Below are 57671 nucleotides of genomic sequence, written 5' to 3'. Positions count from 1 at the left end.
AGGTTCACGGCGTCCAGCCGCGTGGTCCCGCCGTACCGCCCGCGCCGCGGCCACTCCAGGCGCGCGTCGATGCCGTGCCGGCAGGCGGCGTCGAAGTTGGCGGCGGCTGCCTCGAAGGACAGCCGGGTCCACACGGGCCGCGCCTCCTCGGCGAGCGCGCGCACGAGCCCGTAGTAGAAGGCCGCGTTGGCGATGACGTCGGTGACGGTGGGGCCCGCGGGCAGCACTCGGTTCTCGACGCGCAGATGCGGGACGCCGTCGGCGATGCCGTACACGGGCCGGTTCCACCGGTACACCGTGCCGTTGTGCAGCACGAGTTCGGCGAGCTTGGGGATGCCCCCCTCGTCGAGGACCGCGAGCGGGTCCTCCTCGTCGCAGATCGGCAGCAGGGGCGGGAAGAAGCGCAGGTTCTCCTCGAAGAGGTCGTACGCCGACGAGATCCACCGCTCGCCGAACCAGGTCCGCGGCCTGACGCCCTGCGCCTGCAACTCGGGCGGCCGGGTGTCGGTGGACTGCTGGAACAGCGGGGGCCGCGACTCGCGCCACAGCTCGTGGCCGAACAGGAACGGCGAGTTGGCACCCACCGCGACCTGCACGGCGGCCACCGCCTGTGCCGCGTTCCACACGTCCGCGAACCGGCCCGGGGTGACCTGGAGATGCAACTGCACGGAGGTACAGGCGGCTTCGGGCGCGATGGACTTCGACGTACAGACGAGGCGTTCCACGCCGTCGATGTCGAGGGCGAATTCCTCGCCGCGGGCGGCCACGATCTGGTCGTTGAGCAGGGTGTAGCGGTCGACGTCCGACAGGTTCGAGGAGACCAGGTCGTCCTGGCCGAGCGTCGGCAGAATGCCGATCATGACGATTCCGGCGTCGACTTCGCTCGCTTTCCGATGGGCATACCCGAGCGAGGTGCGCAGCTCCTCGGCGAGCCGGTCGAATACCCGGCCGCCCAATCGATGGGGGGCTATGTTGACTTCCAGGTTGAACATGGCGAGTTCTGTTTGGAAATCGCGGCTCGCAATCCTTTCGAGAACTTGCGCATTCATCATTCTGGGCATGCCGTCGGGTCCCGCGAGATTCAACTCGATCTCCAGACCCATGAGATTCTTCGGCCGATCGAACCGCTTCTCCTCCAGCAGCCGCTCCAGCCCCGTCAGACACTGCCGGAGCTTTCCGCGGTAGTGCTGGCGATCGGACAGGTCGAACGGCCCTGCCACGACCTTCTCCCCCATCGAAGTGTCCCTCCTCGGATGGGCAGGCCGATGCTCCGGCCCCTGGCGTCCCGGGTCACCGGGGATGATGCCCAGGCAACGCGATCGATAACGCCCTGCGCAAGGGCGCCGCCCGCTACCCTGGATCCGGGTCTGCGGCACATTCACCGGGCAAGGTACATTGCGCAAGTTACCGTCCGAAATGATCTCGTGAAAAACGCCGACGAGAATCGGCCGACCGCTCCGGCGAAGTATTCCGAGGTCATCGCGGCGCCTCCTCCCAGAACCGGGATGAACCTCGCGTTTCACCGACCGAATAGTGCCTTGCTCTTCATATTCGGCGCGGCTAGACGAAACACCGTCTGAACACGTGTCGTATAAACTCCGCAAACGAGGCAGAGAGTTGGCGCTCGCGGTCCTAGGTCCTGTCGTCCAGGCGATGTACGGCAGGCGACACCCTGTCGGCAGATCCAGACCCCCTCGCCCCTCCGACCCCGAGAGCTGACAGCGCCGTCCGCCCCCGCCCTCGCGCCACCATGCCTGTCGAATGAGAGGCGACCCACCATGCCGCTGCACGTACCCCCGGCTCCCGCGCCCGCCCTGCGCTCCGTCCTCACGGCACTCGGTTCCCCCACCGCTGTCCGCGAGGCCCGTACTCCGTCCCTCCGCATGGCCCAGGGACCCGCCACACCCGAACTCCCGTTGCCCGTACACGTCCTGGACCGGATCACCCCCGCGGGCGCCTCCGCCACCCGGCTCGCCGGGTGGCGCTTTCTGATCCGCTGCGGCGACCGCGCGGTGGCCGCGGCCGAAACCATGCTGACCCCCGACGGCTGGGCCTTCTCGCACTTCTTCGAGGGCCCGTACATCACCGCCACCGAACGCGCCCTGCGCCAGGCGGAGAGCATGCAGCAGTCGTACCAGGCACGCCTGCTGTCCGTGCCCGAGCTGTACATGCTCACGCTCTGGCTGCACGGCGACACCGCCGCGGACGGCAGCACCGGCCACCCGGCCGCCACCGACCTCCTGGTACCGCTGGCGCCCGCCCCGCCCGGCATCGCCGCGCACCGCCCACACCGCGTCGCCGAACTGCTGCCCGTCCTCACCCACCGGGTCACGCCGGCCCCGCTGCTGAGCTCCCCCGCGTAAGCGAAAGCAACCGTGCCCCGCCGCCGTTCATTCGGCCGCGGGGCACTTTGCTCGTTAGGGCCGCACCCCGCTCGTACGAGGGGAAACGCGCCCGTCGGCCCGACCGGACTAGCCCCATTCGGCCACGTCAAACCACCCGAAGTGACAGTGCAGTTGGAATGAACCGTCCGCACGGGTGATGCGTCATCAACCTGTGAGAAGCGGTGCCGCTAAATCCCTGCGGATTGACGCCCGTAGGGCAACACTGGGTTCCAGACCACACACCAACGGGGGGCGGCCATGACCACATGGAGCCGCGGGACAGACACCACAGCCATCACTCACCTCTCAACCCAGCGAAAGATCCCATCAATGTGCCAGCACCAGCCACCGTGTCCGTCAGCCGAATCAGCCGACCGGGAGTCCGCCCGCCTTGTGGCGCACCACCCGGAGCAGGGATGGAGCCTGCTGTGCAACGGCGTTCTGCTCTTCGAGGACACCGGTGAGCTCCTGCCCGACGGCCAGATCATCGCCCCGCACCGCCCACGAGGCAGCGAATACGCGATGACGGCCGCCTGAGCCGCACAACCGGGTGGCCACCCAGCCATCCAGACACATGAGGGGCCGGCCCGGAGACGTACTCTCCGAACCGGCCCCGACGCATGTCCGAGGGTGACTACTCCCCGTAGGCGTCCAAGTCCCGAGCGCTGATCAGTCCTCGTAGGCGTCCAGCGGCGGGCAGGAGCAGACCAGGTTGCGGTCGCCGTACGCCTGGTCGATACGGCGCACCGGCGGCCAGTACTTGTCCGCCGAGACTCCGGCCGGGAAGACGGCCTCCTCACGCGTGTACGCGTGCTCCCACTCCCCGCCGAGCGCGGCGGCGGTGTGCGGCGCGCCCCGCAGCGGGTTGTCGTCGGCCGCCCACTCGCCCGAGCCGACCTTCTCGATCTCCGTGCGGATGGCGATCATCGCCTCGCAGAATCGGTCGATCTCGCCGAGGTCCTCGGACTCGGTCGGCTCGATCATCAGCGTGCCGGCCACCGGGAAGGACATCGTCGGCGCGTGGAAGCCGTAGTCGATCAGCCGCTTGGCGATGTCGTCGACGGTGACGCCGGTCGCCTTGGTCAGCGGACGCAGATCGATGATGCACTCGTGCGCGACGAGCCCGCCCGGGCCGGTGTAGAGCACCGGGTAGTGCGGCTCCAGACGCTTGGCGATGTAGTTCGCCGACAGCACCGCCACCTGCGTGGCGCGCTTGAGGCCCTCGCCGCCCATCAGGCGGACGTACGCCCACGAGATCGGCAGGATGCCCGCGGAGCCCCACGGAGCGGCCGAGATCGGGCCGACGCCGGTCTCGGGACCGGCCGCGGGCTGCAGCGGGTGGTTCGGCAGGTACGGCGCCAGGTGCGCGCGCACACCGACCGGGCCGACGCCCGGGCCGCCGCCGCCGTGCGGGATGCAGAACGTCTTGTGCAGGTTGAGGTGCGAGACGTCACCGCCGAAGTGACCCGGCTTGGCGAGGCCCACCAGCGCGTTGAGGTTGGCGCCGTCGACGTAGACCTGGCCGCCCGCCTCGTGCACCTGCGCGCAGATGTCGGCGACATGCTCCTCGAACACACCGTGCGTCGAGGGATACGTGATCATCAGCACCGCCAGCTCGTCGCGGTACTGCTCGATCTTGGCACGCAGGTCCTCGACGTCGATCTCGCCGTCGTCCGCGGTCTTCACGACCACGACCTTCATGCCGGCCATCACGGCGCTCGCGGCGTTCGTGCCATGCGCGGAGGACGGGATCAGGCAGACGGTGCGCTGCTCGTCGCCGTTGGCCCGGTGGTAGCCGCGCACGGCGAGCAGACCGGCCAGTTCGCCCTGCGAACCGGCGTTGGGCTGCAGCGACACGTTGTCGTACCCGGTGACCTCGGCGAGCCGCTCCTCCAGCTCACGGATGAGCGTGAGGTAGCCCTGCGCCTGCTCGGCGGGCACGAAGGGGTGCAGCTGGCCGAACTCGGGCCAGGTGACCGGCTCCATCTCCGTGGTCGCGTTGAGCTTCATCGTGCAGGAGCCCAGCGGAATCATGCCGCGGTCGAGCGCGTAGTCGCGGTCGGAGAGCTTGCGCAGGTAGCGCAGCATCGCGGTCTCGGAGCGGTGCTGGTGGAAGACCGGGTGCGTGAGGTAGTCGTCGCTGCGCAGCAGGGCGGCCGGCAGTGTGTCCTGTGCCGTCGCGTCCAGCGCCTCTACATCACCCTCGACACCGAACGCGGCCCACACGGCGCTCAGTTGCCTGCGCGTGGTGGTCTCGTCGCAGGACATCGCCACATGGTCGGCATCGACGAGGTGCAGGTTGACCCCGCCCTCGCGCGCGGCGGCCACGGCGTCGGCGGCCTTGCCCGGCACCCGTACGGTCAGCGTGTCGAAGTACGCGCCGTGCACGACCTCGACCCCGCCCGCCCGCAGGCCCGCGGCGAGGATCGTGGCGTAGCGGTGCGTACGCCGCGCGATGGTCTTCAGGCCCTCGGGACCGTGGTAGACGGCGTACATACCGGCCATCACGGCGAGCAGCACCTGAGCCGTACAGATGTTGCTGGTCGCCTTCTCGCGGCGGATGTGCTGCTCACGCGTCTGCAGGGCGAGCCGGTACGCCTTGTGCCCGTCCGCGTCGACGGACACACCCACGAGCCGGCCCGGCAGGCTGCGTGCGAACTTCTCGCGCACCGCCATGTATCCGGCGTGCGGCCCGCCGAAGCCCATCGGCACACCGAAGCGCTGCGTCGTACCGACGGCGATGTCGGCGTCGAGCTCGCCCGGCGAGGTGAGCAGGGTCAGAGCGAGCAGATCGGCGGCGACGGTGACGACCGCCCCCAGCGCGTGCGCCTGCTCGACGATCGCCTTGAGGTCGCGTACCGCACCGGAGGCGCCGGGGTACTGGACGAGTACGCCGTTGATCTCGCGCTCGGCGATCCCGGCCGGGATGCCCTCACTGAGGTCCGCGACGACGACCTCGACGCCGGTCGGCTCGGCGCGGGTCTCGATGACGGCGATGGTCTGCGGCAGCGCGTCCGCGTCGACCAGGAAGAGACCCTTCTTGTTCTTGCCCATGCGCCGGGACAGCGCCATCGCCTCGGCGGCGGCGGTGCCCTCGTCGAGCAGCGAGGCACCGGAGGTCGGCAGCCCGGTCAGCTCGGCGACCACGGTCTGGAAGTTGAGCAGCGCCTCGAGACGGCCCTGCGAGATCTCCGGCTGGTACGGCGTGTACGCGGTGTACCAGGCCGGGTTCTCCATGACGTTGCGCAGGATCACCGGCGGCGTGAAGGTGCCGTAGTAACCGAGGCCGATCATCGGGTCGAGCACCTGGTTGCGGTCCGCGAGGGAGCGCAGCTCGGCCAGCACCTCGGCCTCGGTGCGCGCGCCCGGGAGCTTCAGCGCCTCGGCGTTCTTGATGACGTCCGGCACCGCGGTGGCCGTCAGCTCGTCGAGCGAGCCGTATCCGACCTGCGCGAGCATCTTGGCCCGCGCCTCGGAATCGGGCCCGATATGGCGCTGCTCGAAGGGGATTCCCTGTTCGAGCTCGGAGAGCGGAATGCGATGGGCGGTCATTGCGGAGGCCTCCTGGTCTGACGCGACCTTCGAGGGGCACCCCGGCACGGGTACCCCGACGGCCTCCCCCTCTGTCATCTCAACCTGAGAGCTTCACCGGCCCGTCCGCTGACGACCCGGTTTTCACCGTCGGTGAGGGCAGGTGCCATCGACACCCGCCCTGCTTTCCAGAGTGACCTCGTCCGTGCGGTACGTGAGCCTGAGAGATTCCGGGGAGGATTTGCTCCTTCGGCGCCTCCGATGAAGTCTGGAGGACTCTCCCGCACGGGGTCAGCAGCCGCCTGCCAGCCTACCAGCGAGGACAAGACCCAAGCCTTCGAGTGGCCGCCATCCTGAATGTGCTCTTTTGTAGTGCTTACGGATGAGTTGCGACCAAGTGGAGGGACCGTGCAGACCGACATCGATCCGCGCAACCTGATCGGCCGCAAGGCGTTCGACCGCAATGGCACCAAGATCGGCACGATCGACGAGGTCTACCTCGACGACGCGACCGGGGTCCCGGAGTGGGCGGCCATACGCACAGGCCTGTTCAGCAGGGACGCCTTCGTGCCCCTGGAGCCCAGTGAACTCGTCGAGGGTGCCCTGCGCATCCCCTTCGACCGAGCCCTGATCAAGGACGCCCCCGACTTCGGCGTCGGCCGCCACCTCTCCCCCGAACAGGAACTCCAGCTCTACCACCACTACGGCCTGGACGTGGCAGCCCCGCCTCCGCCCCCGGACCGGGATTTCGGCCACTTGGCAGGAACGGACGAGGGGTGATGACACTGCTTGACCCCCGCTTTGGCGCCCCGTAAGGGGCGCGGGGCTCTGACATCATGCGGCTCCGCCGCGTGGGCGCGACCAGCCACAGACAACCCGCACCACCCAACCGACCTCACCCCCCACGGCTATCGCACACGGCCCCCACCACCAACGGCAACGGATCCGCCAACTCCAACGCCGAGTCATCCGTACGGAACGTCCGCACACGCCCCGGCTCGGAGTAAGGCGTCTCGAACCGCACAGTCACCCTGCCCAGCCCACTCCCCTGCACCCACCCATGCCCGAACTCGGCGTGCCGCACGTCATGGCCCGCGGGCCACCGTCGCTCGGCAGGCGGCACATGCTCGGCGCCGGCCACCTCCGACGCCTCCTCCACCTCCTCCTGATCCGCCGATACCCCCGCGGCGGCCTCGGCCTGCGCCCGTGCCTGCGCGAACAGATCCTCCTGCGTGTAATCGGCCAGCCCCGACACACCTACCCCCAGCAACCGCACACCCCCGGTCGTGTCCACCCCCTCCAACAGCCGCGCGGCAGCCTCCCGCACCACCGCCGGATCGTCCGTGGGCCCCCGCAGTGTCTCGGACCGGGTCAGCGTCGAGAAGTCGTACCGCCGAACCTTCAAGACGATGGTCCGCCCGGACAGCCCGGCCCCCCGCAGCCGCCGCACACACCGGTCCGCGAGCCGCTGCACCTCCAGGCCGACCCGCACCCGGTCATGGATGTCCACGTCGTACGTGTCCTCGACCGACACCGACTTGGTCTCCCGCTCGGCCACCACGGGCCGCTCGTCATGCGCCAGCGCCATGGCGTGAAGCCCATGCCCGTGCGCTTTCCCCAGCAGCCGTACGAGCTCGTCCTCGCCCGCCTCGGCGAGCTCCTCCACGGTGGTTATCCCGGCCCGCCGCAGATGGTCCCCGGTCGCGGGCCCCACGCCCGGCAGCGTCCGCACCGACATCGGTCCCAGCAGCGCGCGCTCGGTCCCCGGCTCTATCAGCACCAGCCCGTCGGGCTTGGCCTGCTCCGAGGCGATCTTCGCGAGCATCTTGGAGGCGGCGAGCCCCACCGACCCGGTGAGCCCCGTGACGGCCCGGATGTCCGCGCGCAGCTTCTCCCCGGCCAGCCGTGCCGAGCCCTCGTCCCAGGCCGTCTCACCCGCCTCCAGGTCCACGAAGGCCTCGTCCAGGCTCAACGGCTCCACCAGGGGCGACAGGGCCCGCAGCAGCCCCATCACCTGCTCGCTGACCCCCCGGTACAGCCCGAAGCGCGGCACGAGATACGCGGCGTTCGGCGCGAGCCGGCGGGCCTGGGCCATGGGCATCGCCGAGTGCACTCCGAAGACGCGTGCCTCGTACGAGGCGGTGGCGACGACTCCGCGTGGTCCGAGCCCGCCCACCACGACGGCTTTCCCGCGCAGGCTCGGCTTGGATGCCTGCTCCGCCGAGGCGAAGAAGGCATCCATGTCGAGATGCAGGATCGTGGGCGCGGTTCTCACATGTCCGATGCTGCCCTACGCCACTGACAATGCCCCGGTACGGCCCGCTCCCCTTGGGCCTCGCCCGTACGACAGACTCCCGCGCGGCCCCGCCAGCCCCTCAGACGGCCCGGTTGCGCCGCCGGGCCAGCTCGTCCGTGGGGTTGTGTCCGACGAGCGTCTCGCCCGTGTCCACGCGCTCCCCGTGCAGCTGTGAGAGGGCACTCTCCACGTCCCGCCAGACCACGCCGACGGCGATCCCGAAGATCCCCTGGCCGCCCTGGAGCAGGGCGTGGACGTCGTCGGGGGACGTGCATTCGTAGACCGTCGCACCGTCGCTCATCAGCGTCATCCGCTCCAGGTCCCGGAAGCCGCGCTCCCTGAGGTGCTGGACGGTGGTGCGGATGTTCTGCAGCGAGACCCCGGTGTCGAGGAACCGCTTGACGATCTTCAGGACGACGACGTCCCGGAAGCTGTAGAGACGCTGCGTCCCCGAGCCGTAGGCGGGCCGCACGCTCGGCTCGACCAGACCGGTCCTCGCCCAGTAGTCCAGCTGCCGGTAGGTGATGCCCGCGGCCGCGCACGCCGTGGGACCGCGGTAACCGATCTCCTCGGAAACCGCCCCTCCCTCGCCCGGCACTGCCGTCGGCCGCCGCGGAACGTGATCGGCCGCGCTGCCGTGAAGCGGGTACGGGCCGCTCTCCCCCAGACCGCGTCCGGGGGCACCCCCAGCCGTACCGTCGCCGCTGCTTCTCACGCCGACCTCCGTCCTTGACCTGCCTTCTCGACGGTAGGCAGTCACCAGGGGCGCGTCAACGATCGCCACACTCGGCACGCCGAGTGATAATCACCCTAGGAGTGGTTTCCCGTGCCCCACCGCGGGGAAAGGCTAGCCGAATGCTCTCGGGGCGGACCGCGGCGCACCACACGCGCCGCAGGCAATTGCCGCCCGGAGCTGCCTGACGCTCCAGGGCGTCACTGGCTGTTGGTACCGAAGTCCTCGGGCGAGATCTGGTCGAGGAACTCGCGGAACTTCTCCACCTCGTCCTCCTGCTCGTCCGGGATCGCGATGCCGGCGTCGTCGAGGACTCCGTCGCTGCCGTAGATCGGCGTGCCGGTGCGCAGGGCCAGCGCTATGGCGTCGGAGGGCCGCGCACTCACCTCGATCCCGCTGGCGAACACCAGTTCCGCGTAGAAGACACCCTCACGCAGGTCCGTGATGCGCACTTCGGTGAGCTCCTGACCGACGGCCTCCAGCACGTCCTTGAACAGGTCGTGGGTCAGCGGTCGTGCGGGGGCCATGCCCTGCTGGGCGAAGGCGATCGCCGTCGCCTCCCCCGGTCCGATCCAGATGGGGAGGTAGCGGTCGCCTCCCACTTCACGCAGAAGCACGATCGGTTGGTTGGAGGGCATTTCGACCCGGACACCTACGACATCGAGCTCGTTCACACAGCAACCCTAGGCCGTGCCCGGGACGTTTGGGTAGTCGGGCACAGAACGGGTGGACGATCCACAGCCTGGGCGGGCGCCCCGGGTCAGCGCAGTCGCACGCCCAGCGCGGTCTGCACCAGTGCCGCGTGCAGCTTCACCGTGAGCCCCGCCAGCTCCTTCGTACGGGCCTCCGCGTGCGCCCTGGTCTGCGGGTTGCGGTGACGCCGCAGCGGGGCCACCACCTGGTCCACAAGGCCCGCGTCACGCTCGGCCGCGGCCTTCATCGCACGCAGATGCCGCGGCTCGATCCCGAACCGCCCCAGCTCGACCACGAGCGCGGCGACGGTCACGGCCTCGGCGTCGTACACACCGTCGGGCAGGGCCGCGATCAGCCCGTACGACTCCCACTCCTCGAGCTCCTGCTCACCGATCTCGGCGGCCGCCAGCAGCTCGGCACGGCCCACCCGGGCCGCTGTGGGCGCCTCCGGCTCCCCGAAGAGGTCCCCGAGCGGTTCCCCCTCGCCGGAGTCGCGCTGACGCCCCACGGACGGCAGCCGCACCGGCTCACCGCGCTCCAGGGCCTCCAGATGCTCGCGGATCACCTTCAGCGGCAGATAGTGGTCCCGCTGCATCCTCAGAACGTGGCCGAGGCGCTCGACGTCGTGCGCGCTGAACTTGCGATACCCCGAAGGGGTCCGCTGCGGCTCGATGAGCCCCTCCGACTCCAGGAACCTGATCTTGGAGATGGTGACTTCGGGGAACTCGTCACGCAGCGCGTTCAGCACCACGCCGATGCTCATCAGCCCACTGTCCGCGGCGGCGGTACCGCTGCCGGCACCGCCGCTCGGTGTTTGAAGCATGGACATTCCCTGGGAGTCCCCCCGGACGACGTCTGGGGGAGGGTCAGATGCCCCGCTGGCTCGCGTAGAAGACCAGCCGGTACTTGCCGATCTGCACCTCGTCACCGTTCGACAGAGCGACCTGGTCGATCCGCTCACGGTTGACGTACGTGCCGTTCAGGCTGCCGACGTCGGCGACCGTGAACGAGCCGTCCGCGACACGACGGAACTCCACATGGCGGCGCGACACGGTCACGTCGTCCAGGAAGATGTCGCTCTGCGGATGACGCCCCGCCGTGGTCAGCTCGCCGTCCAGCAGGAAGCGGCTGCCCGAGTTCGGGCCACGGCGCACCACCAGGAGCGCCGAGCCGAGCGGCAGCGCGTCGACGGCCGCCTGCGCCTCCGGGGAGAGCATCGGCGACAGCGTCTGGCCCGTCACCTCGGCGTCATAGGCCTCAAGGCCCGAAATGGAGATCGTGGACGTCGTCTCGGACGGACGCTCCGCCCCGCCTCGCAGCGGCGCACCGCAGTTGGAACAGAAGCGGCTGTTCTCCGCGTTGCGGTTACCGCACCTCGTACACACCAGGGCCGACATGGACGGATCCTCCTGCCGCGGCTGCCCCCCAGGGGCATGGGACGCGTACGGATCGGAGGCGAACCCTCCACCCGTACTTGAGGTTGACGGTTCCCCGAAACCTATGCGGCCGGACTGGGCAGGGTCAACAGACGGCGCGCCCTGACCACCGGGAATGTCACCGACCTGGTCCCGGAACAGCGGGCGGTCGCCGCCCTGGCCCTCCGCGTCTCCATGGCGTGGTGCACGGTGACGGGCAGTCGCATTGTCGGCGCTGCCCTCTCGCGCGCTCTTGCCGAACAACTTCGCAAACAACTTCACGGGCGATTCCCCTTGACCGAAACAGACCCGCCCGTGGGGCAGGACGAACCCTGATTGAACACACCGGTCGACCCGGACATCCTCACAACGTCCGTAACCACCAGACAGTTTCCACCACGCACCACCCATTCGGTGCGCCGACCCCCCGCAACCTCATGCCCTGGCCGGGCGCCCCCCATGCGGCGCCGGCTCACTGGGAGGACGACCGAGCGTAGTCAGGCCGCTTCGCCGGTCGCAAGGCGTCCACAACGATCTTCGTCGAGCGGTCCACCGTGACGGTGGCCTGCTCCTTCTCCAGTGTCTGCACCACGCCTCCGGGGATGTTGAGCGCCGGTTCCAGGTCCTGCGGCTTGCCGATGACCTTGAAACGATAGGGCTGGGTGATCTTGTTCCCGTCCACCTTCACTCCGCTGCCGGAGTCCGTCAGATAGGTACTGGCGACCACGCGTACGCCGTTCACCTGGATCGCCTCCGCGCCGGCCGCGCGCAGCTCCTGGATCGCGTCGAGCAGCATGTCCGCCTTTACCGTCCCCTTCGTGTCGTTGATCGTCAGGGTGATGCCGGGTCCCTGCGCCGCCACGGTGCCCGCCAGAATGCCGAGTTGCTTCTCCTTCTCGACCGTCTGCTTGCGAGCCTCCTCGGCCTGGTTCGAGCTGTTCTCCAGCTCGGTGCGCTGATCTTCGAGACCCTGCTTCTCGTCTTCAAGACGCTGCGTACGGTTGTCGAGTTCATCGAGGATGCGTACGAGATCTTCTTGACGTGCGCCGCGCAGGGCGCTGCCGCTGTCGCTGTTGGACGCGACCTGGACGGCCAGACCGAAACCGAGGCCGAACAGCAGCACGGCGACGATGAGTTGCGCGCGCGTGACACGCGGCGGCCACACGCCCTTGACCAGCCGCTGACGGCCGGTCAGCGTCGGTCCGGTGTCCGCATCGTGCTTCCTTTCCTCGGAATCCGCGCGAGCTGCGGCGGGCACCTCTTCGGGCAGTTCCTTGCGCAGCCGGTTCTCCGGGGTCCCGGAGGGCTGAGGGGTCTCGGAGGGCTGAGGTGTCTCGTCCTCGTTGCTCATCGGCCTCACGCCCGGAACACGTGACGGCGGATCGCCGCGGCGTTGGAGAAGATGCGGATGCCGAGCACGACCACTACGCCCGTGGAGAGCTGGGCGCCCACGCCCAACTTGTCGCCCAGGAAGACGATCAGCGCGGCCACGACCACGTTCGACAGGAACGACACCACGAAGACCTTGTCGTCGAAGATGCCGTCGAGCATCGCGCGCAGCCCTCCGAACACGGCGTCGAGCGCCGCCACGACGGCGATCGGGAGATAAGGCTCGACGACCGCTGGAACCTCGGGCCGGACCAACAATCCAGCCACGACTCCCACGACGAGGCCCAGTACGGCGATCACGATGTGCCCTTCTCTGTGCTCGGCTGTGCTGTACGTACGATCACACTCGGTGCGGCCGACAACCGGACGTCGTCCTCGGCGGAAATGCTGGTCCGGATGCCGTAGTTCTCTTGCAGGGCGTGCAGATAGAGCCCGTCGGCACTGTTCTGGAACCTGGTGCTGAGCCGCTGGCCGTCCCCCACCGCGAGCACCGTGTACGGCGGCACCAGCGGCTTGTTGTCGACCAGTATCGCGTCACCCGCGGCCCGGATCGCCGACAGGGCTGTCAGCCGCTGTCCGTTGACCGCGATGGCCTCGGCGCCCGACTCCCAGAGCCCGTTGACGACGCGCTGCATGTCACGGTCGCGGACTCGTCCGGTGTCGGAGAACCCGGAGGTCTCCCGCGGATTGCTGCCGTCACCGCCCGTGCTGGCTTCCTTGGAGTCGTTCACAACGAGCTTCACCCCGGGGCCGTGCACAGCGGTGGCGCCCGACAGGATGCTCACCAGGTCGGCCTGCTCGCCGCCCCCGTCCTTCTTGAGCGCCGCACGCTGCCGCGCGCTCACATCGGCACGCAGGGTGTCCACATTGCTTTCGAGCTTGTCGGCGGCCGTGGTCTCGCGCTCGATGCGGTCGATGAGCTCCTGGCGCTCCTTCGCGACTACAGGCGCCGCTATCCGCGCGTTCGCCGCTCCCACGGTCACCACGAGGGCCGCGAGTACGAGACCTGCAGCGAGACCGAGCTTCGCCCGCACCGTCTTCGGCATGCCACCGGCGCCCTCGGCCTTCTTACGGGCGGCCGCCTCGGCGTATCCGTCGTCGAGGCTGTGGTCCATGACGTTGGTGAGCAGCGACATGGAGGCATCCGGGCGCGAGGGGCGCGGCGGACTGCTCCGAACGGGGGGCTGCTGCGGCATGCCGCACATCGTCGCACGTCGCGGGCACTACCTCCGAATGGCCCCACCGGCGTGCCGGACAGGCCCCTTTGGGGGCACTTGTCCGGCACGCACGCGTGCGGGGTGTTTCAGCGACCGGCGCTGTCCACGACGGCCGCCCACTCATCGAGCAAGGCCTCCGCGGACGCGTCGTCCGGGCCTTCGGCCCACAGATGCGTGACCGCTTCCGCGGGGTCCGGAAGCACCATCACCCAGCGCCCGTCCGTCTCCACGACCCGTACGCCATCCGTCGTGTCCACGAACCGGTCTCCGGCCTCTTCCACGACCCGGCGCATCACAAGTCCCTTGACGGCCCAAGGAGTCGCGAGATCGCGCTTGAGGACGTGCGCCCGCGGAATCCGCGCGTCGATCTGGCTGAGGGTGAGCTGCGTCCGCGCCACCAGCCCGATAAGTCGTACGAAGGCGGCCGCGCCGTCGAACACGCCGCTGAACTCGGGAATGATGAACCCACCACGGCCATCACCACCGAAGATCGTCGACTCGTCGCGCCCGACCCGCGTCAGATCGTCCGGAGACGTGGTCGTCCATTCCACCTGCGTCCCGTGGTACGCCGCCACCTGCTCGGCGATCCGCGTGGTGGTCACCGGCAGTGCCACCCGCCCACTGCGCCGCTCCGCGGCCACCAGGTCGAGCATCACGAGCAGGGCCCGGTCGTCCTCGACGATCCGCCCCTTCTCGTCGACGAGCGAGAGCCGCTCCCCCACCGGGTCGAAGCGCACGCCGAACGCGGCCCGCGCGGACGCGACGATCTCACCGAGCCGCACCAGACCGGCCCGCCGCGTGTCCGCCGTCTCCGTCGGCCTGGACTCGTCGAGACCGGGATTGATGGTCAGCGAGTCGACCCCGAGCTTGCCCAACAGGCTGGGCAGCACGAGCCCGGCGCTGCCGTTCGAGGCATCCACGACCACCTTCAGCCCGGATTCGGCGATCCCGGTGGTGTCGACATTCCTCAGCAGCGAACCTGTGTACGAGTCGAAGACGCTGGCCGGGAAGTGCAGATCCCCGATCTCTCCGGGGAACGCGCGCCGGTACTCCTGCCGCGCGAACACCCGGTCGAGCTTCCGCTGCCCTCCCTGCGACAGATCGGCGCCCTGCCCGTCGAAGAACATGATGTCGACGGAGTCCGGCACACCGGGCGTCGTCCTGATCATGATCCCGCCCGCACTGCCCCTGGCGGTCTGCTGCCGGGCCACCGGCAGCGGTACGTTCTCCAGGTCGCGTACCTCAATGGCGCTGGCCTGCAGCGCCGAGATGACCGCCCGTTTCAGCGCACGAGCGCCTCGGGAGTGGTCGCGGGCCGTGGTGACGGTGGAGCCCTTCTTGAGCGTCGTCGCGTACGCCCCCGCGAGGCGCACGGCGAGTTCCGGGGTGATCTCCACGTTCAGGATCCCGGACACGCCACGGGCGCCGAAGAGATGCGCCTGGCCCCTCGACTCCCAGATCACCGAGGTGTTGACGAAGGCGCCGGCCTCAATGGTCTTGAACGGGTAGACGCGTACGTTGCCCTGGATGATCGATTCTTCGCCGACGAGGCATTCATCGCCGATGACGGCGCCGTCCTCGATGCGGGCTGCCCGCATGATGTCGGTGTTCTTCCCGACGACGCAGCCACGCAGATTGCTGTGCTGGCCGATGTACACGTTGTCATGTACGACGGCCCTGTGCAGGAATGCGCCACTCTTGACGACGACGTTGGAGCCGACGACGGTGTGCTCCCGGATTTCGGCGCCCGCCTCGACCTTGGCGTAGTCCCCGATGTAAAGAGGCCCACGCAGTATGGCGTCGGGATGGACTTCGGCGCCCTCGGCGACCCATACGCCCGGGGAGATCTCGAAGCCGTCAATCTCGACGTCGACCTTGCCCTCCAGGACGTCGGCCTGCGCCTTCACATAGCTCTCATGGGTGCCGACGTCCTCCCAGTAGCCCTCGGCGACATAGCCATAGATCGGCTTGCCCTCCTTCATCAGCTGAGGGAAGACATCGCCGGACCAGTCGACGGAGACATCGGCTTCGACGTAGTCGAAGACTTCGGGTTCCATGACGTAGATACCCGTGTTCACCGTGTCCGAGAAGACCTGGCCCCAGGTCGGCTTCTCCAGGAAGCGCTCGACCTTGCCCTCTTCGTCCACGATGGTGATACCGAATTCGAGAGGGTTCGGTACGCGCGTCAGGCAGACGGTGACCAGCGCGCCTTTTTCCTTGTGGAAATTGATGAGGTCGGTGAGATCGAAGTCGGTCAGGGCATCACCGGAGATCACAAGGAAGGTGTCGTCCTTCAACGCCTCCTCGGCGTTCTTGACACTCCCAGCAGTACCGAGTGGCTTCTCCTCATTGGCATAGGTGAGCTCCATCCCGAGCTCCTCGCCATCACCGAAGTAGTTCTTGACCAGCGATGCCAAGAACTGGACAGTAACGACGGTCTCGTTGAGCCCATGCCTTTTGAGCAGCCTGAGCACGTGCTCCATGATCGGGCGGTTGACCACGGGCAGGAGCGGCTTGGGCATGCTTGAGGTCATGGGACGAAGGCGTGTGCCTTCGCCTCCGGCCATCACGACGGCCTTCATGTCGGAAGCGTCCTCCTTGAAGAGACGGTCTAGCCGACTTCACCCGTCCAGATTGTCCCGCACTTTTCGTCCGCGGGCCATCGAGCCACTACAGCCGCGCAATCGGCGAGCTCAATCGGCCATGGCGTCCGCCCTGAGAAGACGGCGGACCTGAACCACGTAGAGGATTCCTGCCCACCAGTAGAGCGTTGTACCCCATCCGGCGAACGCCCATCCGAAAATAGCAGCGGGTGTCGCGATCCATCCGCTTGCGTCACTGAGCAGCAGCAACGGGAAGGCATACATCAGGTTGAAGGTGGCCGCCTTCCCCAGGAAGTTCACCTGGAGGGGCGGATAGCCGTGACGCCGGAGGACAGCCACGACCACCAGCAGAACCAGCTCACGCGCCAGAAGTGCAGCCGTCAACCACAGCGGAAGAATCTCGCGCCAGGTGAGGCCCACGAGGGTGGACAGAATGTAGAGCCGGTCGGCTGCGGGATCGAGAAGCCGGCCGAGGCTGCTGATCTGGTTCCAGCGCCGCGCGAGCTTCCCGTCCAGATAGTCGCTGATACCACTCAGCATCAGTACGAGCAGCGCCCAACCGTCGCTCTTGGGACCGCCGAACTCCGGCCTGAGGATCAGCCACAGGAAGATGGGCACGCCAGCAAGGCGCGCCATGCTGAGGATGTTCGGGATGGTGAGGACCCGGTCCGTCTGGACGCGGGTCTCCTGGACCTCCACCCGGGGGCCTCCTGTGGGAAATGAGCCAACGATGCCCCCTGACCCTACCCGCAGCCTTCACGCTGCGATGCGGAGGGGGGAGGCACCATCGGGAGGACTCTCCCTGGAAAACAAAAAAGCTCCGTCTCTTGGGCGGCATGCCCAAGAGACGGAGCTCTAAAAGGAGTTCGGCGGCGTCCTACTCTCCCACAGGGTCCCCCCTGCAGTACCATCGGCGCTGTGAGGCTTAGCTTCCGGGTTCGGAATGTAACCGGGCGTTTCCCTCACGCTATGACCACCGAAACACTATGAAACTGTCAACCGGAGCCGTGGCATAGCTACGACGGTTGTTCGTGGTTTCAGAACCAACACAGTGGACGCGAGCAACTGAGGACAAGCCCTCGGCCTATTAGTACCAGTCACCTCCACCCGTTACCGGGCTTCCAGATCTGGCCTATCAACCCAGTCGTCTACTGGGAGCCTTACCCTCTCAAGGAGGTGGGAATACTCATCTCGAAGCAGGCTTCCCGCTTAGATGCTTTCAGCGGTTATCCCTCCCGAACGTAGCCAACCAGCCATGCCCTTGGCAGGACAACTGGCACACCAGAGGTTCGTCCGTCCCGGTCCTCTCGTACTAGGGACAGCCCTTCTCAATATTCCTGCGCGCGCAGCGGATAGGGACCGAACTGTCTCACGACGTTCTAAACCCAGCTCGCGTACCGCTTTAATGGGCGAACAGCCCAACCCTTGGGACCGACTCCAGCCCCAGGATGCGACGAGCCGACATCGAGGTGCCAAACCATCCCGTCGATATGGACTCTTGGGGAAGATCAGCCTGTTATCCCCGGGGTACCTTTTATCCGTTGAGCGACGGCGCTTCCACAAGCCACCGCCGGATCACTAGTCCCGACTTTCGTCCCTGCTCGACCCGTCGGTCTCACAGTCAAGCTCCCTTGTGCACTTACACTCAACACCTGATTACCAACCAGGCTGAGGGAACCTTTGGGCGCCTCCGTTACTCTTTAGGAGGCAACCGCCCCAGTTAAACTACCCATCAGACACTGTCCCTGATCCGGATCACGGACCCAGGTTAGACATCCAGCACGACCAGACTGGTATTTCAACGACGACTCCACAAACACTGGCGTGCCTGCTTCAAAGTCTCCCAGCTATCCTACACAAGCCGAACCGAACACCAATATCAAACTGTAGTAAAGGTCCCGGGGTCTTTCCGTCCTGCTGCGCGAAACGAGCATCTTTACTCGTAGTGCAATTTCACCGGGCCTATGGTTGAGACAGTCGAGAAGTCGTTACGCCATTCGTGCAGGTCGGAACTTACCCGACAAGGAATTTCGCTACCTTAGGATGGTTATAGTTACCACCGCCGTTTACTGGCGCTTAAGTTCTCAGCTTCGCCACCCCGAAGAGTGACTAACCGGTCCCCTTAACGTTCCAGCACCGGGCAGGCGTCAGTCCGTATACATCGCCTTACGGCTTCGCACGGACCTGTGTTTTTAGTAAACAGTCGCTTCTCGCTGGTCTCTGCGGCCACCCCCAGCTCAGGAAGTAAATTCCCTCACCGGTGATGGCCCCCCTTCTCCCGAAGTTACGGGGGCATTTTGCCGAGTTCCTTAACCATAGTTCACCCGAACGCCTCGGTATTCTCTACCTGACCACCTGAGTCGGTTTAGGGTACGGGCCGCCATGAAACTCGCTAGAGGCTTTTCTCGACAGCATAGGATCATCCACTTCACCACAATCGGCTCGGCATCAGGTCTCAGCCTCATGTGCGACGGATTTGCCTATCGCACGGCCTACACCCTTACCCCGGGACAACCACCGCCCGGGATGGACTACCTTCCTGCGTCACCCCATCACTCACCTACTACAGGTCTGGTCCGTCGGCTCCACCACTCCCCTTTGCCCGAAGGCTCCGGGGCGGCTTCACGGACTTAGCATCGCCTGGTTCGATGTTTGACGCTTCACAGCGGGTACCGGAATATCAACCGGTTATCCATCGACTACGCCTGTCGGCCTCGCCTTAGGTCCCGACTTACCCTGGGCAGATCAGCTTGACCCAGGAACCCTTAGTCAATCGGCGCACACGTTTCTCACGTGTGTATCGCTACTCATGCCTGCATTCTCACTCGTGAACCGTCCACCACTGCCTTCCGGCGCGGCTTCACCCGGCACACGACGCTCCCCTACCCATCCATACGGGCGTTGGCCCTATTGTATGAATGACACGACTTCGGCGGTACGCTTGAGCCCCGCTACATTGTCGGCGCGGAATCACTAGACCAGTGAGCTATTACGCACTCTTTCAAGGGTGGCTGCTTCTAAGCCAACCTCCTGGTTGTCTCTGCGACTCCACATCCTTTCCCACTTAGCGTACGCTTAGGGGCCTTAGTCGATGCTCTGGGCTGTTTCCCTCTCGACCATGGAGCTTATCCCCCACAGTCTCACTGCCGCGCTCTCACTTACCGGCATTCGGAGTTTGGCTAAGGTCAGTAACCCGGTAGGGCCCATCGCCTATCCAGTGCTCTACCTCCGGCAAGAAACACACGACGCTGCACCTAAATGCATTTCGGGGAGAACCAGCTATCACGGAGTTTGATTGGCCTTTCACCCCTAACCACAGGTCATCCCCCAGGTTTTCAACCCTGGTGGGTTCGGTCCTCCACGACCTCTTACAGCCGCTTCAACCTGCCCATGGCTAGATCACTCCGCTTCGGGTCTTGAGCGCGCTACTAAATCGCCCTATTCGGACTCGCTTTCGCTACGGCTTCCCCACACGGGTTAACCTCGCAACACACCGCAAACTCGCAGGCTCATTCTTCAAAAGGCACGCAGTCACGACGCATTGAGTAAACTCAATGCGCGACGCTCCCACGGCTTGTAGGCACACGGTTTCAGGTACTATTTCACTCCGCTCCCGCGGTACTTTTCACCATTCCCTCACGGTACTATCCGCTATCGGTCACCAGGGAATATTTAGGCTTAGCGGGTGGTCCCGCCAGATTCACACGGGATTTCTCGGGCCCCGTGCTACTTGGGTGTCTCTCAAACGAGCCGCTGATGTTTCGACTACGGGGGTCTTACCCTCTACGCCGGACCTTTCGCATGTCCTTCGCCTACATCAACGGTTTCTGACTCGTCTCACAGCCGGCAGACTGTGAAAGAGAGATCCCACAACCCCACATGCGCAACCCCTGCCGGGTCTCACACGCATATGGTTTGGCCTCATCCAGTTTCGCTCGCCACTACTCCCGGAATCACGGTTGTTTTCTCTTCCTGCGGGTACTGAGATGTTTCACTTCCCCGCGTTCCCTCCACATACCCTATGTGTTCAGGTATGGGTGACAGCCCATGACGACTGCCGGGTTTCCCCATTCGGAAACCCCCGGATCAAAGCCTGGTTGACGGCTCCCCGGGGACTATCGTGGCCTCCCACGTCCTTCATCGGTTCCTGGTGCCAAGGCATCCACCGTGCGCCCTTAAAAACTTGGCCACAGATGCTCGCGTCCACTGTGCAGTTCTCAAACAACGACCAACCACCCATCACCCTGCCCTACTGGGCAAGTTCACTGGGGCCGGCACTGAAGGCAGCCGTATCGGCCGTACCTTCAGACACCCAACAGCGTGCCCGACACCCTCGCCACTCGTGATCAGCTTTCCACGCCCCGAAGGACAGTACTCACAGCCCGAGATGACTGACGGTGCCGAATAATCAACGTTCCACCCATGAGCAACCAGCACCGGACATTCGCCGATGTACTGGCCTCTGACCTCACCCCGGAGGGATCGGTAAGAAGTGCTCCTTAGAAAGGAGGTGATCCAGCCGCACCTTCCGGTACGGCTACCTTGTTACGACTTCGTCCCAATCGCCAGTCCCACCTTCGACAGCTCCCTCCCACAAGGGGTTGGGCCACCGGCTTCGGGTGTTACCGACTTTCGTGACGTGACGGGCGGTGTGTACAAGGCCCGGGAACGTATTCACCGCAGCAATGCTGATCTGCGATTACTAGCAACTCCGACTTCATGGGGTCGAGTTGCAGACCCCAATCCGAACTGAGACAGGCTTTTTGAGATTCGCTCCGCCTCGCGGCTTCGCAGCTCTTTGTACCTGCCATTGTAGCACGTGTGCAGCCCAAGACATAAGGGGCATGATGACTTGACGTCGTCCCCACCTTCCTCCGAGTTGACCCCGGCAGTCTCCTGTGAGTCCCCATCACCCCGAAGGGCATGCTGGCAACACAGAACAAGGGTTGCGCTCGTTGCGGGACTTAACCCAACATCTCACGACACGAGCTGACGACAGCCATGCACCACCTGTACACCGACCACAAGGGGGCGACCATCTCTGGCCGTTTCCGGTGTATGTCAAGCCTTGGTAAGGTTCTTCGCGTTGCGTCGAATTAAGCCACATGCTCCGCTGCTTGTGCGGGCCCCCGTCAATTCCTTTGAGTTTTAGCCTTGCGGCCGTACTCCCCAGGCGGGGAACTTAATGCGTTAGCTGCGGCACCGACGACGTGGAATGTCGCCAACACCTAGTTCCCACCGTTTACGGCGTGGACTACCAGGGTATCTAATCCTGTTCGCTCCCCACGCTTTCGCTCCTCAGCGTCAGTAATGGCCCAGAGATCCGCCTTCGCCACCGGTGTTCCTCCTGATATCTGCGCATTTCACCGCTACACCAGGAATTCCGATCTCCCCTACCACACTCTAGCTAGCCCGTATCGAATGCAGACCCGGGGTTAAGCCCCGGGCTTTCACACCCGACGTGACAAGCCGCCTACGAGCTCTTTACGCCCAATAATTCCGGACAACGCTTGCGCCCTACGTATTACCGCGGCTGCTGGCACGTAGTTAGCCGGCGCTTCTTCTGCAGGTACCGTCACTTTCGCTTCTTCCCTGCTGAAAGAGGTTTACAACCCGAAGGCCGTCATCCCTCACGCGGCGTCGCTGCATCAGGCTTTCGCCCATTGTGCAATATTCCCCACTGCTGCCTCCCGTAGGAGTCTGGGCCGTGTCTCAGTCCCAGTGTGGCCGGTCGCCCTCTCAGGCCGGCTACCCGTCGTCGCCTTGGTGAGCCACTACCTCACCAACAAGCTGATAGGCCGCGGGCTCATCCTTCACCGCCGGAGCTTTTAACCCCCACCCATGCGGGCAGGAGTGTTATCCGGTATTAGACCCCGTTTCCAGGGCTTGTCCCAGAGTGAAGGGCAGATTGCCCACGTGTTACTCACCCGTTCGCCACTAATCCACCCCGAAGGGCTTCATCGTTCGACTTGCATGTGTTAAGCACGCCGCCAGCGTTCGTCCTGAGCCAGGATCAAACTCTCCGTGAATGTTTACCCGTAATCGGGTGGACACCACGAGAGCGGAACCAAGGAGAGGAATAATCCCCTCGGTTCACAGCGTCCTCGCTGTGCGCCTACCAGGCAGTGCCCGGCAGGACTTTTTCAAAGGAACCTCGTCCCAGCCGATCGGCCGGAGACGGGGTATCAACATATCTGGCGTTGATTTTTGGCACGCTGTTGAGTTCTCAAGGAACGGACGCTTCCTTTGTACTCACCCTCTCGGGCTTTCCTCCGGGCGCTTCCCTTCGGTCTTGCTTTGTTCTTGTTTCGTTCTTGCGTTTCCGACTCTATCAGACCGTTTCCGGTCCGATTTCCCTCGGTGCTTTCCAGGTTTCCGCTTTCGCGTTTCCCTTTCCGGCGGTTCCAAACTCTACCAGTGTTTTTCCGTCTCTCTGACCACGGTCCTGCAGACATGCAGAACCAGACCCCGAGATAGGATCTGACAAGTTGGGTGCTGCCAGGCAAGGACGCTTGGTCGCGTCACTCGGCCTCAAGCAGGAGTACGACTCTACATGCGGGCCTGGAGCGGGCGCAAATCGTTTGCGCTGTGCTCTACGGCCGCCAACCGGTACCTCTCATGCGGAACCGGCACTTCATATGACATACCCTGCTGGACAGTGCGCCGTCCGGGACAGGCAGTGACGGCCCATATAAATCTCCACCCCTGGGAGGCTTCCCATGACCACCGTGACGTCCCCTATCGCAGGACGCGCCATCGGACTCGCCGCGGTACCGGATCCCGTGTTCTCCGGCGCGATGGTCGGCCCCGGCATGGCGATCGACCCTGTGCGTGAGCCCTCGGAGGCTGTCGCCCCCGTGGACGGAGTCATTGTCTCGCTTCACCCGCATGCCTTCGTCGTCGTCGACAGCGAGGGCCACGGTGTCCTCACGCACCTGGGCATCGACACTGTGCAGCTCAACGGCGAGGGCTTCGAGCTACTCGTCAATAAGGGGGACACCGTGACGCGCGGCCAGGGTGTCGTGCGTTGGAACCCGGCCGCCGTCGAGGTGGCCGGCAAGTCCCCGGTGTGCCCGATCGTGGCACTCGAAGCCACGGGCGACTCTCTCTCCGATGTCCGCGAAGACGGCGATGTGAAGGCCGGCGACGTCCTTTTCGGCTGGCAGTGACATCGATGCCGTCATGGACGGCGAGTTCGACAACCACCGCGGCAGCGGGACGCGCCGCACTATCGGAGACGGGTGAGATGGAGACAACGCTGCGAGGCGTCGGCGTGAGCCACGGTGTGGCGATCGGCGAGGTTCGGCACATGGGAACGGCGGTTCTTGAGCCGCCTGCCAAGCAGATCCCTGCGGAGGACGCGGAGCGCGAACAGGGGCGTGCCCGCAAGGCCGTGGAGGCTGTGGCAGCCGACCTGATTGCGCGCGGCAATCTGGCGGGGGGCGAAGCCCAGGCAGTACTCGAGGCTCAGGCCATGATGGCTCAGGACCCCGAGCTGATGGCTGATGTGGATCGACGTATCGCGGTCGGCAGCACGGCCGAGCGGGCGGTCTATGACGCGTTCGCCTCGTATCGCGCGCTGCTGGCCGGCGCCGGTGAGTACCTCGCCGGTCGCGTGGCCGACCTCGACGACGTGCGGAACCGTATCGTCGCCCGGCTGCTCGGGGTGCCCATGCCGGGTGTCCCGGACAGCGACGAGCCGTACGTCCTTATTGCTCGTGATCTCGCGCCCGCGGACACCGCGCTGCTCGACCCCACTCTTGTGCTCGGTTTTGTCACCGAGGAGGGCGGGCCGACCAGCCACAGCGCGATCCTGGCCCGTGCTCTCGGCGTTCCCGCCGTGGTCGCGCTTCCTGGTGCCGGTGAGCTCGCCGAAGGCACCGTGATCGCCGTGGACGGCAGCACCGGTGAGATCTTCGTGGAGCCGAGCGCGGAGAAGAGGGCGCAGCTGGAGGCCGCGGCGGCGGCGCGCAAGGCGGCGCTGTCCACGTCGACGGGTCCGGGGGCCACCTCCGACGGTCACAAGGTGCCGCTGCTGGCGAACGTCGGCGGTCCCGCGGACGTGCCGGCCGCTGTCGAGGCCGGTGCCGAGGGTGTCGGTCTGTTCCGTACCGAGTTCCTCTTCCTGGACGACAGCAAGAAGGCACCGTCCGAGGAGAAGCAGGTCGAGGCGTACCGGCAGGTACTCGAGGCCTTCCCCGAGGGCCGTGTCGTGGTGCGCGTGCTCGACGCGGGCGCGGACAAGCCGCTCGACTTCCTGACTCCGGCCGACGAGCCCAACCCGGCACTGGGTGTGCGGGGTCTGCGATCGCTGCTCGACCACCCCGACGTGCTGCGTACGCAGCTGACAGCGCTCGCGAAGGCTTCGGAGGGCCTGCCGGTCTACCTCGAAGTGATGGCTCCGATGGTCGCGGACCGCACCGACGCCAAGGCGTTCGCGGACGCGTGCCGTGCGGCCGGGCTGCAGGCGAAGTTCGGCGCGATGGTGGAGATTCCGTCGGCCGCGCTGCGGGCGCGGTCGATCCTGCAGGAGGTCGAGTTCCTGTCCTTGGGGACCAACGACCTCGCGCAGTACACCTTCGCCGCCGACCGGCAGGTGGGTGCGGTGTCCCGTCTGCAGGACCCGTGGCAGCCCGCGCTGCTCGACCTGGTCGCGCTGTCCGCCGAGGCGGCGAAGGCCGAGGGCAAGAGCTGTGGTGTCTGCGGTGAGGCCGCATCGGACCCGCTGCTCGCGTGTGTGCTGACCGGTCTCGGTGTCACCTCCCTGTCGATGGGTGCCGCGTCGATTCCCTATGTCCGGGCGACGCTCGCCAAGTACACGCTGGCCCAGTGCGAGCGTGCCGCCGCGGCCGCGCGTGCCGCGGACACGGCCGAAGAGGCGCGTACGGCGGCACAGGCGGTGCTGTCCGGCGAGTGACCGGGCAAGGTCGTTGAATCGACTGGTGTCCAGGGGTGCGCCACCTGCGGGTGGCGCACCCCTTTCGCGTTCAGTGCGTGTGGCCCGTCCTCTCTCCTTCTTCTCCGAGGTCGGGCGGCACGCAGTAGTCGACGCCCGATTCCGGGGAGACGAGGTCTCCGGAGTCGGCGTCCGTGCAGTAGGCGTCGAAGACCTCTGCGGCGGTCAGGGGTTCCAGGTCGTCCTCGCGCAGGCGCCATCCGTAGACACGGTCGGTGGCGTCGGCCGCGGTGGTGCGCATGACCAGTCCCCCGGCGCTCCCTGTCGCGATGCCCAGGGCCAGCACGGTGCTGAATTCCAGAGCCTCTGACGCGTCGAGGCACTTGGTGCCCGCCGGGTCGTCATCGGCGTGGAGTACGGCGACGAGCGTCTCGGGCGCTGCTGAGACGCTGCATACGAGGTGAAGGTGGCCGCGCCCCGCGGTGTCGATGATGCGGGAGAGCAGGTGGGAGGCGCGGGCGAAGGACGCTCGGCCGATGTCCTCGCCGCAGGATGCGCAGTTGCCGATGCGGGCCAGGAGTGTGGTCGCGTACTCCCATGTGGCCTTGCGGACGGCCTCGTCGACCAGGGACGGGACGAGTTCGTCGAGGGGCTGTCCGTCGTACAGAACCGTGGAGCCCGTGGCCGCCAGTTCAGCGGTGAAGCGTGTGCGGCTGGCTGGGGCGTCGGGTTCCAGGCCGCTTTCGGCGCAGAATTCGGCGTACTCCTCGGGGTCGAAGAGTGCCACGGTGGTGTGGCTGCCCTGGGCTGCGAGGGTCCTGAGCAGGGATTCCACTTGCTGGAGGTAGGTCGTGTGGTCGTCGAAGGTGAAGGTGCGGTAGCGCCGCATCGCCGAGAAGTCCTGTTCGTCGGTCAAGAGGCCGATGGTGCCGGCGATTTCGCGGCGCAGGACGCGTCGCATCGTCTGGTGCTGGATGTGCGCCATGTTTCCCCCTGTGCGCAGTCGATCAATGCTCACTCACAGTAACTGGCGGCACTGACAATGCCGGGTGAGCGAGGCGATCACACACGACGCAGTGATGAAACAAGCAGGTCACAGCCATGGTCGCGCCTAATGCGGTCCTGCCCGGGGGGCTGTGGCGACGGCCGCGGCTGCGAGAAACCGAATCGCGGTGGCGGCCCCCGCCCGGCCCCGAGACGCGGGTGTCATACAGCTTGGTGAGGACGTTGGCGGTGCGGTCACCGAGGTTGCCGATGGCAGAAAAGGCCAGGAGCAAGGCGTAGTTGTCGGTGGTCAGCGGTGCGGAGGAAGCCAGGGCCCGCGGGATCTGGAGGGCTGTCAGGAACGGGGTGAGCGGCAGCCGGTCGTCGATCCGGCCGCCGAGCGCGACTGGACGGGCGGGCACCCGGACCCCGATCTGCTGCCCCGTCTGGTGTCTCGGCTGCAGGGCGCGGGATCGAGACCTGTGGTGTGAGCGGGATGAACCTGTGGGTGCAAGTGCGGGACGAGTCGGTCGTCGTGCAGGGACTGCGGACGTACGGATGGTGGGTCGCGGTGGGTGCGCGCTTCCGGCTCGCCTGCGAGCCTGGTGCGCGCCTCTCGATCGCGGAGATCGAACCCGCCGACGCGGTGCGCCTGGCCTCGGACTTCGCTGCCCTGCTCGACGAGTCCGAGGCCACCTACCGGGCGGATTGATCAGGCGCGCTTGCGTGCCAGGTCTTCGTAGAAGCGCAGCAGTTCGACGTTGTCCACGGAGCCGATGTTGACCGCCTTCTCCAGGGTGGCGCCCTGAAGGAGGCGTTTGACCGGGACCTCGATGCGCTTGCCCGTGAGGGTGTGGGGTACTCCGGGGACCTCGATGACCTCGTCGGGAACGTGGCGCGGGGAGAGCTGTTCGCGGATGGTCTGCTTGATGCGGTTCAGGAGGGCATCGTCGAGTGCGGCTCCGGGGGCGAGGTGCACGAAGAGGGGCATCCAGTAGCCGCCGTCGGGCTGTTCGATACCGATGACGAGCGACTCCTTGATCTCCGGGAGGCGTTCGACGGCTTCGTAGATGTCGGCCGACCCCATGCGCACGCCCTGGCGGTTGAGCGTGGAGTCGGAGCGGCCGTGGATGACGACGGAGCCGCGTGAGGTGACGGTGATCCAGTCGCCATGGCGCCACACTCCGGGGTAGGTGTCGAAGTAGCTGTCGTGGTAGCGGCTGCCGTCGGGGTCGTTCCAGAAACGGATGGGCATGGACGGCATCGGGTTGGTGACCACGAGTTCACCGACTTCGTCGGTGAGGGGCTTTCCGCTGGGGTCCCAGGACTGGAGATCGGTGCCGAGACCGGGGGCTTGGAGTTCGCCGATGTACACCGGGAGTGTGGGTACGGCTCCTGCGAAGCAGGAGCACACGTCGGTGCCGCCGCTGACGGAGGCGATCCACAGATCCTCGCGGACCTCGTCGTGCAGCCAGCGGAAGCCGTCGGGCGGCAGGGGCGAGCCGGTGGTGGCGACGCACTGCACGCGCGCGAGGTCGAAGTCGCGGGAGGGGTGGACGCCCGCCTTGCGGCACGCCATCACGTACGCGGCGGAGGTGCCGAAGAGGGTCGCTCCCGTTCGTTCGGCGATACGCCACTGGGCGCCCGTGTCCGGGTAGCCGGGGCTGCCGTCGTACAGGACGATCGTGGTGCCCGTGAGGAGGCCGGAGACGAGGAAGTTCCACATCATCCAGCCGGTGGACGTGTACCAGAAGAAGCGGTCCTCGGGCCCCAGGTCGCAGTGCAGGCCGAGCTGTTTGAGGTGTTCGACGAGGATGCCGCCCTGGGACTGGACGATGGCCTTGGGAAGGCCGGTCGTCCCGGAGGAGTAGAGCACCCACAAGGGGTGGTCGAAGGGAACCGCCTCGAAGAGGGGCGCCACGTCGGCGGAGGTCAGGGAGGACCATTCCAGGGCGCCCTCGGGTGCCTCGGTGCCGAGCAGCGGAATGTGGACGACGGCGCGCAGGGTGGGCAGTTCGCGGCGCAGCTCGGCGACGGTGTCGCGACGGTCGTGCTCCTTGCCGCCGTAGCGGTAGCCGTCGACCGTGAAGAGCACGACGGGTTCGATCTGCTGGAAGCGGTCGAGGACGCTGCGGGCGCCGAAGTCGGGGGCACAGGACGTCCAGACGCCTCCCACAGCGGCTGTGGCGAGCAGGGCGACCACGGCCTGCGGGATGTTCGGGAGATAGCCGCTGACGCGGTCTCCCGGGCGTACGCCGAGGGCGCGCAGTTCGGCGGCCAGGGAGCCGACCTGGCGACGCAGCTCGGACCAGCTCACCGGGGTCGCCTCGTGGGTCTCGTCCACATACAGGAGGGCCGGTTCGTCCGCACGGGTCTCGGCCGCCCGCAGGGCGTGCTCGGCGTAGTTGAGGGTCGCCCCGGGGAACCACTCGGCGCCTGGCATGGAGCGGTCGCCGAGCACGCGCGCGTAGGGGGTCGAGAACCGTACGTCGAACCACTCGGTGACGGCTTTCCAGAAGGTGTCCAGTTCATCCACCGACCAGCGGTGCAGCGCCGCGTACCCGCCGGCGGACGGGGCTCCGTGGTGCTCGGCCGCCCAGGCCTGGAACTTCGTGATCTGTGCCTGGGCGATGCGTTCCTCAGTGGGCTGCCAGAGCGGTGAGGGGTTCGCGGTGGACATGGGGCGGCTCCCGGACTGTGCGCGTCGTGTGCGTCTGTCGCGCACGAGCTGGGGTGTGCGCGTCACGCGGCTGACACGGACGATGCCATGTGATCGACTTCTGCACCAGGGTGCGCCACACATAGTCGACGACGTGAAGATGTGGCGTCGCCACGGGTGAACGGGAGTTGAACGACTCACCCATTTGGCGTCGGCAATGGCAGGGTGAGCAGCATGGACGGTCGTGACCTGGTGCGTTCGGTGAAGGCAGTCGGCTCGGGGGGTGCCACTCAAGGGTTGCGCACCGTGCGGGCCGCGTGGCGCAGGAGGCGTGCCGACGCCACCGGGTTGCCGCAGCGGGGCGCCGAGCGCGCCCGGGTGCCCGGGCCGGTGCGAGGTGTGGAGCCGGAGCCCGGCGGCGGAGTCGTCCGGTTCGCGCGGTCCGAGCTGCGGATCACGGTCGCGGTGAGCGGGGCGGTCTTCTGGGGCTGGGACGGGGTCGGCCCGGAGCCGTCGTACGCGCTCGCGGGCCGCTGCCCGGAACCGGACCCGCGGGTCGTCCTGGAGCCCGACAAGGACGGTGGCTGGCGGGTCGTGGCCGAACGGGTGACGGTCGTGGTCTCACGGCACGGCGCGGTCGAGGTGCGTACGCCCGGTGGTGTGGTCCTGCGCCGTGATCTGCCGCCCCGTTGGTGGGAGCCCGTCGACGGCGGCGCGGCCCGCTGGATGCAGCGCTCCGAAGTGGCGGCCGACGCACGGTTCTTCGGCCTGGGCGGGCGCGCGGCGGGACCCCGGCTGCGCGACGGGATGTACCGGCTGTGGAACACGGATCCCGGCCAGGCCTTCGGGCCTGGTGACGATCCGCTGTACATCACCATGCCCGTGCAGATGGTGGTCGCCGACGCGGCCACGCATCTCGTCTTCCACGACACGTCGTGGGACGGCACGGTGACGTTGCGTGAGGGTGAGGAGGGGGCCGGCTCCGGGCACGACCGGGCCGGGACGTGCGAGCTGCGGATGGACGGCGGCCCGTTGCGCTGCTGGGTGATGGTGGGCACCCCCGCGCGCGTGCTGCACGCGTGGGCCTCGCTCACCGGGGCGCCCGCGCTGCCGCCCGCGTGGGCGCTGGGGCACCATCACGCGCGGTGGGGCTTCGGCAGCGAGCAGGAGGTGCGGCGGATCGTCGCGGGCTACCAGGAGCGCGGTCTTCCGCTCGACGCGGTCCACCTGGACATCGACCACTACGACGCGCACCAAGTGTTCACGGTCGACCGGGAGCACTTCCCCAAGCTGCCCGTGCTCGCCGAGGAGTTGCGCCGCGACGGCATTCGTCTGGTGTCGATCGTCGACCCGGCGGTCAAGGCCGAGCCGGGCAACGCCGTGTACGACACCGGCCTGGCCGAGGACGCCTTCGTACGGGATGCCTCGGGGCGGCTCGTGCGGGGTGTCGTATGGCCTGGGGAGTCGGTCTATCCGGATTTCACCCACGCGCGCGTGCGGCGCTGGTGGGGCGGGCTGTACGAGGAGCGGCTCGCGCAGGGCTTCGCCGGGTTCTGGCACGACATGAACGAGCCGACGTCGTTCACGGCGTTCGGGGAGTCGACGCTGCCGCGTTCGGCCCGGCACTCCTTGGAGGGGCACCGCGGAGACCATCGCGAGGCGCACAACGTGTACGCGCTGGGCATGGCGCGGGCCGGGTACGAGGGTCTGCGTGAACTTGCGCCCCAAGAGCGGCCGTTCCTCTTCTCACGCTCCGGGTGGGCGGGAATGCAGCGCTACGGAGGGACCTGGTCCGGGGATGTGGCGACGGGCTGGCCCGGGTTGCGGGCGTCGCTGTCGCTGGTGATGGGGCTCGGGCTGTGCGGGGTGCCGTATTCGGGACCCGATGTGGGCGGCTTCGACGGGAGCCCGTCGCCCGAGCTGTATCTGCGGTGGTTCCAGCTGGGCGCGTACCTGCCGCTGTTCCGTACGCACGCCAGTCTGCGGGCGGGGCGCAGAGAGCCCTGGGAATTCGGTGACGACGTCCTGGAGCACGCGCGCGTGGCGCTCGTCGAGCGGCGACGTCTGCTCCCGTACTTCATGACCCTGGCGCATCTGGCGCGCCGCACCGGTGCGCCGTATGTGCGGCCGGTGTGGTGGGGCGCGCCCGAGGACCGGGCGCTGCGTGACTGCGAGGACGTCTTTTTGCTCGGCGACTGTCTTCTGGTGGCGCCCGTACTGGACCACGGGGCCGACCGGCGGGCCGTGCAGTTGCCGCGAGGGCGTTGGTACGACACGGTCACCGAGGCGGCGTACGAGGGGCCGGCACAGGTGCTGGTCGATGCCCCCTTGTCGCGGATTCCGGTGCTGGCGCGCGCGGGTGCCGTCATGCCCGTACGGGGAGCCGACGGCGGTCTGGAGCTGGAGGTGTGGGCTCCCGCGCGCGGACGCAGCGGAGGCGGGCTCGTCGTGCCGGACGCGGGCGACGGGTGGGACGAACCGGAGATCGAGCGCTATGTGACGCGCTGGGAGGGGCGGCACGTGGTGGTGTACCGGGAGGGCGAGGGCGGCCTGAGCGAGCCGTCGTATCCCGTGCGTGTACGAGGGCTCGGGGCCGGTTGACGGATCCCTGAGCATCCCGGGTGAGCCTTGCGGTGTGCGGATGGCAAGCGATGACGCACGGATCTTGAGCGCGGCTTCAGGACCACGGGTCCCTCAGATGTACCGGCCCTCGAACCATGCCCGTACCACCAAGGTGTGCAACGGGAAGGCGAGTTCAGCCGGCCTGCGCAGCAGGTGCCAGCCCTCCGTCTCGTCCGTGGAGACGGACAGCGGCAGTTCGGCGGCCGGGCGCTCCGGGAGGAGTCCGAAGAGCAGCAGATGCCCGGCGGGAGAACTCATCGCGTCGGCGAGCCGCACTTCCCGGCTCGCCGCGTCGATGCCCGTCTCCTCCTTGAGCTCGCGGACGACAGCGTGCCGCCAGTCCTCACGGTGGTCGATGAACCCTCCGGGCAGGGCGATCCCCCCGCGCGCGGGGGCAATGGTCCGGGTGATGACGACCAGAGCGGTTCCCCGGGCGTCGTACACGGGCAGCAGGGCCACCGCGACCGGCAGCGGATTGCGGTAGGCCACCGTGCCGCAGGCGGCGCAGGTGCGGGGCCAGCCGGAGATGCCCTCTCCGTAGGGTGCGCCGCAGCTCGAACAGTGCGAGTCCGGTGCGAAGTCGGCGGGCGGGTGCGGGGTTGCGGACACGCCGCGGACTGTATCCGATCACTTGGGGACGGCCGGATCCACCCCCGTGGGCCCCGGCCGTCCCCACAGGTACTCCGACGCCCGAGCGGCCCCTGTGGTTCACCACGACGCCTGCCCAATTCCCGCTGCCCGTGGCACACTTCTGACGTTCCGTCAGATCCAGCGCCATGGAGGGGTCTTGTCGCGCACACGCACACCTGTGGTCGCCGGGTGGTTCGCCGGGGAAGGCGACGACTTCCGTCTCCTCGGTACGCGCTGCTCGGCGTGCGCCTCCGTCTTCTTCCCCCGCGAGGACGCCTTCTGCCGCAATCCGGGATGCCAGGGCGGCGAGCTGGCCGAGGTGCCGCTGTCCCGGCGCGGCCGCGTCTGGTCGTACACGGACAGCCAGTACCGGCCTCCGTCACCCTATGTGACCGATCCGGAACTCTCCTGGGAGCCCTACGCGTTGATCGCTGTGGAGCTGGAATCCGAGCGCATTGTGGTACTCGGCCAGGCAGTTCCCGGGATCACCGTCGCCGACCTGACGGTGGGCATGGAGGTGGAGGTCGTCCCGGGTGTGCTGAACGAGGACGCGGAGACGACCTGGACGACGTGGCACTGGCGGCCGACGGGGGTGACGGCGTGAGGAGCTTGAGGGGCCTGCGGCATACGGGGGTGAGCGCATGACCGGCGAGGTGGCGGTGATCGGCGCGGGCATGCACCCCTGGGGCAAATGGGGGCGCGGATTCGTCGAGTACGGGGTCGTGGCGGCGCGGGCGGCGCTGGCCGACGCGGGGGTCGACTGGCGGGACATCGGCTCGATCGTGGGCGCGGACACCGTGCGCGGCGGCTATCCCGGATACGTGGCGGGGGCGACGTTCGCCAAGGCGCTGGGCTGGCAGGGGGCGCGGGTCGCGAGCGTCTACGCGGCGTGCGCGTCGGGAGCGCAAGCCCTCAACACGGCACGGGCGCAGATCCTTTCGGGCCTCGCGGACGTCGTGCTCGTGGTGGGCGCGGACGCGGCGCCCAAGGGGTTCTTCCGCCCCGCGGGCGGGGACAGGCAGGACGATCCGGACTGGCTGCGGTTCCGCGTCCTCGGGGCGACGAATCCGACGTACTTCGGGCTGTACGCACGGCGGCGGATGGCGGTGCACGGGGACACTCTGGAGGACTTCGCGCAGGTCAAGGTGAAGAACGCCGCCGTGGGGGCACTGAATCCCCGTGCGCGCTACCGCAAGAAGGTCACCGCCGAGGAGGTCGCCGGTTCCGCGGTCGTCGCCGATCCGCTGCGGTTGCTCGACATCTGCGCGACCTCTGACGGCGGCGCGGCCGTGGTGCTGTCCAGCATGGAGTTCGCGCGTCGGCACGGGCAGGCGGCCCCCGTGCGGATCCGCGCGGTGTCCACAGTGACGCCACGCTTTCCCAACACGGTGCTGGACCTGCCGGACATCGCCACGGACTCCGCGGTGGCGGCGGAGCCCTCGGCCGACTCCTTCCGCGCGTCCATCGCACGCGCGGCGTACGAGGAGGCTGGCATCGGCCCCGAAGATCTCTCCCTGGCCGAGGTGTACGACCTGTCCACCGCCCTGGAGTTGCAGTGGTACGAGGATCTACGGCTGTGCGGAGAGGGCGAGGCGGCCAAGCTGCTGCGGGAGGGCGCGACGGCGCTGGGCGGACGCATACCGGTGAACGTGAGCGGCGGGCTCGCCTCCTTCGGAGAGGCCGTTCCGGCGCAGGCCATCGCCCAGGTGTGCGAGCTGACATGGCAGCTGCGGGGCAGCGCGGGTGACCGGCAGGTCGCGGGGGCACGGGTGGGGATCACCGCGAACCAGGGGCTGTTCGGACATGGGTCGTCGGTCATCGCCGTACGGTGATCCCGGCTGCCGTGCGCGTGCCCTGGTCGTCCGCCGTCCGCGTGGCTCGTACCGCGGTCGTCCGCACTCGGTGTGACGACCTCGGAATGCTGCGTGAACAGCTCATGAATCGCGCCCGGGCGTGCGCTGGCGGCGCCATTATGCTGCCGTGCCCTCCTGGACGGATACTGTCCGCTTTGCCTTCCAGCCGGTCGTCAATCTGACGACCGGAGGGGTCGCGGCGCTGGAGATACTCGCCCGTCCGGAGGCCGGCGACATCCTGGCGCAGGCCCGCCGTGACCCCGAACTCGACGGCCGCCTGGCCGCGTTGGCGATCCGGGCGGCAGCCCGCAAGGAGACGCTGCTGCCGTTGCACGTCAACGTGTTCGCCGGAACCCTGGCCGATCTCGGCGGGCTCGCGGCGCTGCGCGAGGCGGTGCGGGAGGCCGGACGGCTGCCGTGGGAGGTGACGATCGACATCGGACCGCCGTACACGCACGTGCCCCAGCACGCCCTGCTGGAGACGGTGACCGCGCTGCGGGGCGAGGGCTTCCGGATCTGTGCGGACGGGGTGGGCGACGGCGACGTACCCCTGCGTCTGCTCACGGACCTCGCGCCCGAGCTGATGAAGCTCGATGTGTCCCTGCTGACGCGGCCCGCGGCGGTGCGGGCGATGCGGACGCTGTGCGAGCAGTTGGGCGCGCTGCTGTCCGTCGAGGGGGTCGAGACGGAATCGCAGTGCGCTGCCGCGGTGTCGGCGGGCGCTCAGTTGGCGCAGGGCGAGCTGTTCGCGCCGCCCGCCCGGCTGCCCGCAGCGGACGTATACGTTCCGGCCCTCTCCCCCGGCGTCGCGTCGACGCCGCGGTCGGGGCCGTCCGTACGGCAGTTCGTACGGCCGGCGGCGCTGCTGCCCGCCACGGCGTCCGCGGGCCGGGTGCGCGCGCTGCTCACCGGCTCGCCCGACGTGTCCGGGGTGCTGCTCGTGGATCCCTCCGGTGTTCCGGTCCGCTCAGTGCACCGGTCGCGGTTCCTGTTGTCGTTGTCGGGGCGCTACGGGCATGCGCTGTACGCCGACCGGCCTGCCGCCAAGCTCGGCGATCCGCCGCGCACGGTCGGCGTCGACGCCACCGCGTGGGAAGTGCTCGACGTGGTGGCGGACGGGGAGCGGGACCGTACGTCCGACGATGTCGCGGTCGTCGACCGGTACGGGCGATGCGTGGGCGTCGTACGGCTGGCGGATCTCGTACGGGCGCTGGCCGAGAGCCGGGTGGAGGAGGCGGCGGGGCTCAACCCGCTGACGCGGCTGCCCGGTTCGGACGCGATCACCGGCGAGGTGGACCGGCGGATCGCGGACGGCAGGATGTTCGCGCTGAGCTGGCTGGACGTCGACCACTTCAAACAGGTCAACGATGGAGCGGGGTTCGCTGCGGGCGACGAGCTGATCCGGTCCGTCGGGCGGGCGTTGCAGCACGCGGCGTCCGGGGCGACGCATGTGGGGCACATCGGCGGGGACGACTTCCTGGTGCTGGCGGATCCGGACACCCTCGACCCGCTGGCCACCTCGGTGCTCGACACGCCCTGGTCGGCAGGCGGGCGGACCGTCACGCTGTCGCTGGCGACGGTGCTGTGCTCGCCCGGCAGTGTGACCGACCACCGGCAGGCGGCGGCCTGCCTGGCCCCCCTCAAGCAGGCCGCGAAGGCCCTGAACGGGGCTAGTTGGGTGCTGGGGCGTGCGGGACTGCCGGGCCACGAGATCCGCCGCGGTTCGGGCGCGGCACCGGCTCAGCCGTCCGGGCAGACGCTGACCGGCTGACCCACTGGAGGCCTGACCCGGCGATCGGCGACCGGCAGACGTGCGCACGACCCGGCGACGGCCGATCCAGGGCGTCGACGCCAGTCCGCGGGCCTCCGCAGTGGGAGGGGGCAGGATCGGAGGTTGCCGCTGCATGGGCTCGGCGGACGCCAGTTCCCGCGGATGAGGCTCTGATCCCCGTAGCGTCCGCGGACGAGGCATCGGAACCCGTACCGGGGCGAGGCGCGGATACCGGTCCCAGGGCGCGGAACGCATACCGACCCAGGCGAAGCACCGATTCCCGTCCCGTGCCGAGCGGTTTCCCGTCCCAGACCGAGCGCGGCCGCCGGGCCCCCGCGGGCGAGGCAGGAGCCGCCGGGCCACGGGCGCGGGGATCGCCGTCCGCGGGCCCACCCCGTGCTCGCCCCCGACAACCCACCGCGACGCGCGTCCTATTCGTGGCCTTCGAACCGTTGCGGTCCGCGACCTTGACGCCCTCTGGGCACCGGTGAACACTTCCGGGTGTCAGTCGGCATCGCCGCATTAGGGCGTCTACAGGCACCGCGCCGCTCGGGTTTCCGACCTGTACCACGGGCCGTCCCCCACGGGCGATTCCGCTGCGACGGCACGCTCGTCACGGACGCCGGGCGGGGCGCGGGACCTCCCTGCCTTCGGCTGAAGTAGCCATGGGAAACGCACCCTGCACGGTGGCCCGGGGCGGATCGCCTCGGGCGAGGGCCTAGGAGCCGCCATGAGCAACGGAGACATCTTTGTCGGCGAGTTGATCGGCACAGCGATTCTGATCCTGTTCGGCGCGGGAGTGTGTGCCGCGGTCACCCTCAACAAGTCCAAAGCGCAGGGAGCGGGGTGGGTGGTCATCGCCTTCGGGTGGGGCTTCGGCGTGCTCGCCGGCGCGTACACCTCGGCACCGCTGTCCGGCGGGCAGATCAACCCCGCCGTGACGATCGGTTTCGCGATCGAGGGCTCCACGAAGTGGGAGGACGTGCCCTTCTACATCCTGGGGCAGTTCGCCGGAGCCATGATCGGGGCCACGCTCTGCTGGCTGCTCTACCTCGGCCAGTTCAACCTCAACGCCGAAGAGGACAAGGCCATCGAGACGCTGGGGATCTTCTCGACACGGCCCGAGATCAACAACCCCGTACAGAACCTGATCACCGAGATCATCGCCACCGCCGCCCTGATGCTGCCCATCCTCGGGCTGGTCGGTGGGGGCAAGCACGTCGCGGGCATCGGCGCCGCGGGCCTGCCCGTCCTGCTCATCTCCCTCCTCGTCGTCGGCATCGGCCTCTCACTGGGCGGCCCTACCGGGTACGCCATCAACCCGGCCCGCGACCTGGGACCGCGCCTCACCCACGCGCTGCTGCCGATTCCCAACAAGGGCACATCGGAGTGGAGTTACTCCTGGATCCCGGTGGTCGGCCCGATCGCGGGTGCCGCCATCGGGGCCGCGATCTACAACGCAGCCTTCTGACGAAGGGGACGTCATGACGGATCATGCCGAGAAGTACGTCGCCGCAATCGACCAGGGCACCACCTCAAGCCGTTGCATCATCTTCAACCATGACGGCGCGATCGTCGCCGTCGACCAGCGCGAGCACCGCCAGATCTTCCCGAAGCCGGGCTGGGTGGAGCACGACGCCACCGAGATCTGGTCCAAGGTGCAGGCGGTGGTCGCGGGCGCCATCGCCAAGGCCGGGCTGCGCGCCGACCAGGTCAGCGCGCTCGGCATCACCAACCAGCGCGAGACGACGGTCCTGTGGGACCGCGCCACCGGCAAGCCCGTGCACAACGCGATCGTCTGGCAGGACACCCGTACGTCCGCGCTCTGCAACGAACTGGGCGGCTCGGACGGGCAGGACCGTTTCCGCGAGCAGACAGGTCTGCCGCTGGCCAGCTACTTCTCGGGGCCCAAGGCGGCCTGGCTGCTCGACAATGTTCCGGGCCTGCGCGCGCGTGCCGAGCGCGGTGAGATCGCCTTCGGCACCATCGACTCGTGGCTGATCTGGAACCTGACCGGCGGCACGGACGGCGGGCAGCACGTCACCGACGTGACCAACGCCGGGCGCACCATGCTGATGAACCTGGAGACACTCCAGTGGGACCAGTCCATCCTCTCCGCGATGAACGTCCCCGAAGCGGTCCTCCCCGAGATCAGGTCCTCCGCAGAGGTGTACGGCACCGCCGTGGGCCAGCTCGCGGGCGTCCCCGTCGCGTCGGCCCTCGGCGACCAGCAGGCGGCGGTGTTCGGCCAGGCCTGCTACGACGTGGGGACGGCGAAGAACACGTACGGCACGGGGAGCTTCCTGCTGCTCAACACCGGTAACCGGCCCGTTCCTTCGAAGAACGGGCTGCTGACGACCATGGGGTACAAGATCGGCACCGAGGCGCCGGTCTACTGCCTCGAAGGGTCGATCGCGATCACCGGGGCGCTGGTGCAGTGGTTCCGCGATCAGCTCGGCATCATCCGCAGCGCCGACGAGATCGAGACGCTGGCGGCGAGCGTCGAGGACAACGGCGGCGCGTACATCGTGCCCGCGTTCTCGGGCCTGTTCGCCCCGTACTGGCGCTCCGACGCGCGCGGTGTCGTCACCGGGCTCACGCGGTACGTCACGAAGGCGCACCTCGCCCGCGCGGTTCTGGAGGCGACCAGCTGGCAGACGCGCGAGGTCGTCGACGCCATGTATCAGGACTCCGGGGTGCAGATCACCACCCTGAAGGTGGACGGCGGCATGACCAAGAACAATCTGCTGATGCAGCACCAGGCGGACGTTCTCGGGGTGCCGGTGATCCGTCCGAAGGTCTCCGAGACGACATGTCTGGGCGCGGCGTACGCCGCCGGGCTCGCGACCGGTGTGTGGAACGACCTCGACGAGCTGAAGTCGCACTGGCAGAAGGACGTCGAGTGGACACCGGCCATGGAGGTCTCCGTGCGCGACCGTGAGTACCAGAACTGGCGCAAGGCGGTGGAGAAGAGCTTCGGCTGGCACGAGGAGGACGTCAGCTGAAACAGGGGTCCACGCGTGCGTGCGTCTCGCGTGAGCCACGCGCGCGTGCATGACTGCGGCCCGTACCCCGGTCGGCGGGGGTACGGGCCGTACCCGTTGCGTCAGGTGGTGACGGTCTGGCGGCGGTCGGCCGCGTACGCCATCGCGTGCTGGACGACTCCGATGAGGACCTCCTTGACCGACTCCCGGTCCCGCGCGTCACAGATGACGACCGGGACGGCGGGGTCGAGGTCGAGGGCCTGGCGGACGTCGTCGGCGGGATAACGGGCCGCGCCCTCGAAGCAGTTGACGCCGACCACGAACGGTATGGAACGCCGCTCGAAGTAGTCGACGGCGGCGAAGCAGTCCTCCAGGCGGCGGGTGTCGGCGAGTACGACGGCGCCCAGCGAGCCGGTGGCAAGCTCGTCCCACAGGAACCAGAAGCGGTCCTGCCCGGGCGTCCCGAAGAGGTAGAGCACCAGGTCCTCGCGGAGCGTGATGCGGCCGAAGTCCATGGCAACGGTGGTGGTGTGCTTGCCCTCCACCCCACTGGTGTCGTCGATGGGCCGGCCCGCCTCGGTGAGCACCTCCTCGGTGCGCAGTGGCTTGATCTCGCTGACCGCGCCGACGAGAGTCGTCTTGCCCACGCCGAAGCCGCCGGCCACCAGGATCTTGAGCGTGACGGGCTCGACCGGGGGCTTGCCGCGCTCAGAACGCCCGAAGATCATCGATCTCTTCTCCTGCTTGATGGGGGTCGTGCGGCGGTGGACCGTAGCCCCCGCCGCCGGGGGTTTCGATGACGAGTACGTCGCCGGGGCCGACGTCTGTCGAGTCACTTCCGCCAAGTTCGGTGACCGTGCCGTCCGCGCGCTCCACCCGGTTGGCGCCGAGCGCTCCGGGCGCGCCGCCCGCCATGCCGTAGGGCGGCACCCGGCGGTGCTGGGAGAGCGTGGAGACGGTCATCGGCTCGAGGAACCAGAGGCGGCGCACGGCGCCGTCTCCGCCGCGCCAGCGCCCTGCGCCACCGCTTCCGCGCCGGACCGCGAACTCGTCTAGCCGGACCGGCAGTCGCCACTCCAGGACCTCGGGGTCGGTGAGCCGCGAATTGGTCATGTGGGTCTGCACGACGGGCGCGCCGGCGAAGCCGTCGCCCGCGCCCGATCCGGAAGCCACGGTCTCGTAGTACTGGTACCGCTCATTGCCGAAGGTGACGTTGTTCATCGTGCCGGAGCCTTCGGCCTGCACGCTCAAGGCCGCGTACAGGGCCCCGGTGATCGCCTGGGAGGTCTCCACGTTGCCCGCGACGACTGCGGCCGGAGGCTCGGGGGCGAGCATCGATCCCGGCGGCACCACGATGTCCAGGGGGCGCAGACAGCCGTCGTTGAGCGGAATGTCGTCGGCGACGAGCGTGCGGAAGACGTACAGGACGGCGGCGTTGACCACCGCGAACGGGGCATTGAAGTTGGTGGTGAGCTGCGGGGAGGTGCCCGTGAAGTCGACGGTGGCGGAGCGTTTTTCGCGGTCTACGGAGACGCGGACTCTGATGACCGCCCCGGAGTCGGTCTCGTAAGCGAACTCACCGTCTTCAAGGGTGTCGACAACGCGCCGCACCGCCTCTTCCGCGTTGTCCTGGACGTGCTTCATATACGCCTGGACGACATCGAGCCCGAAGTCCTCGATCATGCGGGCGACTTCGTCGACGCCCTTCTGGTTGGCGGCGATCTGGGCGCGCAGGTCGGCGAGGTTGGTCTTCGGGTTGCGCGAGGGGTAGGGCGCCGCGGTGAGCAGGGCCAGGGTCTCGGCCTCGCGGAAGCGGCCGTTCTCGGCCAGCAGCCAGTTGTCGAAGAGGATGCCCTCCTCGTCGATGGTGCGGCTGTTCGCGGGCATGGAGCCCGGCGCGATGCCGCCGATCTCGGCGTGGTGACCCCGCGAGGCCACGTAGAAGAGGATTCGCTCACCCTCCGTGTCGAAGACCGGGGTGATCACGGTGACGTCGGGGAGGTGTGTGCCGCCGTGGTACGGGTCGTTGACCGCGTAGGTGTCGCCCGGCCGCATGCTGTCGCCGCGCCGCCTGATGACTTCCTTGACGCTCGTGCCCATCGAGCCCAAGTGGACAGGGATGTGCGGGGCGTTGGCGACAAGACTGCCGTCGGGATCGAAGAGGGCGCAGGAGAAGTCCAGGCGCTCCTTGATGTTGACCGACTGGGCGGTGGACTCCAGGCGGGCGCCCATCTGTTCGGCGATGGACATGAAGAGGTTGTTGAAGACCTCCAGGAGAACCGGGTCCGCTTCCGTGCCGAGATCGGAACTCTGCGTAACCGCGACGCGTTCCATGACCAGATGCCCGTCATCGGTCGTCGCGGCCCGCCAGCCGTCGTCGACGACGGTCGTCGCACCGGCCTCGGTGATGATCGCGGGTCCGGTCACGGTCTCGCCGGGCGGGAGTTCCTCGCGGCGGTGCAGGGGCACGTCGCGCCAGGCGCCGCCCGTGTGGAGGCTCACCGTCTCCGGGGCGGCGGAGGGGCCTTGCGCAGCGGAGCTGCCTTCGAGGGCGGCTTCATAGGGAGCGAGGGCAGAGAGATCGGGGGGTTCGGTGAGACCGGTGGCTTCTACGGAGAGGGCTTCCACGACGACCGGGCGGTCGAGGGTGAAGGAGTAGGTGGCGCGATGGCGTCCTTCGAAGGCGTGGGTCATGGTGTCGGGCTCGCTGAGCTCGACGGTGAGCGCTGTGTCCGTGCCGTCATAGCGGAGCTGGGCGCGGCGGGTGACCCGGATGCGGTCCTCGGGCACGTCCTCGGCGAGCAGTTCGGCGCGGGCGGCGCCCTCCAGGTCGTCGGCGGTCTTGAGGACGCCGGGCATCGAGGAAGCTTCCAGCGGCGCTTCCACGGACTGTTCACGCATGGCCGTCGTGTCGGCGAGTCCGATTCCGAGGGCGGAGAGGACACCGGCCATGGGCGGAACGAGGACGGTGCGGATGCCGAGCGAGTCGGCGACCATGCACGCGTGCTGGCCGCCCGCGCCGCCGAAGGTGGTCAGCACGTACCGGGTGACATCGTGGCCCTTCTGCACCGAGATCCGCTTGACAGCGTTGGCGATATTGGCCACGGCGATCTGGAGGTAGCCCTCGGCGACCTGCTCAGGGGTACGGTCGTCGCCGCTCTGCTCCCGGATCTCGCGCGCGAGGGCGGTGAACCGGTCGCGGACCAGGGTGTCGTCGAGGGGCTGGTCGCCATGGGGGCCGAACACCGCTGGGAAGTGGGCGGGTTGGATGCGGCCGAGCGTGACGTTGGCGTCGGTGACGGTGAGCGGGCCGCCGCCGCGGTAGCAGGCAGGCCCTGGGGCGGCGCCCGCCGAATCGGGGCCCACGCGGTAGCGGGAGCCGTCGAAGTGCAGTACCGAGCCGCCGCCCGCGGCGACGGTGTGGATGTCCAGCATGGGCGCGCGCAGCCGGACTCCGGCGATCTGGGTGGTGAAGACCCGCTCGTACTCGCCCGCGAAGTGCGAGACGTCCGTGGACGTGCCACCCATGTCGAAGCCGATGACGCGGTCGAAGCCGGCGAGCTGCGACATCCGGGCCATGCCGACGATGCCGCCGGCGGGCCCGGACAGGATGGCGTCCTTGCCCCGGAACTGGCCCGCTTCGGCGAGCCCCCCGTTGGACTGCATGAACATCAGCCGCACGCCCTGGAGTTCGTCGGCGACGCGCTGGACGTAGCGGCGCAGCACGGGCGACAGATAGGCGTCGACGACGGCCGTGTCACCGCGTGGGACGAGCTTCATCAGCGGGCTGACCTCGCTGGAGAGCGAGATCTGCGGGAACCCGGTGCGGGCGGCCAGCTCGCCGACGGCCTGTTCGTGGGCGGGGTGGAGGTAGCTGTGCATGCAGACGACGGCGACGGCGCGGATCCCGGAGTCGTAGGCCTCCTGGAGGGGCCCTGCGAGTGCCTCCAGATCGGGCGCGCGCAGCACCGTACCGTCGGCGGCGATCCGCTCGTCGACCTCGACGACACGCTCGTACAGCAGCTCGGGCAGTTCGATCGCCCGGGCGAAGATGCGGGGCCGGTTCTGGTAGGCGATGCGCAGGGCGTCACGGAAGCCGCGGGTGACGACGAGGAGGGTGCGCTCGCCCTTGCGTTCCAGGAGCGCGTTGGTGGCGACGGTGGTGCCCATACGGACGGCCTCGATGTGCGCGCCCGCGGCGCCCTTGCCGTCACCGCCCGCGCCATCGTCGCCATCGAGGAGCTCGCGCACGCCCGCGACCGCCGCATCGGCGTATCTGGCGGGATTCTCGGAGAGCAGCTTGTGCGTGAGCAGGCGGCCGTCCGGGCGGCGCGCGACGATATCGGTGAAGGTGCCGCCTCGATCGACCCAGAACTGCCAGCCTGTCACGTCTGTTCCCCGCTTCCGCCCTGCTCAGAGCGCCCGGAGGCCGTTGATCACGTCGCGCAGAATACTCTCGTCCGGCAGTTCGGCAGGGGGTACGGGCCGTGTCACATGGACCATTTCGTCGTCCACCAGGTCCCCGATGAGGACCCGGACCACTCCAATGGGCAGGTCGAGCTCGGCGGCGAGTTCGGCGACCGACTGAGGGGCGTCGCGGCAGAGTTCGACGATGTCCACGTGTTCCGGGGACAGCGTCTGGTCCGCTTCGGGGTCGTCGGCGTGCGGTTCGGTGACGACCACCGCGATCAGATCGAGGCGGTGCTGGGCCGGGCTGGTGGTGCGCCCCCGTGTCATGGCGTACGGACGGACCACCGGTCCGGCCTCGTCGTCGAACCAGTGGCGTCTTCCCTGACCGTCTCCGCTCACGCTCATGTCATCCCACTACCCGCCCGAAGGCAGATCGGTGCGTGGAGCGGCGGCCAGATGTACGCCGACCCGCTTGACCAGGAGCGTCATTTCGTATGCGACCTGCCCGACGTCGGAGTCTGCGTCCGAGAGGACGGCAAGGCAGCTGCCGTCACCGGCGGCAGTGACGAACAGGAAGGCCTCGTCGAGTTCGACGACGGTCTGCCGTACGCTGCCCGCCTCGAAGTGGCGGCCGACGCCCTTGGCGAGGCTGTGGAAGCCGGACGCGACGGCGGCCAGGTGCTCGCTGTCCTCCCGGGTCAGGTCCTTGGAGGCCCCGGTGGGAAGGCCGTCGCCGGACAGCACGATCGCCTTGCGGATGCTGGCGACGCGGTCCACCAGTTCGTCGAGAAGCCAGTTCAGCTCGCCTGTCGCCTTGCTGGTCGTGGTGGGCCCTGCGGCCTTCGGTGCGGTCATCGACCATCCCCCTTTGTCGTTCCTCTTGCTGTGCCGTCCTGGGCCTCGTCGCCCGCGGCGTTCTCCTCGCGGCCCCGCTGCCAGCCCCGCTGGAGCGAGGCCATCCGGTTGCGCACCTCGTCCGCGTCGCGCTCGGCGAGGTCCGCTCCTGTGCCGGTGCGGTCCTTGTCGCGCTCGGTGCGCCGTTCGGGGCCGTCCTTCAACTGCGGGGCCAGATTGGCCTGTCGGACACGGCGGGGCAGCGGGCCCATGCCTGATTCTGCCTCTCCCGTCGTGGCGTCGGAGCGCGGGGTGGTCTCGTCCGTGCTCGGCGACGCGGTGGTGCGCCGGGTGCGCCTGGGGAGGGCGGGGGCGTCTCCATGGCCGCGCGCCTCACGGAGAGCGGGCGCCTCGCGAAGGCCGGCCGCTCCTCGCACTCCCGAAGCGTCGCGAAGGCCCGAGGCCTCGGGGCGCTCGCCGCCACGCCGGGCCGGGGTCTCACCGCGCTCACCGCGCCGGGCCGGCAGCGGCTTCGCGCCGCCGATTTCCACCGCGCCGCGCTCCACCGGCTCCGGGCTCCCCACGGGTCCCAGGTTCTGCACCGGCTCCAGGCTGTGCAGCGGGTCGAAGTCCTCGGTGAACTCCCCGTCCGCCTCGTCGCGCCGGGACCTCGTCTGGGTCACAGGGCGCCCGTGCGAGCTGACGAGCTTGGGTGTCCTGCGCCTCGGCAGCGGGACCGGCGCGGCACCCGGAAGGTCGTCGTCACCGGAGCGGGCGGGCTCGCCAAGGCCGTCGTGGGCGTGCTGCAGCTCGCCCGGAACACCGGCTATGGAGCGACGAGGCCGGAACAGACCGCCGCGCTCGCTGTCCTCGTCGTCGAGGGCGCCCGGGAAACCGGTGAGGGTATCCAGGTCGACCGGCGCCTCCAGTTCGACCGGACCGTCCAGGATCGAGGCGGGCAGGCCCGGGAGCCGTACCGGCACCTGGGAGAGCGCCGCCTTGCGGCCCTCCTCGGTCTCGCCCTCCTTCGTGGGCAACGTGCGGTCGAGGCGGAAGCCGATGCCGTTGGTGTCCGGGACGTCGTCGGTGAGGAGCACGTCGGGGATGAACACGACCGCGGTGGTACCGCCGTACGGGGAGGGCTGGAGGGAGACGCGGACGTTCTGCCGCTGGGCGAGCCGGCTGACCACGAACAGGCCGAGCCTGTCGGTGTCGGAGAGTTCGAACTCGGGAGTCTCGGCGAGCCGCAGGTTGGCGTCGAGGAGCGCCTCGGCGGCCATGCCCAGGCCGCGGTCGTGGATCTCCAGGGTGAAGCCGTTGGCAACGCGCTCACCGAGGACCTGAACGGCCGTGTGCGGTGGCGAGAACACCGTGGCGTTCTCCAGGAGTTCGGCCACGAGGTGGGTGAGGTCGGCGACCGCGGGTCCCGTGACGGCGACGCGCGGCAGCCGTCGTACCTCGATGCGCTCGTAGTCCTCGACCTCCGCGACGGCGGCGCGGACGATGTCCATGAGCTGTACGGGCTTGCGCCACTGCCGGGACGGGGCGGCGCCGGAGAGGATGACCAGGCCCTCGGCATGGCGGCGCATGCGGGTGGTCAGGTGGTCGAGGCGGAACAGGTCGGCGAGTTCGTCGGTGTCCTCGGTCCTGCGCTCCATGGTGTCGAGCAGGGTGAGCTGCTTGTGGAGCAGGACCTGACTGCGGCGCGCGAGGTTGACGAAGACCTCGGAGACGCCGTCGCGCAGTTCGGACTGCTTGACCGCGGCCTCGACGGCGGCGCGTTGGAGGGTGTTGAGGGCCTGGCCGACCTCGCCGATCTCGTTCTTGTCGTATTCCAGGCGCGGAACCTCGGTCTCGACGTCGACCTGTTCGCCGGCGGACAGGCGGCGCATCACGCTGGGCAGCCGGACACCGGACGCCTCGTGGGCCTCCAGTCGCAGTCGGCGCAGGTCGCGGATGAGGCTCCGGCCGATGCGTACGGACATCACGAGCGAGACCAGCAGAGCGATGAGCCCGATGACGCCCGCGACGACCGCCTTGACGATGACGCCCATGGCCACGGGCTGGACCCGGTCCTGGTAGCGGTCGCCCGCCTTGTCGTCGAGCTTGCCGAGGTCGTCGAGCACATGTCCGGCCGCGTTGTCCCAGCTCTTCGCGGTGACGCCACGCGGCGAGCCGGCGGCGGAGTTGACGACGGACTGCTCGGCGACGCGCAGGGGCGCCGTGTCGGCGTTCTTCCAGTAGCGCTGGAAGCGTTCGCGTTCCGAGGAGGGCAGCAGCGGCAGGCTGATGTCGTAGAGCAGCGTGCGCTGGGCGACGAGGTCGGAGATGTCGCGGATCTCGTCGCGGGTGATGCGGCCCGCGACGAGCGCGGAGCCGAGGAGGGCGTCCTCGCGGGAGAGCAGCTCGCGGGCTCGGGCGACGTTGACGAGGGCGCGGCCCTGCTTGTCCATCTCGACATCGTCGAGCACATGAAGGTTGGCCATCAGGACGTAACAGGGGTCGATCAGACGGTTGTACTGGTCGAGGGCCTGGGACCGGTTGACGGTGCCCTCCTCGACGCTGTGGCGCAGCGAGTCGATTCCGTCGACGGCGTCCAGGATGGCGGTGAGGCGCTCCGAGGTACCCCCGCCCATCTCCTCGCGCAGGTCCTCGTCCTTGGAGTTCTTGCGGACCTTCGCCACGACGCTGTCAGTGGCGGTCCGGCTGCGCTTGAGCGCCGCGAGCGCGTCGGAGGCGCGCGGATCGGCCAGATAGACAAGAGTCTGGCGGCGTTCCTGCTGGAGGACCCGGACGGCGTCCTCGGTGGGATAGCCGATCTTCTCCACGATGTCGGCCACGTTGAACAGTTGGTTGGCCGCGCGCCCCGTGAGCACGGTCGCGAAGGCCCAGATCGCGGTCAAGGACACCAGCGGCACGAGGAGCAGCGCCACGATCTTCCGGCGGATGGACTTCCCGCGAAAGCGCATGGCCTCCCCCAGCTCGACCCCCTCCGGCCCGGGGGGTACACATGTGCGTCAACAAACGGCGTGAGCCTACTACCGACGCACAGGTAACTCGAAGCGCTGTCCGGACGCAGCTCCGGCGGGATGGGAACGAGACATGGGCAGTTGTCCGTTCATTGGGGGAGATTGCCTGACCGAAATCGGCGCTTGGGGCCGGATCCCATCGGAGCGGTGAACTTGGTCAGTTGGCCTGATTTTTTCGCTCGTCGGGAATCTTCAAGGCGCGCCGTTCGTCTTTCTGTACGGGAATTGGGGGCGGAATCGGCCGCAGGGGCCGCATGCCGCGTCCAGGCGGCGTAAAACAGCGCAAGCCGGGCAGCCACTGGGGAGCCGGTGTCGCATGACACCAGTGCGAGGGGCCTGCTGGGCGGTGGGGAGTGACGAGTTGATGGGCACGGCGGAGCGGCACGGGACGCTCGGGACTGGGGTGGCGAGCCCCGAGGTGGCACGACCGGCCACTCAGGCACCGGATCGCGACATTCCGGCGGACGGACGCGGTCAGTTGGCTGAGCGGCGCGACGCGACGCGCGGTCGAGACGAGCCGGACGGTCAGGGCGCTGTCATGAGCGAGCGCGGCCGGGCCGCTGAGCGAGGCGTCGCGGCGGAAGGGTACGAAGAGGAGGGGTACTACCGGCCGTTGTGGATCGAGGAGCCCGCGCGCAAACGGCGGTTGCCCGATCCGGTGCGTACGGCGGCCGTGCGGGCGGTGATCATCATCGCCGTGACGCTCACGCAGGCGGTGGTGGCCTTCCTGTGCACCGTCGCTGGATCGTGGCTGGCCTTCCCCATGGTCCTGAGCAGTGTGGGCAGCACGGTGGTGGCCACCTGGGCCGCCCTCGACGTCTGGGTCACACGACAGGTGTGGAACCAGCGCAACGGAGTGGTGTCGGAACCGAGCAGCACCGCCCGGACCCTGCGACGCGAGCGACGCAAGGCCAAGCGACAGACGCGGGCCGCGGAGCGCGCGCAGGAGCGGATACGTCGCCAGGGCGGCGGGGCCAGTCAGTTGTCGCACTCCTAGGCACGACCTGGGGCGCCCCTCTTGACCACGACCAAGAGCTGCCGCTCTCGTCACGGCCCAAGAGGGCATCCCTGGATGCGTCGTCACAGTGCCGCCAGCCCACCGGGCCTGCCCTGCGGGCCGCTTGTGGCTGGGCGCGCAGCTCCTCGCGCCCCTTATGAGGCGCTTGGCGCGGGCCTTTTGAACATCCTCGTCGCCGTGATCTCACTGTGTACCGAATCGTCCTCCGCGGCTGAGGTCTGCTGCGGCAGTCCCGGCCGGAGGTGTTCCTCGACGCTGATGTATTTCAGCCCGGCGCGCAGGTCTGCGTCGTTGCGCAGCCGGATGACGAGGGGGAACTCGGCGAGCGCGGTCGTGTCGAACAGGCCGGTGGTGTAGAGGAGTTGGACGCCGAGCGCGTCGGACACGGCCCTCTGCAACTCCAGCAGGTACGTCGCGTTGGCGCGCCCGATGGGGTTGTCGAGGAAGAGCGTGCCGGCATGGCGGTGCTTGTCGCGGCCCCGGTCGTTGCTGCGCAGCGCGGCCATCGTGCAGTACAGCGCGATGGCCGCGGTGAGCAGCTGGCCGCCGGAGAAGACGTCGCCCATCTGCCCGACGGGGACGCGCTCGGCACGCAGTACGGCATCCGGCTTCAAGATCTCCACGGCGATGCCCTTCGGCTGCAACGCGGCGCTGACCCCGCGCAGCAGCAACGACATCCCGTCACGCCGCATGTCGGAGTTCTTCTTGACCGCCGCGCGGGTGGCCTCGTCGACGACCTCGCCGAGCCGCTCGGTGAGCGTCGCCTGGTCGGGCTCCTCGAAGCGGATGCGCAGGAACTCCTGCCCGGACCACTCGCCGAGCCCCTCGGGAAGCCGGGAGAGCCGCTGAGCGGACCGCAGCGTGGCAAGAGCCGATTCCACGAGCCCGCGCAGCCGGTCCACGATCGAGTCCCGGTTGCGCTCCAACTGCTCCAACTCGTCCGTCAGCACCCGCAGTCGGGGCGCGAACGCGTCCGCCCACTTCTGGGCGTGCTCGGGCAGCGCGGAGGCGGGCAACTCACGGATCTGCTGCCGCGCGGGGGTGCGCACCTGCTCGTAGCGCGTGGAGTTGGCATGCCGGACGAGGATGTCGCTCGCCTCGCGCACGGCGCCCTCGGCGGCGGAGAGGTCGGCGGCGCAGCCGCGCAGCGAGCGGCGGGCCTCGGCGGCGGAGTGCCGGGCCTCTTCGAGGGTGCCGGGATAGGGCTCCGGCTCCTCCTGCTCCTCGTCGGCGTGCTCCCGCAGCAGGTCCCTGAGCAGGGCGGCCGTCTCGTCGAAGCCACCGGCGGCATCCTCGGCGGCACGGTGGGCGTCGAGCAGTTCGGCGTGCGCCTCGCGCGCCTGGCTCAACGCTTCGGCACGGGAGGCGAGTTCGGCGGTGGCGGTACGCAGCAGGCTCTGTGCGTGCTCGGCATCGCGCGGAAGCAGCTCCTCCGGAAGCTCGGTGTGGGCCTCGCCGTCCTCGGGTGCGTGGCGCTCGGCCTCGCCGCGCAGGCGTCCGAGCTGCTCGCTCGCGGTGGACATCCGGGTCTCCAGGAGCTGCACGAGCTCCTCCGCACGCGCGGCGGCGGCCTGCCGGGAGGGCCCATCGGAACCGTCCGGCGACTCCAGGAGCTGCGCCGCCCGTGTCCGCACCTTGTTGCTGAGCCGGTCCCACTCGGCCAGCGCCGCGCTCGCGTCGCTCTCGGCCCGCGCCTGCTCGGCCCGCAGGTCGGCGCCGACGCCGACCTTCTCGTACAGCTGGGAGGCGGCCCGGTAGGCCTCACGCAGGGCGGGCAGCGACGACTTCGACGCGCCTGTCTCGTCCTCCGGTACGTCGTCGGGGGCGCCCGCGATCTCCGCGCGCTCGGCACGCAGCGCGCGGGCCGTGCGGCGGGCGTCGTCGGCGGCGCGCTGAGCGGCCCGGCGGTCCTCGTCGGCGGCACGGGCGCGCTCCAGGCAGACCTGGGCGCGGGCCTCCGACTCCGTTGCCTCATCGGCGAGTTCGCGGACCTTGACCTGCCAGCCTGCGCGCTCGCGCAGCCGGTAGGCGAGTCCGGCGAGCGCGTCGGCGGCACGCCGGGCCCGCTGGGCGGCCTCCTGCCGCTCGTCCCGTACGTGGGCCGCCTCGGCCGCCGCCTCGTCGGCCTCCGCCCGGACGGTACGCGCCTCGGCCAGTTCGGCCTCGGCCTCCTCGGCGAACGCGCGCGCGTCCCCGGCGGCCGTGGCGAGCTCGACGAGTCGCCCCGCCGGACAGCCGGTCCGCCAGGACGCCAGGCGCGCCGCCAGCTCACGGTCCTTGCCGAGCCGTGCCGCAAGAGTGCGGATCTCCTCGTCCCGCTGGGTCGCGCGGGTGCGCAGCGCCTGCCGTTCCTCGTCGGCGGCATGCTCGTCGTGCATGGCCGGGTTCGGCGGTACGAGGAACACGTCGCCGTCGCCCGCGTCGGGGGCCGGAGTCGGGGCGAGCAGCGCTGCGGCGGTGCCCACGGCCACGGCGGACCGCGGCAGCAGTGCCGCGTCGCTGAGCGCCTCGCGGGCCCGTGCGTGCGTGTCCGGGTCGGTGATGATCACACCGTCGACCAGCTCCGGCCTCGCGGCCAGTACGCGCGCGTGGTCGACGGGGTCGACGGCCTGCGCGAGGTAGCGCCATCCCGGCAGTGCGGGGATCCCGTGCTCGCCGAGGTACTCGACGGTGGCCAGCACGTCCGGCCCGGGGGGCAGCAGCCCTCCGTCACCGAGTGCCCCGAGGATGCGCGCGTCATCGGCCGCGGCGGTGCGCAGTTCGAAGAGCTGACGTTCGGCGGAGGCTACGCCGTCGTCGAGGAGCTCGCGGAGTTCGTCGGCGTAGTGGTCCAGCTCTTCGGGAGTGAACGGGGCTCCACCGGGACTGGCGGAACTGTCGGCTTCCTCATCACGCCGCGGCTGCGGAACACCGTGGCGAACGCCGCTGCCGGGGAGGCTCAGCAGTTCCGCGAGCCGTTCCTCCCCCGCCAGCGCCTCGGCCGTACGCCGCTCCCCGTCGTACGCCAGTTCCGCCGCGGTCGCCGCGTCCGCCGCGCGCGCCGCCGTGAGCTCGGCGCGCGACTCGGCGGACGCGGCCTCCCGAGCGTGCTCCGAAGCGCGCCGCGAGGCCTCCCGCGCGGTGTCCCAGGCAGCGACGGCAGTCTTCTCGGCATCGCTGGCGGCGAGAGCGGCGCGGGCCGGGTCGGCGTCGGGGGCGCTGTCGTCGAGCCAGCCGGCGCGGACCGCCTCGGCGGTCTCCTGCTCGACCTCGCTCAGACGCTGGCGCAGATGCCCCACCTCGCTGCGGGCGCGCTGCGCGGCGGTGGCCGCGGCGGTCGAGTCCGCGTACGCCGTCGAGCCGATCTCCTGGAGCCCGGCGGACCGCTCCTCCTCCTCGTTGGCGAGCGCCTCGGCGCCTTCGGCGGCGCGGTGCAGGGCGCGTACGAGGTCGACGGCGGCCCTCGCGCGCGCGGCGAGCGCGGGCGCGGCGTCCCGCTCGGCCTCCAGGATCGCGGCGGCCACGCGCGCGGAGCGGTCAGCGGCGGCGCGGTGCCGCAGTACGGCCTCGGCGGCCTGCCAGGCCGAGTGCAGTGTGCGGGCGTCGGCCAGCTCGCGCTTCTGCGCGGCTGCGGACTTCTCCGCTCCGGCGAGTGCCAACGAGGCGTGCCGGTAGGCGAGTTCGGCGGCGATCAGGGAACTGCGCTCGCGTGCGCCCTCCGCATGAGTCACGGCGTACGCGGCGGCCGTCACCCGCTGCGCGAGTTCACCGGCGCGCACGCGCTCCTGTACGGCCCGCGCGGACAGCCGCCGCGCCAGCGTCCGCGTACGCCGCTCGGCGCCCGCGTGGATGTCACGCGTGCGTGCCCGCGCCTCGGCGGCCTCGACGATCCGGCCGAGCAGATCCACGGACCCGGCCGTGAAGTCCCGCTCGGCGATGAGCTCGGCGCGCCGCCCCAGCTTGTTGCCGAAGCCGCCGACCAGATCGGCGAGTCCGTCCGTGTCCCGGGTATCGGTGACCGCGCGCAGCAGCAGGTCGGTGAAGTCGGAGTCCTTCTTGACCGCGAAGAGACCGGCGGCCTCGCCCTCGTCGGCGTTCATCTCCCGCTGGTAGCGGAAGAGTTCGGGATCCAGGCCAAGATCCGTCAAATGCTCGTTCCAGCGGTCGTGGATCTCCTCCCAGTGCACTTCGAGATGCGGATACGCCTTGCCCGCCTCGGTGATCGCGTCCCGGAAGCCCTTCATGGTCCGCCGCCGCCCCTGCGCGCCGGACGCGCCCTCGACGGACGGCCGTACGGCGGTGGCCTCGGCGACGGGCAGGTTGTCCAGGCTCAGCCCGGGACCTGGTCGGAACGAATACCAGGCTTCCGCGAACTTCCGCGGGTCGTTGGAGACCTGCCGCCCCCGCCACTCGCTCACCTTGCCGACCACGACGCACTCGCCGGTCAGCGTGTGCTGCCACTCCAGCGCGACATGCCCGCAGTCGTCGGCGAGCAGGAACTTGCGCAGCACACCGGAGCTGGCGCCGCCCAGCGTGTTGCGGTGGCCCGGCAGCATCACCGAGAAGATCAGCTTGAGCAGCACCGACTTGCCGCCGCCGTTCTCCAGGAAGAGCACCCCCGCGGGCGCGGGCCGACGCGGCGGTCCGACGGGCTCCTCCTCGAAGAACTCCGCCTGGGTAGGCGCGGGGTCGGGCACGGGCTCGCCGACACCCCGCAGGTCAAGCACGGTGTCGGCATAGCGCGCACCGGCAGGCCCAATGGAGTAGAGGCGGACCCGGGACAGCTCGTACATGGCGGCGGACTCTCGTAGTCGTAAACGAAGTTCAGGCGGTCAGGAGTGGAACGGCAGCCCGGCGTCGGCCGCCAGCTCCAGGTCGTCGGCGTCCTCGGCGGGCAGCAGAGTCGCGGTGCCGTCGGTCACCGGGACGATGCCCAGCTCAAGGAGCTCGGCCATCGCCGCGCTGCCCGCCATGTCACGGACCTGGAGCTGATAGCGGGCCGTCGTCCGGTATGTCCCCCCGGAGTCGTCCCCAGTGCGCTGCAGGAACCCGGAGTCGGTGAGGAACGCGACGGCCTTGCCGACGATGCCGGTGGTCGAGCCGGCCAGTCTTCGCGCGTCCTTGGTGGCCCCGGTGGAGCTGCGCCGCGCCCAGATCCGCCAGGCCGACTCAAGCCCGGGCGCCTCGGTCGCAGGGTCGGTGTTCTCGCCCTGCCCCTCGGCCCGCTCCTCAAGGCGACGGCAGGCCTGCCGTACGAAGGCATCGACGCCGTTGACCGAGACGCGCCCGATGTACCCGTCGTCCGCGAGGTCCTCGGGGCGCGGGAACGCCATGGCGGCGACGGCGAGATGTGCGAGCCCGTGCAGGAAACGGTCCCCCGAGTCGGCTGACGCACGACGCGCGTAGTCGCCCATACGCACGGCGAACACCGAGTCCTCGGCGGCGGTCACCGCCATCCCCGCGCGCGGCGACACCTCCAGGACGACCAGCCCGAGCCCGGCGGCCACAGCGTCGGCAAGCCGCGCGAAGGGCGGGTCCTCCCGGTAGCGCCGCAACAGCTCCGCGTACTCCTGATCCCGCGCGGGCTGCAATTTGGGCTGCAGCCCAAAGGCGACGAGCCGCGCCGCGTCGGCGGCGTCGGCAGGCGTGACGGGCGCGTTCGCCGGCACGGCGGCGGCTTCCGGTTCACTCCACTCGACGTGCTCGGTCACGACTGGGGCTCCTTGTTCAGCGATACGGGGACAAGAGCGCCCCTGAAGGGGGCGCGGGGCTGTGCCATGTGCGGCTCTGCCGGGTGGGCGCGACCAGCGACGAACACGCCGCAGGTCACAGGCAACCCGCCCTTCCCCAGCTCTTCCAATGACATGCTCACTGCCGATCCGCCGCCATCCCGACGGCATCCAGCAGCGCCATCCCCACGATCAGATCGGCCCCACCGAACTCCGGATCATCCAGCTCGACCCCGTCGTCCACGGCGAACAACAGCTTCTCCTCGCCCTGGCGATACGCGGTGCCGACCGGCGGACTGGCCGCGTGAACAGCCAACAGAGCTACCAGGTAGGGAAGTTCGGGATCCCGGCGGCGCGCCTCCGCGAGCAGCCCCGACAACCGCCGCGGCGCGTCCGAAGGCAGATCCAGCAGTTCCATCGCGGAAGCGAGCTGCTCCTCGCTGAACCGGCTGTCGTCCGGCGTGGCAATGAGGTCCGGCTCGGGCATCTCCGCCCCGAGGTGCTCCCGCTCCACCGGCGGCGTCAGCAGTATGTCGACCAGGTCCCCCACGCGTACGGCCACCGGCGTGCGCAGACCGGTCCCGCGCGCGAAGAACGCGTCCGTCACGCGCAGCGCCTGCTCCACGGGCAGCGGCAGCACGGGCGCGACGAGATGCCCGTAGAGGTCTATCCCCGAGGTCGTCATGGGCGTGGCGAAGGCCTGCCGGTCCTGCTCGGCGCGGAAGAGCGGGCCCGCCTCCAGGAGCCGGGACTGCAGCTGCGTATGCCTGCGGATGCAGTCCTTCACGATGTCGACGAGCTCGGCGGCGCGGCGCTTCTGCTCGGGGTCCTCGGACTCGTCGCGGGCCTTGCGGATGTTGGTGAGGATCGCGTTCTCGTGCCGGTAGCGGTCGGCGACGTGGTCCAGGGCCTCGGCGATCATGTCGGGCACGGCCTGGAGCCAGTCGACGGCCCGCACATTGCGCCGGGTCGCGTCCAGCGCCCTGCGGAGCGTCTCCGAGTACTGCACCGTCCGGTAGCGGGCCTGCTCTGCGGCGAGCTGCGCGTCGGCGAGCCGGCCGCGGCTGATCAGCACCTCCAGCTTGACCTCGGCGGCGATCTGCGCGCTGGTGACGTCGGTGTCGAGGGCGCCGACCAGGACGTTGACCGCTTCGTCGGTCGTACGGAGATAGACGCTCCCCCCGTAGCCGGGCACCTCCTCGATCAGCTTGAAGTCGTAGTCGCGGCGCACATAGGAGCCGTCGGGCGCGAAGGTGCCGTATACGGCCCGGAAGCCGCGGTCGACGCTGCCGACGTTGATCAGGTTCTCGAGGACCCAGCGGGCCACGCGCTCGTGCTCGACGACGGGCCGCCGCGGGGCCTGGGCGGCGATGCGCGGAATGAGTCTGGCCACTATCTGGTCGTGGTCGGCGCCCGTGTCGAAGTCCATGTTCAGTGTGACCAGGTCGATGGCGGCGAGGGCGACCTCCGCCATCCCGTACACCGTGTACTCACCCGCGAGGTTCGCCTTGCGTACATCGAGGTCGTGGAGCGGCGCCGTGCAGGCGAGCGCGCGCAGCCGCCGCGCCAGGCCCTCGTCGGCGGCCGGGCCCGGCGCGGGGCGCGGCCCCGCGCTGAGCTGGGGCGGAACGCTGTCCGTCGATGCAGGCGAAGTCACGGTGCACAGACTAGGTCCTCGGTCTGACAACGACCCAAACGACGCAGAAGCGACTACCGTCACACCCGCGCGAGAGGGGCTCAGCCGAGGCCCTGGCCGCCTTCAGCCACCCGTCGCCGGTACACCTCGACGACCCTCTCCAGCGAGTCGCCCAGGTAGACCGCGAGCAGCCTCTCGGCCTCATCCCGGTCCCCCGCCTGCAACGCCTGGAGGATCTGGCGGTTGCGCGCGAGGTACGGCTCGTGCAGCCGCCTCGGGTCGTCCACGAGGTGGAAGGCGAGTCGCAGTTCGGCGAAGACGCTGCGCATCAGCTCGTCGGTCCGGGCGCTGCCGGCCAGCGCCACCAGCTCCCGGTGAAAGTGGATATTGGCCGTACCCAGACTTTTCCAGTCACTCTCGACGGCCGCCAGCTGCCCTGCGGTGACCGCGGCGGCGAGGCCTTCCAGTGCGTACGGCGGCTCGCCGAGGCCGCGTACGACGGCGCACTCGACGAGGCCGCGGGTGCGGTAGATGTCCTCGACGTCCTCGACGGTCAGCACCCGTACGAAGACGCCCCGGTTCAGTTCATGGACGAGCAGACGTTCGTGCGTGAGCAGCCGGAATGCCTCGCGCAGCGTGTTGCGCGAGACGCCGAGCGCCCCGCCGATGCTGTCCTCGGACAGCCGTGTACCTGGAGGGAAGTACCCCTCGGCGATACGGCTCCGAAGGATGTCCGAGACCCGTTCGGCGGTGCTGGTGCGGCCCAGCAGGGCGCGGTCGTCGGCCAGTCCCGTCAGCTGCTCTGCCATGCCCGGAATTCAATCGCAGATACAAGAACGAAACAACATGGGTATTGAGGGATCGTTCAACGATCCTCTACCTTGCTCCTCATGGCGCCATCCGCTCCCCCGGCGCCGACCGCTTCCGCACGGCACGGCTCAGTCCTCAAGCACCCTCCGTCCCTCACTGCGAGGTGCCCATGAGCACGACCCCTCCATCCCAGGCCCTGACGGCCGACGCCCGGTCCGGCACGGAACAACTCACCACCCAGGAAGGCGCGTTCGCCTGGCTGCACGCCCTCGGTCCGCGCGGCCGCCGCGCCTTCGCCGGCGCGTTCGGCGGCTATGCCCTCGACTCGTACGACTACTTCACGCTGCCGCTGAGCATGGTCGCGCTGGCGGCGTACTTCGGCCTGGACAGCGGCCAGACCGGCCTGTTCACGACGGTCACGCTGGTCGTCTCGGCGATCGGCGGCGCCGTCGCCGGCGTGGCCGCGGACCGGTTCGGGCGCGTCAGGGCGTTGATGATCACCGTGATCACCTACGCGGTGTTCACCGTTGCCTGCGGTTTCGCACCCAACTACGAGACGCTGCTGGTGTTCCGTGCCCTTCAGGGCCTCGGCTTCGGCGGCGAGTGGGCGGTCGGCGCGATCCTGGTCGCCGAGTACGCGAGCGCGAAGCACCGGGGCCGCACGCTCGGCGCGGTCCAGAGTTCCTGGGCCGTCGGCTGGGGACTGGCGGTGGTCGTCTACACGCTGGTCTTCCAGTTCGTCGGCACCGACCTGGCCTGGCGCGTGATGTTCTGGACCGGCGCACTGCCCGCGCTGCTCGTCGTCTGGGTGCGCCGTCGGGTGCAGGACGCTCCCGAGGCGGCCGCCGAGCGCGAGAAGAGCGCCCAGAAGGGTTCGTTCGCGGCGATCTTCAAGCCGGGTACGGCCGAGGCTCCCGGCCTCCTGCGCACCACGTTCTTCGCGGTCCTGCTCTCCACCGGTGTCCAGGGCGGCTACTACACGCTGGCCACCTGGGTGCCCACGTACCTGAAGACGGAGCGCGGCCTGTCCGTCGTCGGCACCGGCGGCTACCTCACGTTCCTGATCTCCGGAGCCTTCATCGGCTACCTCACGGGCGGCTACCTCACCGACAAACTGGGCCGCAAGCGCAACATCCTGCTCTTCGCGATCCTCTCGGCGGCCTGCATCCTCACGTACGCGAACATCCCCAGCGGCGCCAACACCCTTCTCCTTGTGCTCGGTTTCCCGCTCGGCTTCTGTATGTCGGCGATCTTCAGCGGCTTCGGCTCGTTCCTCAGCGAGCTGTATCCGGCGGCGGTGCGCGGCACGGGGCAGGGCTTCACGTACAACACGGGGCGCGCCGTGGGCGCCGCCTTTCCCACCACGGTCGGCTTCCTGGCCGACAGCTGGGGCGTCGGCGGCGCGCTGGTCTTCGGCGCGATCGGCTACGCCCTCGCCGCGCTGGCACTGATCGGACTCCCCGAGACCCGTGGCAAGGAGCTCCTGTGAACGACACCGTCCAGGACCGGCCGTCGAACCTCACCCAGGACCGCCCGTCGCCCCTGCTGGAAATCGACGGCCACGCG

Annotated in this window: 39 protein-coding genes, 3 rRNA genes and 1 riboswitch (2 of these 43 only partly in view); of the genes, 15 read left to right on the top strand and 27 right to left on the bottom strand. The window is 68.9% G+C overall.

Annotated elements, in window-relative coordinates; genetic code table 11:
* Positions 1-1235: the 5' portion of a glutamate-cysteine ligase family protein gene (locus OIC96_RS40505; protein WP_330303066.1), read on the bottom strand. 283 nt of this gene lie to the left of the window's left edge; the window shows 1235 of its 1518 coding nt (coding positions 1-1235); its start codon is at positions 1233-1235; its stop codon lies off the left edge, out of view.
* A gap of 543 nt (positions 1236-1778) precedes the next feature.
* On the opposite strand from OIC96_RS40505, the gene OIC96_RS40500 reads away from it, so the two are divergent.
* Positions 1779-2363, top strand: coding sequence for a hypothetical protein (locus OIC96_RS40500; RefSeq protein ID WP_327427131.1), 585 nt, complete (start codon positions 1779-1781; stop codon positions 2361-2363).
* Between the two features lie 351 nt (positions 2364-2714).
* On the top strand, positions 2715-2921 hold the full coding sequence (locus OIC96_RS40495; protein WP_327427132.1) for a DUF5999 family protein: 207 nt from the start codon (positions 2715-2717) through the stop codon (positions 2919-2921).
* A gap of 132 nt (positions 2922-3053) precedes the next feature.
* Here OIC96_RS40495 and gcvP read toward each other — a convergent pair whose 3' ends face one another.
* Complete coding sequence (gcvP, locus tag OIC96_RS40490) at positions 3054-5936, bottom strand: aminomethyl-transferring glycine dehydrogenase (protein ID WP_330303067.1); 2883 nt, start codon at positions 5934-5936, stop codon at positions 3054-3056.
* Between the two features lie 177 nt (positions 5937-6113).
* Positions 6114-6209: riboswitch (glycine riboswitch) on the bottom strand.
* 114 nt (positions 6210-6323) lie between these two features.
* On the opposite strand from gcvP, the gene OIC96_RS40485 reads away from it, so the two are divergent.
* Positions 6324-6695 (top strand): PRC-barrel domain-containing protein, encoded by a 372-nt coding sequence (locus tag OIC96_RS40485; RefSeq protein WP_330303068.1) that lies wholly within the window; start codon positions 6324-6326, stop codon positions 6693-6695.
* Between the two features lie 115 nt (positions 6696-6810).
* On the opposite strand, the gene OIC96_RS40480 is transcribed toward OIC96_RS40485, so the two are convergent.
* From OIC96_RS40480 to OIC96_RS40420, 13 genes are all read right to left on the bottom strand, one after another.
* On the bottom strand, positions 6811-8190 hold the full coding sequence (locus OIC96_RS40480) for a DNA polymerase IV (protein WP_330303069.1): 1380 nt from the start codon (positions 8188-8190) through the stop codon (positions 6811-6813).
* A 100-nt stretch (positions 8191-8290) separates the two neighbouring features.
* Positions 8291-8926, bottom strand: coding sequence for a MerR family transcriptional regulator (locus OIC96_RS40475; RefSeq protein ID WP_330303070.1), 636 nt, complete (start codon positions 8924-8926; stop codon positions 8291-8293).
* A 218-nt stretch (positions 8927-9144) separates the two neighbouring features.
* Positions 9145-9618 (bottom strand): bifunctional nuclease family protein, encoded by a 474-nt coding sequence (locus OIC96_RS40470; RefSeq protein ID WP_153291781.1) that lies wholly within the window; start codon positions 9616-9618, stop codon positions 9145-9147.
* Between the two features lie 86 nt (positions 9619-9704).
* Complete coding sequence (gene ftsR, locus OIC96_RS40465) at positions 9705-10460, bottom strand: transcriptional regulator FtsR (RefSeq protein ID WP_330303071.1); 756 nt, start codon at positions 10458-10460, stop codon at positions 9705-9707.
* Positions 10461-10503: 43 nt separating this feature from the next.
* Positions 10504-11463 (bottom strand): FHA domain-containing protein, encoded by a 960-nt coding sequence (locus tag OIC96_RS40460; RefSeq protein WP_330303072.1) that lies wholly within the window; start codon positions 11461-11463, stop codon positions 10504-10506.
* A 61-nt stretch (positions 11464-11524) separates the two neighbouring features.
* A complete protein-coding gene (locus OIC96_RS40455) occupies positions 11525-12403 on the bottom strand; it encodes a DUF881 domain-containing protein (protein ID WP_330303073.1) in 879 nt (292 codons plus the stop codon).
* A 5-nt stretch (positions 12404-12408) separates the two neighbouring features.
* Entirely contained in the window at positions 12409-12741 is a 333-nt protein-coding gene (locus tag OIC96_RS40450) for a small basic family protein (protein WP_003988855.1), read from the bottom strand.
* Positions 12738-13577, bottom strand: a complete 840-nt coding sequence (locus OIC96_RS40445; protein ID WP_330310012.1) for a DUF881 domain-containing protein — start codon at positions 13575-13577, stop codon at positions 12738-12740. The genes OIC96_RS40450 and OIC96_RS40445 overlap by 4 nt, the downstream gene beginning before the upstream one ends.
* Before the next feature lie 167 nt (positions 13578-13744).
* Complete coding sequence (locus OIC96_RS40440) at positions 13745-16240, bottom strand: mannose-1-phosphate guanyltransferase (RefSeq protein WP_330303074.1); 2496 nt, start codon at positions 16238-16240, stop codon at positions 13745-13747.
* Positions 16241-16351: 111 nt separating this feature from the next.
* Positions 16352-16960: a CDP-alcohol phosphatidyltransferase family protein gene (locus OIC96_RS40435; protein WP_327427142.1), complete on the bottom strand. Its 609-nt coding sequence runs from the start codon at positions 16958-16960 to the stop codon at positions 16352-16354.
* Between the two features lie 165 nt (positions 16961-17125).
* Positions 17126-17242, bottom strand: a 5S ribosomal RNA gene (gene rrf, locus OIC96_RS40430).
* Between the two features lie 86 nt (positions 17243-17328).
* Positions 17329-20450 (bottom strand): 23S ribosomal RNA (locus tag OIC96_RS40425).
* A 314-nt stretch (positions 20451-20764) separates the two neighbouring features.
* Positions 20765-22290: ribosomal RNA gene (locus OIC96_RS40420) — 16S ribosomal RNA — on the bottom strand.
* Together the 16S, 23S and 5S rRNA genes form the textbook arrangement of a ribosomal RNA operon.
* A gap of 690 nt (positions 22291-22980) precedes the next feature.
* Between OIC96_RS40420 and OIC96_RS40415 the strand changes: the two genes are divergently transcribed.
* Together OIC96_RS40415 and ptsP are read left to right on the top strand one after the other, a co-directional pair.
* Positions 22981-23430, top strand: coding sequence for a PTS sugar transporter subunit IIA (locus OIC96_RS40415; RefSeq protein WP_330303075.1), 450 nt, complete (start codon positions 22981-22983; stop codon positions 23428-23430).
* Positions 23431-23507: 77 nt separating this feature from the next.
* On the top strand, positions 23508-25178 hold the full coding sequence (gene ptsP, locus OIC96_RS40410; protein ID WP_330303076.1) for a phosphoenolpyruvate--protein phosphotransferase: 1671 nt from the start codon (positions 23508-23510) through the stop codon (positions 25176-25178).
* Between the two features lie 70 nt (positions 25179-25248).
* Here ptsP and OIC96_RS40405 read toward each other — a convergent pair whose 3' ends face one another.
* The gene (locus tag OIC96_RS40405) at positions 25249-26142 is read right to left on the bottom strand and encodes a hypothetical protein (RefSeq protein WP_330303077.1); all 894 of its coding nucleotides are present in this window, start codon (positions 26140-26142) and stop codon (positions 25249-25251) included.
* A gap of 495 nt (positions 26143-26637) precedes the next feature.
* Between OIC96_RS40405 and OIC96_RS40400 the strand changes: the two genes are divergently transcribed.
* Complete coding sequence (locus OIC96_RS40400; protein ID WP_330303078.1) at positions 26638-26853, top strand: hypothetical protein; 216 nt, start codon at positions 26638-26640, stop codon at positions 26851-26853.
* Here the strand turns inward: OIC96_RS40400 and OIC96_RS40395 are convergent, their stop codons facing one another.
* The gene (locus OIC96_RS40395; protein WP_330303079.1) at positions 26854-28821 is read right to left on the bottom strand and encodes an acetoacetate--CoA ligase; all 1968 of its coding nucleotides are present in this window, start codon (positions 28819-28821) and stop codon (positions 26854-26856) included.
* Between the two features lie 213 nt (positions 28822-29034).
* Here OIC96_RS40395 and OIC96_RS40390 point away from each other — a divergent pair, with 213 nt between their 5' ends.
* The gene (locus tag OIC96_RS40390; protein ID WP_330303080.1) at positions 29035-31401 is read left to right on the top strand and encodes a glycoside hydrolase family 31 protein; all 2367 of its coding nucleotides are present in this window, start codon (positions 29035-29037) and stop codon (positions 31399-31401) included.
* 93 nt (positions 31402-31494) lie between these two features.
* Here OIC96_RS40390 and OIC96_RS40385 read toward each other — a convergent pair whose 3' ends face one another.
* Complete coding sequence (locus OIC96_RS40385) at positions 31495-32031, bottom strand: NUDIX domain-containing protein (protein WP_330303081.1); 537 nt, start codon at positions 32029-32031, stop codon at positions 31495-31497.
* Positions 32032-32230: 199 nt separating this feature from the next.
* Between OIC96_RS40385 and OIC96_RS40380 the strand changes: the two genes are divergently transcribed.
* From OIC96_RS40380 to glpK, 5 genes are all read left to right on the top strand, one after another.
* A complete protein-coding gene (locus tag OIC96_RS40380) occupies positions 32231-32656 on the top strand; it encodes a Zn-ribbon domain-containing OB-fold protein (RefSeq protein ID WP_330310013.1) in 426 nt (141 codons plus the stop codon).
* Between the two features lie 37 nt (positions 32657-32693).
* Entirely contained in the window at positions 32694-33884 is a 1191-nt protein-coding gene (locus OIC96_RS40375; RefSeq protein WP_330303082.1) for a lipid-transfer protein, read from the top strand.
* A gap of 148 nt (positions 33885-34032) precedes the next feature.
* Complete coding sequence (locus OIC96_RS40370) at positions 34033-35676, top strand: GGDEF domain-containing protein (protein WP_330303083.1); 1644 nt, start codon at positions 34033-34035, stop codon at positions 35674-35676.
* 730 nt (positions 35677-36406) lie between these two features.
* Complete coding sequence (locus tag OIC96_RS40365) at positions 36407-37147, top strand: MIP/aquaporin family protein (protein ID WP_330303084.1); 741 nt, start codon at positions 36407-36409, stop codon at positions 37145-37147.
* 13 nt (positions 37148-37160) lie between these two features.
* Positions 37161-38681, top strand: coding sequence for a glycerol kinase GlpK (gene glpK / locus OIC96_RS40360; RefSeq protein ID WP_330303085.1), 1521 nt, complete (start codon positions 37161-37163; stop codon positions 38679-38681).
* Between the two features lie 101 nt (positions 38682-38782).
* Here glpK and OIC96_RS40355 read toward each other — a convergent pair whose 3' ends face one another.
* The 5 genes from OIC96_RS40355 to OIC96_RS40335 are packed head-to-tail and all read right to left on the bottom strand — an operon-like array spanning position 38783 to position 46873.
* Positions 38783-39388, bottom strand: coding sequence for a GTP-binding protein (locus OIC96_RS40355; protein ID WP_330303086.1), 606 nt, complete (start codon positions 39386-39388; stop codon positions 38783-38785).
* Positions 39369-43049 (bottom strand): hydantoinase B/oxoprolinase family protein, encoded by a 3681-nt coding sequence (locus tag OIC96_RS40350; RefSeq protein ID WP_330303087.1) that lies wholly within the window; start codon positions 43047-43049, stop codon positions 39369-39371. Before OIC96_RS40350 ends, OIC96_RS40355 begins: the two co-directional genes overlap by 20 nt.
* A 24-nt stretch (positions 43050-43073) precedes the next feature.
* Positions 43074-43469 carry a DUF742 domain-containing protein gene (locus OIC96_RS40345; protein WP_327434910.1) on the bottom strand — a complete coding sequence of 132 codons (396 nt, stop codon included), beginning with the start codon at positions 43467-43469 and terminating at the stop codon, positions 43074-43076.
* A 15-nt stretch (positions 43470-43484) separates the two neighbouring features.
* Entirely contained in the window at positions 43485-43925 is a 441-nt protein-coding gene (locus OIC96_RS40340; RefSeq protein ID WP_327427156.1) for a roadblock/LC7 domain-containing protein, read from the bottom strand.
* A complete protein-coding gene (locus OIC96_RS40335; RefSeq protein WP_330303088.1) occupies positions 43922-46873 on the bottom strand; it encodes a sensor histidine kinase in 2952 nt (983 codons plus the stop codon). The genes OIC96_RS40340 and OIC96_RS40335 overlap by 4 nt, the downstream gene beginning before the upstream one ends.
* 424 nt (positions 46874-47297) lie before the next feature.
* Between OIC96_RS40335 and OIC96_RS40330 the strand changes: the two genes are divergently transcribed.
* Entirely contained in the window at positions 47298-47930 is a 633-nt protein-coding gene (locus tag OIC96_RS40330; protein WP_406502243.1) for a hypothetical protein, read from the top strand.
* 155 nt (positions 47931-48085) lie between these two features.
* Here OIC96_RS40330 and OIC96_RS40325 read toward each other — a convergent pair whose 3' ends face one another.
* The 4 genes from OIC96_RS40325 to OIC96_RS40310 form a co-directional block, all read right to left on the bottom strand.
* Positions 48086-52723 (bottom strand): hypothetical protein, encoded by a 4638-nt coding sequence (locus OIC96_RS40325; protein ID WP_330303090.1) that lies wholly within the window; start codon positions 52721-52723, stop codon positions 48086-48088.
* Positions 52724-52762: 39 nt separating this feature from the next.
* Entirely contained in the window at positions 52763-53641 is an 879-nt protein-coding gene (locus tag OIC96_RS40320) for a hypothetical protein (protein ID WP_330303091.1), read from the bottom strand.
* Between the two features lie 157 nt (positions 53642-53798).
* On the bottom strand, positions 53799-55316 hold the full coding sequence (locus tag OIC96_RS40315; protein ID WP_330303092.1) for a hypothetical protein: 1518 nt from the start codon (positions 55314-55316) through the stop codon (positions 53799-53801).
* 80 nt (positions 55317-55396) lie between these two features.
* The gene (locus tag OIC96_RS40310; RefSeq protein ID WP_330303093.1) at positions 55397-56104 is read right to left on the bottom strand and encodes a GntR family transcriptional regulator; all 708 of its coding nucleotides are present in this window, start codon (positions 56102-56104) and stop codon (positions 55397-55399) included.
* Between the two features lie 170 nt (positions 56105-56274).
* On the opposite strand from OIC96_RS40310, the gene OIC96_RS40305 reads away from it, so the two are divergent.
* The gene (locus tag OIC96_RS40305) at positions 56275-57594 is read left to right on the top strand and encodes an MFS transporter (RefSeq protein ID WP_330303094.1); all 1320 of its coding nucleotides are present in this window, start codon (positions 56275-56277) and stop codon (positions 57592-57594) included.
* Positions 57591-57671, top strand: partial view of a putative hydro-lyase gene (locus OIC96_RS40300; protein WP_406501383.1) — the beginning only. It continues 774 nt past the right edge of the window; the window shows 81 of its 855 coding nt (coding positions 1-81); it begins with the start codon at positions 57591-57593; its stop codon lies off the right edge, out of view. Before OIC96_RS40305 ends, OIC96_RS40300 begins: the two co-directional genes overlap by 4 nt.

This window comes from Streptomyces sp. NBC_00775 (assembly GCF_036347135.1).
GTDB lineage: Bacteria > Actinomycetota > Actinomycetes > Streptomycetales > Streptomycetaceae > Streptomyces > Streptomyces lutosisoli.
The sequence above is the reverse complement of the archived record's forward strand: the minus strand, read 5'-3'. Positions and strand labels throughout refer to the sequence as shown.

Bases quoted from the DNA above. Each gene is read 5' to 3' on its own strand.
- OIC96_RS40500 (WP_327427131.1), top strand. From the start codon at position 1,779: ATGCCGCTGCACGTACCCCCGGCTCCCGCGCCCGCCCTGCGCTCCGTC.
- OIC96_RS40495 (WP_327427132.1), top strand. From the start codon at position 2,715: ATGTGCCAGCACCAGCCACCGTGTCCGTCAGCCGAATCAGCCGACCGG.
- gcvP (WP_330303067.1), bottom strand. From the start codon at position 5,936: ATGACCGCCCATCGCATTCCGCTCTCCGAGCTCGAACAGGGAATCCCC.
- ftsR (WP_330303071.1), bottom strand. From the start codon at position 10,460: ATGCTTCAAACACCGAGCGGCGGTGCCGGCAGCGGTACCGCCGCCGCG.
- OIC96_RS40460 (WP_330303072.1), bottom strand. From the start codon at position 11,463: ATGGGTGGTGCGTGGTGGAAACTGTCTGGTGGTTACGGACGTTGTGAG.
- OIC96_RS40455 (WP_330303073.1), bottom strand. From the start codon at position 12,403: ATGAGCAACGAGGACGAGACACCTCAGCCCTCCGAGACCCCTCAGCCC.
- OIC96_RS40445 (WP_330310012.1), bottom strand. From the start codon at position 13,577: ATGTCGCTGCTCACCAACGTCATGGACCACAGCCTCGACGACGGATAC.
- OIC96_RS40440 (WP_330303074.1), bottom strand. From the start codon at position 16,240: ATGAAGGCCGTCGTGATGGCCGGAGGCGAAGGCACACGCCTTCGTCCC.
- OIC96_RS40415 (WP_330303075.1), top strand. From the start codon at position 22,981: ATGACCACCGTGACGTCCCCTATCGCAGGACGCGCCATCGGACTCGCC.
- ptsP (WP_330303076.1), top strand. From the start codon at position 23,508: ATGGAGACAACGCTGCGAGGCGTCGGCGTGAGCCACGGTGTGGCGATC.
- OIC96_RS40405 (WP_330303077.1), bottom strand. From the start codon at position 26,142: ATGGCGCACATCCAGCACCAGACGATGCGACGCGTCCTGCGCCGCGAA.
- OIC96_RS40400 (WP_330303078.1), top strand. From the start codon at position 26,638: ATGAACCTGTGGGTGCAAGTGCGGGACGAGTCGGTCGTCGTGCAGGGA.
- OIC96_RS40395 (WP_330303079.1), bottom strand. From the start codon at position 28,821: ATGTCCACCGCGAACCCCTCACCGCTCTGGCAGCCCACTGAGGAACGC.
- OIC96_RS40390 (WP_330303080.1), top strand. From the start codon at position 29,035: ATGGACGGTCGTGACCTGGTGCGTTCGGTGAAGGCAGTCGGCTCGGGG.
- OIC96_RS40375 (WP_330303082.1), top strand. From the start codon at position 32,694: ATGACCGGCGAGGTGGCGGTGATCGGCGCGGGCATGCACCCCTGGGGC.
- OIC96_RS40365 (WP_330303084.1), top strand. From the start codon at position 36,407: ATGAGCAACGGAGACATCTTTGTCGGCGAGTTGATCGGCACAGCGATT.
- glpK (WP_330303085.1), top strand. From the start codon at position 37,161: ATGACGGATCATGCCGAGAAGTACGTCGCCGCAATCGACCAGGGCACC.
- OIC96_RS40355 (WP_330303086.1), bottom strand. From the start codon at position 39,388: ATGATCTTCGGGCGTTCTGAGCGCGGCAAGCCCCCGGTCGAGCCCGTC.
- OIC96_RS40340 (WP_327427156.1), bottom strand. From the start codon at position 43,925: ATGACCGCACCGAAGGCCGCAGGGCCCACCACGACCAGCAAGGCGACA.
- OIC96_RS40335 (WP_330303088.1), bottom strand. From the start codon at position 46,873: ATGCGCTTTCGCGGGAAGTCCATCCGCCGGAAGATCGTGGCGCTGCTC.
- OIC96_RS40330 (WP_406502243.1), top strand. From the start codon at position 47,298: ATGGGCACGGCGGAGCGGCACGGGACGCTCGGGACTGGGGTGGCGAGC.
- OIC96_RS40325 (WP_330303090.1), bottom strand. From the start codon at position 52,723: ATGTACGAGCTGTCCCGGGTCCGCCTCTACTCCATTGGGCCTGCCGGT.
- OIC96_RS40310 (WP_330303093.1), bottom strand. From the start codon at position 56,104: ATGGCAGAGCAGCTGACGGGACTGGCCGACGACCGCGCCCTGCTGGGC.
- OIC96_RS40305 (WP_330303094.1), top strand. From the start codon at position 56,275: ATGAGCACGACCCCTCCATCCCAGGCCCTGACGGCCGACGCCCGGTCC.